55 protein-coding genes and 5 pseudogenes (1 of these 60 running past the window's edge) are annotated in these 55,067 nt (G+C 57.8%); 25 read left to right on the top strand and 35 right to left on the bottom strand.

Going from position 1 to position 55,067, the window contains the following annotated elements:
- Positions 1–338 (bottom strand): annotated as a pseudogene (locus tag FPT12_RS23945) (adenosine-specific kinase) (its annotated part extends 18 nt beyond the left edge of the window); the annotation flags it as partial.
- Between the two features lie 71 nt (positions 339–409).
- Here FPT12_RS23945 and FPT12_RS23940 point away from each other — a divergent pair.
- Positions 410–790, top strand: a complete 381-nt coding sequence (locus FPT12_RS23940) for a RidA family protein (RefSeq protein WP_145020902.1) — start codon at positions 410–412, stop codon at positions 788–790.
- A gap of 9 nt (positions 791–799) precedes the next feature.
- Here the strand turns inward: FPT12_RS23940 and FPT12_RS23935 are convergent, their stop codons facing one another.
- A complete protein-coding gene (locus FPT12_RS23935) occupies positions 800–1,513 on the bottom strand; it encodes a murein L,D-transpeptidase catalytic domain family protein (protein WP_145020899.1) in 714 nt (237 codons plus the stop codon).
- A 144-nt stretch (positions 1,514–1,657) separates the two neighbouring features.
- Here FPT12_RS23935 and FPT12_RS23930 point away from each other — a divergent pair, with 144 nt between their 5' ends.
- Both FPT12_RS23930 and thpR read left to right on the top strand, forming a co-directional pair.
- Positions 1,658–3,229: a murein L,D-transpeptidase gene (locus FPT12_RS23930; protein WP_145020897.1), complete on the top strand. Its 1,572-nt coding sequence runs from the start codon at positions 1,658–1,660 to the stop codon at positions 3,227–3,229.
- 21 nt (positions 3,230–3,250) lie between these two features.
- Positions 3,251–3,811 (top strand): RNA 2',3'-cyclic phosphodiesterase, encoded by a 561-nt coding sequence (thpR, locus tag FPT12_RS23925; RefSeq protein ID WP_145020894.1) that lies wholly within the window; start codon positions 3,251–3,253, stop codon positions 3,809–3,811.
- Here the strand turns inward: thpR and FPT12_RS23920 are convergent.
- Positions 3,803–4,594: a glycosyltransferase gene (locus tag FPT12_RS23920; protein WP_145020891.1), complete on the bottom strand. Its 792-nt coding sequence runs from the start codon at positions 4,592–4,594 to the stop codon at positions 3,803–3,805. The two genes, thpR and FPT12_RS23920, sit on opposite strands and share 9 nt — an antisense overlap.
- A 114-nt stretch (positions 4,595–4,708) precedes the next feature.
- Positions 4,709–5,698 carry a LysR family transcriptional regulator gene (locus FPT12_RS23915; RefSeq protein WP_178098873.1) on the bottom strand — a complete coding sequence of 330 codons (990 nt, stop codon included), beginning with the start codon at positions 5,696–5,698 and terminating at the stop codon, positions 4,709–4,711.
- A 105-nt stretch (positions 5,699–5,803) separates the two neighbouring features.
- Here FPT12_RS23915 and FPT12_RS23910 point away from each other — a divergent pair, with 105 nt between their 5' ends.
- Together FPT12_RS23910 and FPT12_RS23905 are read left to right on the top strand one after the other, a co-directional pair.
- Positions 5,804–6,973 (top strand): M20 aminoacylase family protein, encoded by a 1,170-nt coding sequence (locus FPT12_RS23910; RefSeq protein WP_145020886.1) that lies wholly within the window; start codon positions 5,804–5,806, stop codon positions 6,971–6,973.
- Between the two features lie 97 nt (positions 6,974–7,070).
- Entirely contained in the window at positions 7,071–7,859 is a 789-nt protein-coding gene (locus FPT12_RS23905) for an ABC transporter substrate-binding protein (protein ID WP_103316020.1), read from the top strand.
- 115 nt (positions 7,860–7,974) lie between these two features.
- Here the strand turns inward: FPT12_RS23905 and FPT12_RS23900 are convergent, their stop codons facing one another.
- Positions 7,975–8,253 (bottom strand): DUF3303 domain-containing protein, encoded by a 279-nt coding sequence (locus FPT12_RS23900; RefSeq protein WP_145020883.1) that lies wholly within the window; start codon positions 8,251–8,253, stop codon positions 7,975–7,977.
- A gap of 238 nt (positions 8,254–8,491) precedes the next feature.
- Here FPT12_RS23900 and FPT12_RS23895 point away from each other — a divergent pair, with 238 nt between their 5' ends.
- Positions 8,492–8,833 (top strand): DUF190 domain-containing protein, encoded by a 342-nt coding sequence (locus FPT12_RS23895; protein ID WP_145020880.1) that lies wholly within the window; start codon positions 8,492–8,494, stop codon positions 8,831–8,833.
- 150 nt (positions 8,834–8,983) lie between these two features.
- Complete coding sequence (locus FPT12_RS23890; RefSeq protein WP_145020877.1) at positions 8,984–9,895, top strand: pyridoxal-phosphate dependent enzyme; 912 nt, start codon at positions 8,984–8,986, stop codon at positions 9,893–9,895.
- A gap of 10 nt (positions 9,896–9,905) precedes the next feature.
- On the opposite strand, the gene FPT12_RS23885 is transcribed toward FPT12_RS23890, so the two are convergent.
- Entirely contained in the window at positions 9,906–10,466 is a 561-nt protein-coding gene (locus FPT12_RS23885; RefSeq protein WP_145020874.1) for a histidine phosphatase family protein, read from the bottom strand.
- Between the two features lie 98 nt (positions 10,467–10,564).
- Entirely contained in the window at positions 10,565–11,938 is a 1,374-nt protein-coding gene (ppnN, locus tag FPT12_RS23880; RefSeq protein WP_145020871.1) for a nucleotide 5'-monophosphate nucleosidase PpnN, read from the bottom strand.
- A 469-nt stretch (positions 11,939–12,407) separates the two neighbouring features.
- Between ppnN and FPT12_RS23875 the strand changes: the two genes are divergently transcribed.
- The 4 genes from FPT12_RS23875 to FPT12_RS28110 all read left to right on the top strand — a co-directional run bounded on the left by FPT12_RS23875 (position 12,408) and on the right by FPT12_RS28110 (position 14,463).
- Positions 12,408–13,001 (top strand): cytochrome b/b6 domain-containing protein, encoded by a 594-nt coding sequence (locus tag FPT12_RS23875; RefSeq protein WP_145020868.1) that lies wholly within the window; start codon positions 12,408–12,410, stop codon positions 12,999–13,001.
- A 30-nt stretch (positions 13,002–13,031) separates the two neighbouring features.
- Entirely contained in the window at positions 13,032–13,778 is a 747-nt protein-coding gene (locus FPT12_RS23870) for a molybdopterin-dependent oxidoreductase (RefSeq protein ID WP_145020865.1), read from the top strand.
- A 68-nt stretch (positions 13,779–13,846) separates the two neighbouring features.
- Positions 13,847–14,146, top strand: coding sequence for a hypothetical protein (locus FPT12_RS23865; RefSeq protein WP_145020862.1), 300 nt, complete (start codon positions 13,847–13,849; stop codon positions 14,144–14,146).
- A gap of 194 nt (positions 14,147–14,340) precedes the next feature.
- Complete coding sequence (locus FPT12_RS28110) at positions 14,341–14,463, top strand: hypothetical protein (protein ID WP_256676848.1); 123 nt, start codon at positions 14,341–14,343, stop codon at positions 14,461–14,463.
- A 137-nt stretch (positions 14,464–14,600) separates the two neighbouring features.
- Here the strand turns inward: FPT12_RS28110 and FPT12_RS23860 are convergent, their stop codons facing one another.
- The 7 genes from FPT12_RS23860 to kdpF all read right to left on the bottom strand — a co-directional run bounded on the left by FPT12_RS23860 (position 14,601) and on the right by kdpF (position 23,101).
- Entirely contained in the window at positions 14,601–14,930 is a 330-nt protein-coding gene (locus FPT12_RS23860) for a hypothetical protein (RefSeq protein ID WP_145020859.1), read from the bottom strand.
- 227 nt (positions 14,931–15,157) lie between these two features.
- The gene (locus tag FPT12_RS23855; protein WP_145020856.1) at positions 15,158–15,847 is read right to left on the bottom strand and encodes a response regulator; all 690 of its coding nucleotides are present in this window, start codon (positions 15,845–15,847) and stop codon (positions 15,158–15,160) included.
- Positions 15,844–18,543, bottom strand: a complete 2,700-nt coding sequence (kdpD, locus tag FPT12_RS23850) for a two-component system sensor histidine kinase KdpD (RefSeq protein ID WP_145020853.1) — start codon at positions 18,541–18,543, stop codon at positions 15,844–15,846. Before kdpD ends, FPT12_RS23855 begins: the two co-directional genes overlap by 4 nt.
- Before the next feature lie 22 nt (positions 18,544–18,565).
- The gene (gene kdpC / locus FPT12_RS23845; protein ID WP_145020850.1) at positions 18,566–19,138 is read right to left on the bottom strand and encodes a potassium-transporting ATPase subunit KdpC; all 573 of its coding nucleotides are present in this window, start codon (positions 19,136–19,138) and stop codon (positions 18,566–18,568) included.
- Positions 19,139–19,150: 12 nt separating this feature from the next.
- Positions 19,151–21,229, bottom strand: a complete 2,079-nt coding sequence (gene kdpB, locus FPT12_RS23840) for a potassium-transporting ATPase subunit KdpB (protein ID WP_145020848.1) — start codon at positions 21,227–21,229, stop codon at positions 19,151–19,153.
- A 10-nt stretch (positions 21,230–21,239) separates the two neighbouring features.
- Entirely contained in the window at positions 21,240–23,012 is a 1,773-nt protein-coding gene (kdpA, locus tag FPT12_RS23835) for a potassium-transporting ATPase subunit KdpA (RefSeq protein WP_145020845.1), read from the bottom strand.
- The gene (gene kdpF, locus FPT12_RS23830; RefSeq protein ID WP_019689681.1) at positions 23,009–23,101 is read right to left on the bottom strand and encodes a K(+)-transporting ATPase subunit F; all 93 of its coding nucleotides are present in this window, start codon (positions 23,099–23,101) and stop codon (positions 23,009–23,011) included. The genes kdpA and kdpF overlap by 4 nt, the downstream gene beginning before the upstream one ends.
- 531 nt (positions 23,102–23,632) lie before the next feature.
- Between kdpF and FPT12_RS23825 the strand changes: the two genes are divergently transcribed.
- On the top strand, positions 23,633–23,905 hold the full coding sequence (locus FPT12_RS23825; protein ID WP_145020842.1) for a hypothetical protein: 273 nt from the start codon (positions 23,633–23,635) through the stop codon (positions 23,903–23,905).
- Positions 23,906–24,193: 288 nt separating this feature from the next.
- Here FPT12_RS23825 and FPT12_RS23820 read toward each other — a convergent pair whose 3' ends face one another.
- On the bottom strand, positions 24,194–25,465 hold the full coding sequence (locus FPT12_RS23820; RefSeq protein WP_145020839.1) for an aspartate carbamoyltransferase: 1,272 nt from the start codon (positions 25,463–25,465) through the stop codon (positions 24,194–24,196).
- Positions 25,466–26,183: 718 nt separating this feature from the next.
- On the opposite strand from FPT12_RS23820, the gene FPT12_RS23815 reads away from it, so the two are divergent.
- Together FPT12_RS23815 and FPT12_RS23810 are read left to right on the top strand one after the other, a co-directional pair.
- On the top strand, positions 26,184–26,915 hold the full coding sequence (locus FPT12_RS23815) for a polyphenol oxidase family protein (protein ID WP_145020836.1): 732 nt from the start codon (positions 26,184–26,186) through the stop codon (positions 26,913–26,915).
- Between the two features lie 226 nt (positions 26,916–27,141).
- Positions 27,142–27,354 (top strand): annotated as a pseudogene (locus FPT12_RS23810) (transposase domain-containing protein); the annotation flags it as partial.
- A gap of 131 nt (positions 27,355–27,485) precedes the next feature.
- Here FPT12_RS23810 and FPT12_RS23805 read toward each other — a convergent pair.
- Positions 27,486–27,875, bottom strand: coding sequence for a MerR family transcriptional regulator (locus FPT12_RS23805; RefSeq protein ID WP_145020833.1), 390 nt, complete (start codon positions 27,873–27,875; stop codon positions 27,486–27,488).
- 74 nt (positions 27,876–27,949) lie between these two features.
- On the opposite strand from FPT12_RS23805, the gene FPT12_RS23800 reads away from it, so the two are divergent.
- The 3 genes from FPT12_RS23800 (at position 27,950) to FPT12_RS23790 (ending at position 30,778) form a co-directional block, all read left to right on the top strand.
- On the top strand, positions 27,950–29,020 hold the full coding sequence (locus FPT12_RS23800; RefSeq protein WP_145020831.1) for an SDR family oxidoreductase: 1,071 nt from the start codon (positions 27,950–27,952) through the stop codon (positions 29,018–29,020).
- A gap of 178 nt (positions 29,021–29,198) precedes the next feature.
- Entirely contained in the window at positions 29,199–30,098 is a 900-nt protein-coding gene (locus tag FPT12_RS23795; RefSeq protein WP_145020827.1) for a DMT family transporter, read from the top strand.
- Between the two features lie 251 nt (positions 30,099–30,349).
- On the top strand, positions 30,350–30,778 hold the full coding sequence (locus tag FPT12_RS23790; protein WP_256676847.1) for a hypothetical protein: 429 nt from the start codon (positions 30,350–30,352) through the stop codon (positions 30,776–30,778).
- Positions 30,779–30,898: 120 nt separating this feature from the next.
- On the opposite strand, the gene FPT12_RS23785 is transcribed toward FPT12_RS23790, so the two are convergent.
- The 3 genes from FPT12_RS23785 to sseB all read right to left on the bottom strand — a co-directional run bounded on the left by FPT12_RS23785 (position 30,899) and on the right by sseB (position 32,668).
- Positions 30,899–31,198, bottom strand: coding sequence for a hypothetical protein (locus FPT12_RS23785; RefSeq protein WP_145020821.1), 300 nt, complete (start codon positions 31,196–31,198; stop codon positions 30,899–30,901).
- A 64-nt stretch (positions 31,199–31,262) separates the two neighbouring features.
- A complete protein-coding gene (locus FPT12_RS23780; RefSeq protein ID WP_145020819.1) occupies positions 31,263–31,871 on the bottom strand; it encodes a hypothetical protein in 609 nt (202 codons plus the stop codon).
- Entirely contained in the window at positions 31,868–32,668 is an 801-nt protein-coding gene (gene sseB / locus FPT12_RS23775) for an enhanced serine sensitivity protein SseB (protein ID WP_145020816.1), read from the bottom strand. Before sseB ends, FPT12_RS23780 begins: the two co-directional genes overlap by 4 nt.
- 1,249 nt (positions 32,669–33,917) lie before the next feature.
- Between sseB and FPT12_RS23765 the strand changes: the two genes are divergently transcribed.
- Complete coding sequence (locus tag FPT12_RS23765) at positions 33,918–34,256, top strand: hypothetical protein (RefSeq protein WP_218570731.1); 339 nt, start codon at positions 33,918–33,920, stop codon at positions 34,254–34,256.
- Positions 34,257–34,322: 66 nt separating this feature from the next.
- Here FPT12_RS23765 and FPT12_RS23760 read toward each other — a convergent pair whose 3' ends face one another.
- The 3 genes from FPT12_RS23760 to FPT12_RS23750 all read right to left on the bottom strand — a co-directional run bounded on the left by FPT12_RS23760 (position 34,323) and on the right by FPT12_RS23750 (position 37,053).
- Positions 34,323–34,790, bottom strand: coding sequence for a hypothetical protein (locus FPT12_RS23760; protein WP_145020810.1), 468 nt, complete (start codon positions 34,788–34,790; stop codon positions 34,323–34,325).
- A gap of 493 nt (positions 34,791–35,283) precedes the next feature.
- The gene (locus tag FPT12_RS23755; protein ID WP_145020807.1) at positions 35,284–35,988 is read right to left on the bottom strand and encodes a type 1 glutamine amidotransferase domain-containing protein; all 705 of its coding nucleotides are present in this window, start codon (positions 35,986–35,988) and stop codon (positions 35,284–35,286) included.
- Positions 35,989–36,210: 222 nt separating this feature from the next.
- Positions 36,211–37,053 (bottom strand): type 1 glutamine amidotransferase domain-containing protein, encoded by an 843-nt coding sequence (locus tag FPT12_RS23750; protein ID WP_145020804.1) that lies wholly within the window; start codon positions 37,051–37,053, stop codon positions 36,211–36,213.
- Positions 37,054–37,169: 116 nt separating this feature from the next.
- Between FPT12_RS23750 and FPT12_RS23745 the strand changes: the two are divergent.
- Positions 37,170–38,074 (top strand): annotated as a pseudogene (locus FPT12_RS23745) (LysR substrate-binding domain-containing protein).
- A 384-nt stretch (positions 38,075–38,458) separates the two neighbouring features.
- On the opposite strand, the gene FPT12_RS23740 reads toward FPT12_RS23745, so the two are convergent.
- From FPT12_RS23740 to FPT12_RS23725, 4 genes are all read right to left on the bottom strand, one after another.
- A complete protein-coding gene (locus FPT12_RS23740; protein WP_145020952.1) occupies positions 38,459–39,601 on the bottom strand; it encodes a DegT/DnrJ/EryC1/StrS aminotransferase family protein in 1,143 nt (380 codons plus the stop codon).
- A gap of 250 nt (positions 39,602–39,851) precedes the next feature.
- Positions 39,852–41,117, bottom strand: coding sequence for a serine hydroxymethyltransferase (gene glyA, locus FPT12_RS23735; RefSeq protein ID WP_145020801.1), 1,266 nt, complete (start codon positions 41,115–41,117; stop codon positions 39,852–39,854).
- A gap of 194 nt (positions 41,118–41,311) precedes the next feature.
- Positions 41,312–42,130 (bottom strand): YggS family pyridoxal phosphate-dependent enzyme, encoded by an 819-nt coding sequence (locus FPT12_RS23730; RefSeq protein ID WP_145020798.1) that lies wholly within the window; start codon positions 42,128–42,130, stop codon positions 41,312–41,314.
- On the bottom strand, positions 42,130–42,750 hold the full coding sequence (locus tag FPT12_RS23725) for a benzoate/H(+) symporter BenE family transporter (protein ID WP_145020795.1): 621 nt from the start codon (positions 42,748–42,750) through the stop codon (positions 42,130–42,132). The genes FPT12_RS23730 and FPT12_RS23725 overlap by 1 nt, the downstream gene beginning before the upstream one ends.
- Positions 42,751–43,136: 386 nt before the next feature.
- On the opposite strand from FPT12_RS23725, the gene FPT12_RS23720 reads away from it, so the two are divergent.
- Complete coding sequence (locus tag FPT12_RS23720; protein ID WP_145020792.1) at positions 43,137–44,636, top strand: PLP-dependent aminotransferase family protein; 1,500 nt, start codon at positions 43,137–43,139, stop codon at positions 44,634–44,636.
- A 52-nt stretch (positions 44,637–44,688) separates the two neighbouring features.
- On the opposite strand, the pseudogene FPT12_RS23715 reads toward FPT12_RS23720, so the two are convergent.
- The 4 genes and pseudogenes from FPT12_RS23715 to FPT12_RS23700 all read right to left on the bottom strand — a co-directional run.
- A pseudogene (locus FPT12_RS23715) lies at positions 44,689–44,907 on the bottom strand (serine hydroxymethyltransferase); the annotation flags it as partial.
- Between the two features lie 99 nt (positions 44,908–45,006).
- Positions 45,007–45,663: a hypothetical protein gene (locus FPT12_RS23710; RefSeq protein ID WP_145020788.1), complete on the bottom strand. Its 657-nt coding sequence runs from the start codon at positions 45,661–45,663 to the stop codon at positions 45,007–45,009.
- A 129-nt stretch (positions 45,664–45,792) separates the two neighbouring features.
- A complete protein-coding gene (locus tag FPT12_RS23705) occupies positions 45,793–46,170 on the bottom strand; it encodes a cytochrome c (RefSeq protein ID WP_178098875.1) in 378 nt (125 codons plus the stop codon).
- 296 nt (positions 46,171–46,466) lie between these two features.
- Positions 46,467–47,471 carry an NAD(P)-dependent alcohol dehydrogenase gene (locus FPT12_RS23700; RefSeq protein ID WP_145020783.1) on the bottom strand — a complete coding sequence of 335 codons (1,005 nt, stop codon included), beginning with the start codon at positions 47,469–47,471 and terminating at the stop codon, positions 46,467–46,469.
- 170 nt (positions 47,472–47,641) lie between these two features.
- Here FPT12_RS23700 and FPT12_RS23695 point away from each other — a divergent pair, with 170 nt between their 5' ends.
- On the top strand, positions 47,642–48,520 hold the full coding sequence (locus tag FPT12_RS23695) for a LysR family transcriptional regulator (RefSeq protein WP_145020780.1): 879 nt from the start codon (positions 47,642–47,644) through the stop codon (positions 48,518–48,520).
- Positions 48,521–48,704: 184 nt separating this feature from the next.
- On the opposite strand, the gene FPT12_RS23685 is transcribed toward FPT12_RS23695, so the two are convergent.
- Positions 48,705–49,604, bottom strand: coding sequence for a LysR family transcriptional regulator (locus tag FPT12_RS23685; RefSeq protein ID WP_145020777.1), 900 nt, complete (start codon positions 49,602–49,604; stop codon positions 48,705–48,707).
- A 139-nt stretch (positions 49,605–49,743) separates the two neighbouring features.
- Here FPT12_RS23685 and FPT12_RS23680 point away from each other — a divergent pair, with 139 nt between their 5' ends.
- From FPT12_RS23680 to FPT12_RS23665, 4 genes and pseudogenes are all read left to right on the top strand, one after another.
- Positions 49,744–50,358 (top strand): FMN-dependent NADH-azoreductase, encoded by a 615-nt coding sequence (locus FPT12_RS23680; RefSeq protein WP_145020773.1) that lies wholly within the window; start codon positions 49,744–49,746, stop codon positions 50,356–50,358.
- 111 nt (positions 50,359–50,469) lie between these two features.
- Positions 50,470–50,660 (top strand): annotated as a pseudogene (locus tag FPT12_RS23675) (agmatine deiminase family protein); the annotation flags it as partial.
- 358 nt (positions 50,661–51,018) lie between these two features.
- The gene (locus FPT12_RS23670) at positions 51,019–51,855 is read left to right on the top strand and encodes an AraC family transcriptional regulator (RefSeq protein ID WP_145020770.1); all 837 of its coding nucleotides are present in this window, start codon (positions 51,019–51,021) and stop codon (positions 51,853–51,855) included.
- A 108-nt stretch (positions 51,856–51,963) separates the two neighbouring features.
- Positions 51,964–52,560: a LysE family translocator gene (locus FPT12_RS23665; protein WP_145020767.1), complete on the top strand. Its 597-nt coding sequence runs from the start codon at positions 51,964–51,966 to the stop codon at positions 52,558–52,560.
- Positions 52,561–52,847: 287 nt separating this feature from the next.
- Here the strand turns inward: FPT12_RS23665 and FPT12_RS23660 are convergent, their stop codons facing one another.
- The 4 genes from FPT12_RS23660 to FPT12_RS23645 all read right to left on the bottom strand — a co-directional run bounded on the left by FPT12_RS23660 (position 52,848) and on the right by FPT12_RS23645 (position 54,871).
- On the bottom strand, positions 52,848–53,261 hold the full coding sequence (locus FPT12_RS23660) for a hypothetical protein (protein ID WP_145020763.1): 414 nt from the start codon (positions 53,259–53,261) through the stop codon (positions 52,848–52,850).
- A 99-nt stretch (positions 53,262–53,360) separates the two neighbouring features.
- The gene (locus FPT12_RS23655; protein WP_145020760.1) at positions 53,361–53,789 is read right to left on the bottom strand and encodes a hypothetical protein; all 429 of its coding nucleotides are present in this window, start codon (positions 53,787–53,789) and stop codon (positions 53,361–53,363) included.
- A 192-nt stretch (positions 53,790–53,981) separates the two neighbouring features.
- Positions 53,982–54,329 (bottom strand): hypothetical protein, encoded by a 348-nt coding sequence (locus FPT12_RS23650; RefSeq protein WP_103316053.1) that lies wholly within the window; start codon positions 54,327–54,329, stop codon positions 53,982–53,984.
- Positions 54,330–54,409: 80 nt separating this feature from the next.
- Positions 54,410–54,871 (bottom strand): hypothetical protein, encoded by a 462-nt coding sequence (locus FPT12_RS23645; protein WP_145020758.1) that lies wholly within the window; start codon positions 54,869–54,871, stop codon positions 54,410–54,412.
- Between the last annotated feature and the right edge of the window lie 196 nt (positions 54,872–55,067).

The raw sequence follows: 55,067 nt of genomic DNA, 5'->3' as shown, positions 1-55,067 counted from the left end.
CTGTCGCAACAGGTTCTTGCGCCACAGGATGTCTTCGTCGCCTTCAATGCCCTTGGCACAGAAGCCATCCACCACGCCCCCTGATCGGTTTCCGCGAGAATCACTTCAGTCGGGTTGGCGGTTGCACAAAAGACACGACACACCTTGGGCACCATTTTGAGGGTGTTCAACACGTTCAGCGGGTAGAAACCGTCGCCGAGAAAAATGATGAAGCTATGGCCGGCGGCAATGGCTTGTGCATTTTTCCGGGCCAGTTCGATCATCGCGGTACCGGTGCCGGACCATCGCACCGGGCATTTGCCGGAGGCTTCGCAAAAGGCCACGCCAAGATTGTTCCCCAACGATGGGGCTGTAAACTGGCCGCAGTTTACACATTCACCCCTTTATCACTTCATGCAAGAGAACCCCCATGGCAAACCACGACCTGACCTTCCTCCCTGACCCGGATCCGGAATCCATCTCCTCCGACGTCGCCAGCTTCGGCGGCCTGCTGGTCTCCACTCAGATCCCCACTCGCGCTGACGGCAGCCTGGAGCTGGGTGGCATCACCGAGCAGAGCGAGTGCACGTTGCAGGCACTCAAGGTTGCGCTGGAGCGGGCCGGCAGTTCCATGGACCAGGTCATGCATTTGACCATCTACCTCACCGACATGGCCGACCGCGCCGCCTTCAACGAGGTCTATCAACGCTTTTTCGCCAAACCCTGGCCGGTGCGCGCCGCCGTTGGCGTAGCCGCCCTGGCGGTCGAAGGCATGCGCGTGGAAGTCACCGCGATGGCGGCCAAGGGCTGAGACCGCGAGTCAGTCATTGTGCGCCGTGAGGATGTCGGTCACCGGGTGTGGCCGACAGTTGAGGTAGGCCGAGGTTTTCAGCCAGCGCTGGTCGGGATACCAGGAGAACATGAACTGGCCGTCCTTGAGTTTATCGATCACCTGGCGCGCCACTTGCGGGCGCACGGCCGGGCAACCCTGGCTGCGACCGATGCGGCCCTGGCGTTCGCTCCATAAGGGATTCACGTAGTCGGCTGCGTGGATCACGATGTCGCGATCACGTGCGCGGTCATTGAAGCCCGGTTCCAGGCCATCCATGCGCAGCGAGTAGCCGTGGCTGCCCTGATAGCTTTCCTGGGTGCGAAACAGGCCCAGGCTGGACTGATAGCTGCCGACGCGATTGGAGAATTGCGTGGCGAAATTTTCCCCGGATTTTTGCCCATGGGCGACCAGGTCGCGCAGCACCAGGGACTTTTTGCGCAAATCGAAGATCCAAAGACGACGAGCCGTGGATGGTTGCGAATAGTCGATCACGGCCAGGCGCTCGGCTTGTCTGGCGCCACTGTTGACGGCGCATTGCATGGCGCTCAGGGCGCTGTGCAGTGCTTGGGGATTGAGTTCTGGAGCGGCGTGCGCGAGGCTGTTATACAACGCTTGATTGTGGGTGTCGGCGGCGAATGCCGGACTGCACATCGCGCCCAGCGTTATAGCTGCCAGACAGCGTCGGCGCAAAAAGGTCAGCATATGTTGAGAGTCCCAGTGTCGTTGTTGGCTCTCGACTTCCTGTCGTTTCCCCGGCAGGCCTGTTGCTACGCTGGCCTTATTGCTTGCCGCACCTGCTGCAGAGGTTGACCGTCTACGAGACGGCCATGGAGTGGAGTAAAGCAGTTGATCAAAAAGTACGCATGTTACTTGAGCCTTTTCCTGCTCGCTGCGCCATTGGTCGCGACTGCCCAGAACGAGCTGGCTGATCACGACAGCCCATTGAAATTGGCGCTCACTCAATTGCCGGTCGATTGCCCGCGCCTGGCCGCGCACCTGAGCGCGTCAGCGCAAACGCTGTTGCAGGCTTTTTATCAGCAGCAGGACTACGTCCTGATCTGGACGGCCAACGGACGCTTGTCGGCCTTGCAGGCACAGTTGCAGCAGTTGGCCGATGACGGACTGGACCCGAAGCGCTACAGCCTGCCCACGGGCGGTACTGAGGAGGATGCGTTGTGTGCCGACATCGGCATCAGTCAGCGTTACCTGCAAGCCTTGCAGGACCTCCGTTACGGCCGCTTGCTGCAATCGCGTTTCGAGCCGCTGTGGCATGCGCAGTCGTTGCCGCACGCCCGACCCGCCGAGGTGCTGGCCATTGCCGGGCCGGGTCTGCAAGACATGGCGACGGCTTTTCAGCTGGCCCGTCCAAGCCTTGAGCAATACCAGAGCTTGCGCCGTGTTTATGCCCGGCAGCGCCGGCAGCCGTTGCCCCATTGGCAGGTGCTCGCCAGTGGGCCCTTGTTGCAACCCGGCGCACAGGATGCGCGAGTTCCCGAGCTGGCGAAGCGACTGTTCAGCGAGGGCTATCTGGCCAGCGCTTCCGCGGGTATCGGCACGGTCTACAACAAGGAGCTGGTGAGTGCGCTGAAAAACTTCCAGCTGAGCCATTCGCTGCAAGCGGATGGCGTGCTGGGGGAGGGCACCTTGACCGAGCTGAACGTCAGCCCGGCGCTGCGGCGCGAGCAGTTGCGGATCAACCTCGAACGGTTTCGCTGGCTGGCGCAGGATCTGGAACCCAATGGTTTGCTGGTCAATGTGGCCGCGGCGACGCTGACCGTCTATCAGGGCGGTCTGCCGGTCTGGCAGACGCGCACTCAGGTGGGGCGTGCCGAGCGGCAGACCCCGCTGCTGAAGTCGTCGGTCACGCGCCTGACCCTGAACCCGACCTGGACAGTGCCGCCGACCATCATGCGTGAAGACAAGCTGCCGGAAATTCGCCGGGACCAGGCGTTCCTCGGTAAACAAAACCTGCAGGTGCTGGACAGCGACGGCCATCCGTTGGCGGTGGACGAGATCGACTGGGATAACCCCGGCAACATCCTCCTGCGCCAGGACGCGGGACCGAAGAATCCCTTGGGGCAAATGGCGATCCGCTTCCCCAATCCGTTCTCCGTGTACCTGCACGACACCCCCAGCCAGGCGCTTTTCCAAAAGGCGCCGCGGGCGTTCAGTTCAGGCTGTGTGCGGGTCGAGCAAGCGATGCAGTTGCGCGATCTGTTGTTGAGTCCGGCTGAGCGTCAGCGGACCAATGAGTTGTTGGCGACAGGCCTGACCCACGAATTCAGGCTCGCGACACCGGTGCCGATCCTGCTCAGTTACTGGACCGTGCAAGCCGACCGGCAAGGCCAGTTGCTGTATGCCCCGGATATTTATGGGCGGGATGGCGCATTGTCGGCTGCGCTGGGCGGCAAGTCCTGATCCAGTCGGGAGGTACACGGCATGAACACTGGACCGCGTGAGCAGGGCGAGCCGTTCAAGCGATTGTTTTTCGCGCTGCCCTGCGCCACGGCACAACGTCGAGCCATCGCCCAATGGCGAAGCGCTCTAAGGCTTAATAGCGGGCGCCCGGTGCCAGCGGAAAACTTTCATCTGACGCTGATGTTTCTGGGGGCTGTGGCGGTGACGCAAATTCCGGATATCTGCGCGGCTGCCGCGCAAGTCCGAACGCCGGGCGAGCGGTTGACGGTCTCTCTCGACCACCTGGATGCATGGCGCCGCGCCGGTGTTTTGTTACTCGCGCCAACGCAGACGTCGTTGCCGTTGCGTCAGCTGGTGTATGCCTTGCAGCAGGCGATGCTGGCGCTTGGGTTTGCCGACATTCCCAGGGAATATCGTCCGCATTTGACCTTGATGCGCGACTTTCGAGAACCTGTCCCGGAGTCTGACACGCCCCCCGACTTTCATCTGAGTGCCGGGCATTTTGCGCTGTTCGAGTCGCATAAAGGCCGCTATCGGGCGCTGGCCGAATGGCCTCTGGCGCCCATCACCGGGTCAGGATAATAGAGGGCTCTGCCCAGTCAGTTGGTGGTACATCTTGACCCGTCGATGGCTGCGCGCATAACCGCCCATCGCTGAGACCGTCCCGCTTTGAATATGGTCCAGATAACGGAAAATCGTGCGTGGCGAAATAAAGCCGATCTTGTAGTTCAGCGCAGCGATCCGGTCTTGCAGTTCGTAACCGGGATTGCGCCCATCCATTTGAAAGCGCAGACCGTGCTGTTTAATCAGGCGCGCATTCCACAGGGTACAAAAGCTCTTCAAGTGAACTTCCCTGAACGGTTTCGGCGCCCGTGCATTCAACCCGAAGGCCAGCAAGCTGCGCCGGGTGTAGTGCTTGAAAAACCGTGATGTCAGGCGCCAGGCCGATCGGGCCACGCCGCGATTCAGCTGTTCCAGGCAGCCGACCGCCGCCACTTCCTGCGGGCCAGCGCACTGGCTGAGCATCAGGCTGAACACAGCCGGGTCGTAAATGAACGTGTCGGTGTGCAGCAAAAACAGGTACTCGGTTTCAACCTGCTCCAGGGCAAGGTCCAGGGCTCGGCCGTGAGCAAAGCTCCCGGCTTCAGGTGCGGTACTTTTGCGCTCGATCAGGTTGATCCAGTCGAGCGTGCGCAGGTATTCGCTGCTCGCATCGTTCGAATAGTTGTCCACCACAAACACCGGCACGCCAGCCTCTTGCACATGCTCGCGCAGCAGTTGCAGGCAGGTCCTGGTCAGTTCAAGCGATTTGTAGTTGACCAACACAATGCTGTAGTTGGCCTTGGTCGTCAGTGAATGCGTCATAAGTGGGTGAGCCTCGATTGCTGCCTGAACTTCAGGCTTGCGCTCATCCTAGAGAGGGCAAACTTTCGACCTGTTCCCACATGGATAAATTTTTTGACAGGGTTGTTTCTGATCTCAAACCAGCAACCGCAGCGTATCAAACAGCTGCCGGTCTTCTTTCTTGGCCGAGCGCGCATGGCGCCGAATAACCTGTAGCAGGCAATCGGTGAAGCAAAGCGCCGGATTGCTCAGCGAGCCGTTGCGGCGAGTAACGATGCTCAGTTGTCTCGGTTCGAACTGCTCGGTCAGGTTTACGGACACCAATCGGCCGAGGAAGGGTGAGGCGGTGCTCAGGATGGTCGGGCCCCAGGTACACATGTCGGCCTGTTCCAGCATCATTTGCAGAATCGCCAGTGAATGGGCGCGCACGATGCGTTGTTCATCGATCTGCGCGTTGTGCCTCCAGAACAGCTCCTGCATCAGCGCATCGTGGCCGTCTGGCGCGTAGTTCAGGGTCCAGTCCTGGTCCAGCAGCTCGTGAATCGATCGTGCGTTCTGGCGTGGATGACCCTGGCGAACCAGCACCGAAGTCTGGTATTCGAGCAGGGTTTCGCAGGCAAATTCCGCGGTCGCTTGTGCTGGATGAAGCTGGCCGATGGCGAAATCCATGCTGCCGTCACGCAGCAGCGGCTGGGCCACCGCCATCAGGCTTTCGAACAACTCCAGATGAATCTCAGGCATGCGTGCCCGAAAAGCCAGGACCACTTCGGGCAGGAAGGTTAACGCGACCCAGGGCGTGACCCCGACGCAAAGTCGCCCCTGAGCCTTGCCGCGCAAGTGATCAAGCTCGGTCTGCGCATGTTCCAGTTGCTTGAGCACCAGCCGGGCGTGCATCAGCAGCACCTTGCCGAACTCGGTGAAGTTCAGGCCGCTGGGGGTTCTGACGAACAGCGGCAACTGTTGTTCGGTTTCCAGCTCGCGCAGGGCTTTGGTCACCGCGGCCTGGGAGATGTCCAGCGAACGCGCAGCGGCGCGGATGCTGCCGGTCTCGGCGCTGGCAATCAGGGCTTGTAATTGATGCAGTTTCATCTGCTCACCTGGGCGACAACTGTTGGTTGTCATCATAACCAAACTGAGCCTCCCCAGCCTACGGCCCATTCCCTAAGATCGACCCGACAGCGCCCACGTTGAATCGCCGGCAGCTGAATATTCTTATCGAGGAGCACACCCATGAATGCTGGCCACGTCCTGCCGGGAATCGCGGCGCTGCAGGATGAAATGATCGCCCTGCGTCAGCGTATTCACGCGCACCCCGAGCTTGGCTTTGAAGAGTTCACCACCAGTGAACTGGTGGCCGAGTGCTTGACGCAGTGGGGGTATGACGTCAGCTCCGGCGTGGGCAAGACCGGCGTGGTCGGGACCCTGAAAAATGGCGAGGGCCGATCCCTCGGGCTGCGGGCTGACATGGATGCGCTGCCGATTCAGGAAGCCACCGGGTTGCCTTATGCCAGCCGGATCGACGGCGTGATGCATGCCTGTGGCCACGACGGTCATACGGCAACCTTGCTCGCGGCGGCTAAATACCTGGCGCAAACGCGGGATTTCAACGGCACGTTAAATCTGGTGTTCCAGCCGGCCGAAGAAGGGCTGGGCGGTGCGAAGAAAATGCTCGAGGACGGGCTGTTCGAACGTTTCCCGTGTGATGCGATATTTGCCCTGCACAACATTCCGGGCTATCCCGCCGGGCAGTTGGGGTTTTACAGCGGGCCGTTCATGGCCTCTGCCGATACGGTCACGATCAAAATCATCGGCACCGGTGGCCATGGCGCGGTGCCGCACAAGGCAGTCGACCCGGTGGTGGTCTGCGCGTCGATCGTGATCGCCCTGCAAAGCATCGTCTCGCGCAACGTCAATCCGCAGGAAACGGCGATCATCACGGTCGGTTCGATTCATGCCGGGAGCGTTTCGAATGTGATTCCCGCGTCCGCGGAAATGATCCTGAGCGTACGCGCCTTGACGCCTGAGGTTCGCCAATTGCTCGAACGCAGGATTACCGATCTGGTCAACGGCCAGGCTGCGAGTTTCGGCGCGCAGGCCGAGATCGATTATTACCGTTGCCACCCGGTGCTGATCAACGATCCGGAGCAAACCGAGTTCGCCCGGCAGATTGCACGGGAGTGGTTGGGAGAAGAGCAACTGATCGAAGACCTGCGGCCTTTCACCGCCAGCGAAGATTTTGCGTTCATCCTGGAACAGTGCCCCGGCAGTTATCTGGTGATCGGCAATGGCCAGGGCGATGGCAGCTGTTTGCTGCACAATCCCGGTTACGACTTCAATGATGCCTGCCTGCCAATCGGCGCGAGCTATTGGGTGAAGTTGGCCGAGGGTTTTCTGCGTTGAGGCGCACGGCTTTTGAACATCAATATTTTTGAGCATCACGGTTGTAAAAAAAAACGGTCGGTAACCCGACTCGGCGAACCCCTGGAGGACAATAACAATGAATAAGATGATCGCGGCGGTTTCACTGGTTTTCATGACGGCATCCGGCCTGGCCGGTGCGGCCGACTGGTCCGGCAAAGTGTTGAGACTGGGTATTGACCCGACGTATCCACCGCTGGAATACAAAAACCAGGATGGCACGCTGACCGGTTTTGGCGTCGACATCGCCGACGCGCTGTGTGCAGAGTTACACGCTAAATGCGTCTGGGTTGAAAGCAGCTGGGACGGGATGATTCCAGGGCTGCTGGCGCGCAAGTTCGACGCTATCGCGTCATCGATGACCGTCACCCCCAAGCGCCAGGAGCAGATTGCGTTTAGCGACAAGGTATCCAACGCGCCGGCACGCTTGGTCATCAAGCGCGGATCGGACCTGCAGCCGACCGTCGAGTCGCTCAAAGGCAAACGCATCGGCGTGGAGCAGGGCTCGACCCAGGAGGCTTTTGCGAAAGCCGTCTGGGGCAAGCAGGGGGTAGAGATTCTTTCTTACCAGAATCAGGACCAGGTCTACGCCGACCTCGTGGTCGGGCGCCTCGATGCATCGTTGCAGGGCTCGATTCAGGCCAGCTACGGGTTTCTGAATAAACCGGTGGGCAAGGACTACGAGTTTGCCGGCGGCACCCTGGACAACCCGGACTTCTTCGGCGTCGGTGACGGCATTGGCGTGCGCAAGAGTGACGTTGAACTGCGTGAAGACCTGAACAAGGCCCTGGCAACCATTCTTGCCAACGGCACGTACGCGAAGATCAACAAAAAGTACTTCGACTTCGATATCTACGGCGCGAAGTAAACCCCGCTCGATATGTTCCGTAGCAGCTGTCGAGCTCGCGAGGCTGCATTTTTGATCGTTCCCATGCTCTGCGTGGGAACGATCAATGGATCTGCGTCTTTGCAGGCGCCGACGTTTACTTGCCAAGCGCCGCTGCCAGCAACGGCGCCGCTTGTTCATCCGTCAACGCAGGGTGAATCTCCATGGCCAGCAGGTCGCTCCATTCGAGCACCCATTTCTGTATCAGTGTGATATCACTGGCCTCTGCAACACCAAAACCGGTCATGCGTCCTACGGCATGCCAGCGTCCCAGCATGGTGACGCCTGCGGGTGGGGCTCCGCCTGTTTTGAGAAAACGTTCGATCGCGCTATTACGACGTTCCGGAGTGATTGACCAACTGACGATGTAGAGCATTTGCCACCTCCTGTCAGGGGTTGGCACCGGTTTTTCTCTGCGCGCACGAGGTGGGTGCCGCGACCCTGGCCACGCATCGGTTTGCAGCTTGTCCGTTGGCTGGCTTGATCGACAGCTCCCATGAGAAGGCATAGCAGCCCCCCGAACGCGGCGTATGACCGCTGATCTTCTTTCCCACCGCTAGAGCAAATCCCAGGTTTATGTTGAGTGATTGAAGCCATATGAGAGGAGATCCGCCATGCAAGGTTTTCTGGTGATTTTCTTTACTCAGCAGAACCGCCGTCATCACGGAAAAATGCTCGGTGACTGGCTCATTGATCTCGCAAAGGAAATGGGCCTGCACGGGGCCACGCTGGCAACCGGTATCGAAGGCTTCGGGCATTCCGGGAAACTGCATTCCGCGCATTTTTTCGAGATGGGCGATCAGCCCGCGGAGATTCGCCTGGCGATTACCGAAGAAGAGTGCACTCGCCTGTTCGAGCGGCTCGAGGCCGAAGACATTGCCTTGTTTTACATCAAGGCGCCGGTTGAATTTGGAATCGTGGGCAAAAGGGTCGAGCAGTCCGGCCACCCGGTTTGATCGTGCTGGCCCAGCCAGTCGGGCGCCGACGTCTAAACTCAGGTGGACAGCCCGGTCCAGGAGGGGGCATGGCTCGACTGTGTCTTTGCCTGTTCGAATCAGCTACGGTGTCGGGTTTCCATTCATCCGATTTTTATCAGGACGCCTGTGATGCTGCATATCAGAACACCCTTGATACTCCATCCGGGGCTCTCGACGCCAAGCCGGCGCATCTGGCTCAAGCTGGAAAACCTGCAACCCAGCGGTTCATTCAAGCTGCGCGGCATGGGCCTGCTCTGTACCCGCGCGGCCGAGCAGGGCATGAAAAAAGTGGTCTGCCCGTCCGGCGGCAATGCCGGTTATGCGACGGCAGTCGCCGCCGCGGCGTTGGGGCTGGAAGCGAGCATTATCGTGCCGCACACCACCCCGGAAAGCACCCGGGCGCGAATTGCCAAAACCGGGGCGCAAGTGATCGTGCACGGTCAGGTGTGGGACGAGGCCAACCAGTTGGCACTGGAACTCGCCAACGAGCCTGATACCGAATACGTGCCGGCGTTCGACCATCCGACGCTGTGGGAAGGGCACAGTACGATGATCGATGAAATTCTGCAGGACTGCCCTCAGGTCGACACGATCGTGGCGTCGGTGGGCGGGGGTGGTTTGCTGGCCGGGATCCTCACCGGACTGGAACGCCACGCCCGGCTGGATTGCCGGATCATCGCCTGCGAAACCGAAGGCGCAGCGTCATTCGACGCCGCGGTCAAGGCCGGGCATCCGGTCAAACTCTCCGAAATCAGCAGCATTGCCAGCTCACTCGGGGCGCTGCAGGTTGCTCAATGGCCGGTTGAGCACATCCAGCACTTCCCGCACACGTGTGTCGTGCTGACGGATGCCGAGGCCATCATGGGCGTCGTTCGTTATGCCGATGACCTGCGTCAACTGGTGGAGCCAGCGTGCGGTGTCTCGCTGGCCGTTGCGTATCTGGATCACCCGGCGATTGCCGAAGCCCATGATGTGGTAATCATCGTGTGTGGTGGGATCAGTATCAGTGCGCAGAAGGTTGCCGGCTGGCAGAACCTTTGACGACACGGGTTCAGGCTGGCGTCAGGCGCAGTCGCCAACGGCCGTTGTAGCGTAGTTCGACGGCGGCCAGCGGTTCGACGTCTATCGTGTTGAACAGCGCGGGCGGGCATTGCATCACGTGCATCAGTGCGGCACGAATCACGAACGGGTGAGTGACGGCAAGGAGGTGCCCGGGTTGACTGACCAGGGTCTCCAGCCAGGCAGCGGTCCGCTCGCAGAGTTGGGCCACCGATTCACCGCCATGCGCAGCACTGGCGCTGTCGCTCAACCAGGCATGCAGCAGCTCGGGTTCGTCTCGTTGCAGGTCATTGATCCGCAGCCCCTTCCAGCGACCCAAATCACAATCGCGCAGGGCCGAGACAATTTCCATGTCCGCGCCAAACAGGGCGGCGGTCTCTCGGGTCCGGGCTTCTGGTGCGCTGAGCAGGCGTGGCGCTCGTTTGAAACGCTTGGCCAATGAACCTTTTTCGTTCTGCCAGTCCATTTCCACTGATTCATCCTCGGCAAAGCGTGCCAGTTTCTGGGCCGCTGTCCGGGCGTGACAGATCAGGGTCAAACGGGTGGTCTGCACAGGAAGTCACTCTGGCTGGGTTGGGCGAAAGCGTATCGAGAAGAGGGAAGAAAGGCCCGGAACCGAATGGTTCCGAGCCTGTCGACGCGCGGGTGTTTTTAGCTGATGACCTGATAGCAGGGCACATACTCTGCGCCACCGGGCAGTTTCATCCGGTGTTGCGCGACAAACGCTTTCAGCAGTTTGTCCAGGGGCTGCATGACCGCCGCGTCGCCGTGGATCTTGTAAGGACCGTGTTTCTCGATCAGGCGGATGCCCTTGTCCTTTACATTGCCGGCAACGATGCCGGAAAACGCTCGGCGCAGGTTCGCCGCCAGTTCATGAGGCGGCAGGTCATGACGCAGTTGCAAGCCGGCCATGTTTTCGTGGGTTGGATCGAACGGGCGCTGGAAGCCTTCGTCGATCTTCAGCAGCCAGTTGAAATGGAACGCATCGTTGCGCTCGCGGCGGAACTGTTTGACCGTCTTGAGCCCGGCAGTCATTTGCCGGGCCACCTCGGCCGGGTCGTCGATGATCATCTCGTAGTGACTTTGCGCGTCTTTGCCCAGTGTGGCGCCGATAAACGCGTGCAGTTGCTGCAAGTACGGTTCCGCGCTCTTCGGTCCGGTCAGAATCACCGGGAAAGGCACGTCGCGGTTGTCCGGGTGCATCAGGATCCCGAGCAGGTAGAGGAACTCTTCGGCAGTACCGGCGCCGCCCGGGAAAATGATGATGCCGTGGCCGACGCGGACGAAGGCTTCCAGGCGCTTCTCGATGTCCGGCAGGATCACCAGTTCATTGACGATCGGGTTCGGTGCTTCGGCCGCAATAATCCCGGGCTCCGTCAGCCCCAGGTAGCGGCCGTGGGTGATCCGTTGTTTGGCGTGGGAAATGGTTGCGCCCTTCATCGGGCCTTTCATCACCCCAGGCCCGCAGCCGGTGCAGACATCCAGACTGCGCAAGCCGAGTTCGTGGCCGACTTTCTTGGTGTACTGATATTCCTCGGTGCTGATCGAGTGACCGCCCCAGCACACGACGATCTTCGGCTCTACGCCGGGGCGCAAGGTGCGGGCGTTGCGCAGCAGGTGGAAAACGTAGTCGCTGATGCCTTGGGATGAGCTCAGGTCGATGCGCTGGCTGTCCAGCTCGTTCTCGGTATAAACGATGTCGCGCAGGGCGCTGAACAGCATCTCGCGGGTGCTGGCGATCATTTCGCCATCGACGAAGGCGTCTGCGGGCGCGTTGAGCAATTCCAGGCGTACACCGCGATCTTGCTGATGAATGCGAATCTCGAAGTCCCGATAGGCTTCCAGAATGGTCTTGGCATTGTCGACATGGGCGCCGGTATTGAGGATGGCCAGGGCGCACTGGCGGAAAAGAGAGTAGATGCTGCCTGATCCGGCGGCGCTCAGTTGCTGAACTTCGCGTTGGGACAGCGTCTCCAGGCTGCCTTTTGGGCTCACCGAAGCATTGATAACTTGTCTTGCGGTCATTCGATATTCCCTGAGAACGATGTTATCGAGCCCGACAGGCTCAGTAGCATCAGGATAGTCAGTGCCAGAGCGATCGTGCTGCTTTCATCTTCTCCGGCGACCGGGCATGAATGCAAACATCATGGCCGATGCGAGCCGGAGGGTTCGTTTCATGATGAACCGGACGGCCATGAAACAGGATTCCTGGCGGGGGGGCAATTGCGTTTTTTTCTGCTGCGGGCGGGCGCTCGCGCCAAACCGGCTGAATGAGCGGCCCTGCGGGGTCAGGCTGCGTTCATTTGCGCAGAGTGCCCAGGCTAATAATGTAAAACGGTGTCTATAAGTCGCTGCTAGTCTTGGTAGATGCGTCGCCAGGGCGGCGCTGTTTTCGACTCCATTGGAGTTGCCGGTTAACCATGGGGGATTGAGCCAACACACGTCGTGCTGGTCGGAGGGATTTTACCGGCGCGTTGCCGGCAGGGCAGGCATCATGAGTAGTTCGCAAACTATTCACCCGATCTGGCTACGGCTGACCCACTGGATCAACGTCATCGCCGTGGTCATCCTGGTGATGAGCGGCTGGCGCATCTATAACGCCTCGCCGATTTTCTCCTTTCAGATCCCCGCCAGTATCACCTTGGGCGGTTGGTTGGCGGGTGCGCTGCTTTGGCACTTTGCGGCGATGTGGATACTGTTTATCAACGGTATTGTCTACCTGCTGCTGAATATCTTTTCCGGGCGCATCGTCTACAAGTTCTTCCCCATACGGCCCCGCGAAGTCCTGCATGATTTCCTCGCGGCTCTCAGAGGCAAGCTCGCCCATGCGGACTTGCGGCACTACAACACCCTGCAAAAGCTCGCCTACCTGTTTGCCGTGCTCGATCTCGTTGTGCTGGTGCTGTCGGGCCTGGTGATCTGGAAGTCAGTGCAGTTTCCGTTACTGAGGGAGCTGATGGGTGGTTACGACTCGGCGCGCATCGTGCATTTTGTCTGCATGGCGTTGCTGGTCGCCTTTACCGTGGTGCATCTGGTGATGGTGGCCCTTGTGCCACGCACCCTGATTGCCATGCTGCGTGGGCGCTAACACATGAACAGAACGACTGGAAAAGACCGGATGGATGACCCCGCCATCATCAAATCGGTGGCGCAGGAACTTGATTTACCCGCACGCAGGCAATTTCTTCGGCATGCCTGGACGCTGGGTGGAATTGCCTTGCTGACAGGTTGTCGCCTGGACGACAGCAACTCAGTGGAGTCCATGCTGAAAAGGGTCTCGCGCTTCAATGACAAGGTTCAGGCGGCGCTGTTCGATCCGGGCAGACTGGCACCGACCTACCCCGAGTCGATGATGACGCGCCCGTTCCCGTTCAATGCCTATTACGACCGCAACGGCATTCCGGACATCGAGGAAGATGAGTTCACACTCACGGTTGGCGGTCTGGTCCAGGATAAACACAGCTGGACCCTGGCCGAATTGAACCAGTTGCCGCGCACCACTCAGGTCACACGGCTGATTTGCGTGGAGGGCTGGAGTGCCATCGGCAAATGGGGTGGCGTGACCTTTTCGACTTTTCTGCAACGTGTGGGCGCCGACACCCGTGCCAAATATGTCGGACTCAAATGTGCTGATGACTATTACACCAGCATCGACATGCCGACGGCCTTGCATGCGCAAACGCTGCTGGCCCTGAGCTATGACGATCAGGTATTGCCGCCGGAGTACGGCTACCCCCTGCGACTGCGCATGCCGACAAAGCTGGGCTTCAAGAACCCCAAACATGTGGTGGAGATTTTCGTGACCAACGATTACCCCGGTGGTTATTGGGAGGATCAGGGTTACAACTGGTTCAGTGGCAGTTGAGCAATCGGCTGTTCTGAAACGCGGCGCATTGCCGCTGTCCTTAACGCGAACTGCACAGGAGTAGTGACATGAAAAAGCTGATTGCTGCGGCGATTGCTGCCGTAGTCCTGGTGGTAGCCGCCCCGTTGTTTGCGGCTGAAGCGAATACGAATGACATGTCCAAGGATCAGATGGACAAGGGCACGATGAAAAACGACGAAATGAAAAGTAATGCCACGAAGACCACCAAGCACCACTACAAGACCAAGGGCGAGAAGACCAAGAGTGCCACCATGAAAAAAGACAGCATGGAGAAAGGTGGCGAGATGAAGAGCGAGGGCATGGAGAAAAAGAGCGATATGGGCACTGACACCATGAAGAAATATTAAGGCGTCCATTCGCGCCGCCGTGGCGCCCGATACGTCGGTGCGGGCGGACGCTCGCACCCAACCGGCTGAATGGCGGTGTGCCGATGACGTGTCGCGTCGCCAGTGCCGTTGATCACAGGGAGGCCGTCCTGTTGAACTGATCCGTATTTTCCCAGGCTATCTGCTTCTGTAATGAATCCAGCCCGAGCCTCACAATGACGCTGCAACCACAGACGGGTAATTTTGGAGGCCGAATGCTGAAGATGGCGATTTTTCTGGGTGGATTTCTGGCATTGACCATCGTGATCGGTGCGCTTGCCACCATCTCTCCGATGTAACCAAAAGAACAAAGCGCCGCGTTTTTCCGGATCCTCCCGAGCTTGTGTACGTGGCGCTTTTCGAACATTGCCGGCACAGCCTTTGTTGCGACCTCTAGTACCGGGTGTTACGGCGTGAGTGTCCAGTTGCAGGCCGGTCAGGTGACGGTGGGGATGTAGTCGATGTACGCCAATCGCTCGCCATTGTGATACACGTCAACCGCGGTGTAGTGGGGCGCGCTGGGGGGCATTACCCGGTCGTACCTGGCCTGTGCACTGCACAATATTTGTGGCCAGACTCCAGGCCGTTGAAACAAGTGCAGATCCAGCATGAGGATTGACGGATTAAAGCCTTGCGGGGCTCGCATGGTCAGATAGACCTCGACTCCCGGATTGGCAACTTCAACATCGCCTACCACGTGGAAGTCATCCGGTTTGGGTGGCATCGCGTTCAGCCATGCATGCCAGTTTTTGCTGCTAGTGGTCATTTTTCTATTCCTTGAGAAATGAAACCCGAAGCTTGAAGTACTGCCGTTCCGTATGGCGCTTCGTATGCCATCGAATGAAATGCCCGTTGTTCGATCGAGCGTGAAAGGTCTCCTGTCTAAAGGTGTAGACGAGGAAAGAGCGCTGCCGCTTCAGCCTGGACGAACGGTAGTCACGGGGTCTCGGGGCATGAAGCCTGCATTCGAATTCAACGCATGCCGCATAGGGTTCAAGGAATGAAGCGGTAACCCACACCGGTTTCGGTCACGAGATGGCGTGGCTGCGACGGGTCTGCTTCGATTTTCTTGCGCAGGCCGCCCATGAACACCCGAAGGTACGGCGTGTCGGTAGTGTGCGAGGGGCCCCACACGGCTTTGAGCAGTTGCAGGTGCGTCAGGACCCGATCCGGGTGCGAGCACAGATGAACCAGCAAACGGTATTCCAGCGGCGTCAGGTGCAAAGGCGCGCCGGCGCGCTCCACGACGCGTCGATCCAGATCAATTTGAATGTCGGAGAAGGCCAGAATCGCGCGGTTTTCGGCATCTTTCACGCGTCTGCGTAACAGGGCGCGGACGCGCGCGAGCAGTTCTCCGGTGCCGAAAGGTTTTACCAGATAGTCGTCGGCCCCGGTGTCCAGGGCCAGGATCTTGTCGGATTCGGCGCCACGGGCCGACAAGACAATGATCGGCACCTCTGACCAGGTGCGCAGATCCCGTATGAGGTCAACGCCGTCACCGTCAGGCAGGCCAAGATCCAGCACGATCAGGTCCGGCCGGCGCGTTCCCGCGTCGATCAGGCCGCGCTGAAAGTTCTCGGCTTCATGCACTTCCAGACCATCGGCTTGCAGGGCCATCCGTACAAAACGGCGAATGTCCTTTTCGTCCTCAACCAGCAGAACACGCAGCACCGGTTCGCTCATGATGGATCCTCGTCAGCCTGCTGTGAAAATGCTTCGATGTTCGGCGGCTCTTCACGGGGCAGACGCAAGGTGAAGCGCGCACCGCCTTCCTGACGGGTAACACCGAGCATGGTTCCGCCATGCGCCTGGGCAATCGCCCGGCAGATGGCCAGGCCCAGACCGACGCCGGGAATCGAACTTTCCTTTTTGCCGCGCATGAACTTGTTGAAGATCGCCTCTTCGTGACCGAGGGGCAATCCCGGCCCCTCATCGGCGACCCACAACTCGATGTTCTCGGGCGTGGCGCTGGCGCCCAGACTGATCGGGGTGCCGGGCGGGGTGTATTTGACGGCGTTTTCGATCAGGTTGATGAGGATGCGCTCGATCAGCACCGCATCGATGCGCACCGGTGGCAAGTCCTCCTCGAGTGCAACCTGCACCGAACGCTCTCCCAGAATCGGATGAATAGCTCTCAGGGCGCTGCCCACCACGTCTTCGATGGGTTGCCACTGACGATTCAACACCACCTTGCCGGACTCGAGGCGAGCCATGTCCAGCAGGTTGTTGACCAGCGTGTTCATGCGCAGCGCGGATTCACCCACCGCGGTGGCGATCTCGGCGGCGTCTCCGGTCAGGGGCGGCCTGGTCAGCTTGAGCGCTTCGGCGAGCCCGACCATGACCGACAGCGGGGTGCGCAAATCGTGGGAGATGGCCGAGAGCAGCGAGTTACGCAACCGCTCGGACTCCATCTGAACCGTCGTGTCCTGGGCCACATGGATGTAGTGAATCCGTTCGAGCGAGATGGCCAGCAATGATGCGCAGGTGTCGAGCAGGCGACGCTGTTCCGGCACCGCCAGCCGGGTCGAGTCGCGCGGTTGCACGGCCAGGACCCCGCGCACCCGCATGGGTGCCGACAAGGGCAGATAGAGCGTGGAGCTGGAGGGCAGGGTGTCGGTGCCGTAGCCGGCCGGTTCGGTTTTGTCGAACGACCACTGGGCAATGGCAGCGTCGACTTGCGGTGCGTCCCCCGTGACCATGGGCGCCAGCAGTTTATTGTTGTCGTCAGCGACCAGCAGTGCCGACCGGGCGCCAAATTCGGCGGCCAGGAACTGCGCACCGATTTGCGCGACCTGCTCGGTCAGCAGTGCGGCGGACAGCAGGCGCGACATGTCGTACAGCCCGCGCATGCGGTCTTCGCGCCGTTGCGCCACCCGCGCCTGATAGGTCAGGCTGGCGGTCATTTGCCCGATCACCAGGGCGACCACCAGCATGACGCTAAAGGTCACCAGATACTGGATATCGGCGATAGCGAATGAAAAACGCGGCGCCACAAAGAAAAAGTCGAAGGCGCCGACCGAGACAAAGGCCGCCATGATGGCCGGGCCACGGCCAAAGCGCACCGCAACGGCGACGACCGCCAGCAGGAACAGCATGACGATATTGGCCTGTTCCAGCACCTGGAACAGCGGCATGGCCAGCAGGGTCGTCACCGCACAGATCGCGACGCTCCAGAGATAGGGGCGCCAGGTGATCGGGCTGTCGCTGGCGGTGGAGGTCGTCTCGGCTTGTGGGCGGCGACTCTCCGGCAGCGAGATTTGAATCACGTCAAGATCGGTGCCCAGCACACCAATCCGATCGGCAAGCACCCGCCGCCAGAGTCGTTGGCGCGGACGTTCATCACGGCCCAGCACGACCTTCGAAAGGTTGTGCTGCCGTGCGTACTTGACCAGCGTTTCGGCAATGTCCTGGCCCGCCAGGGTCGAGATTTGCGCGCCCATGTCCTGAGCCAGTTTCAGGGTTGCCAGCACGCGACGCCGCTTGACCTCGGGCAGGCGCTGCAAGGCCGGGGTTTCGACATACACGGCGTGCCACGGCACGTTGAGCTGAGCGGCCAGGCGCGCCGTCGAGCGTACGGTTTTTTCGGCCTGATCGTGGGGGCCAACGCAGGCAAGCAACGACTCGCGGGTGCCCCACACCGGTTTCACCGCGCCGCTCTGGCGATACTGCAACATCTCGCTGTCGACCCGGTCGGCGGTGCGGCGCAGTGCCAGTTCGCGCAGGGCGATCAGGTTGCCCTTGCGGAAGAAGTTCTGCACCGCGCGCTCGGCCTGTTGCGCCATGTAGACCTTGCCTTCCTTCAAACGCTGCAACAGATCGTCGGGTGGCAAGTCGACGATGACCACTTCGTCGGCGTTGTCGAAAACATGGTCGGGCACAGTCTCCCAGACACGAATGCCGGTGATGCCGCCGACAATGTCGTTCAGGCTTTCGAGGTGCTGAACGTTCATCGTCGACCAGACGTCGATACCGGCGCTGAGCAGTTCTTCTACGTCTTGCCAGCGCTTTGGGTGCCGGGAGCCTGCGATATTGGAGTGAGCCAGTTCGTCGATCAGGATCAAGCCCGGTTTACGCGCGAGCGCGGCGTCCAGGTCGAATTCGGTCAGCGTCCGGTTTTTGTCGATGACCTGCTTGAGCGGCAGGTGTTCAAGGCCCTCTGTCAGGGCCTGGGTTTCGGCGCGGCCGTGGGTCTCGACCACGCCGATCAGCACATCGATGTTTTGCAGCTTCGCAGTCTGGGCCGCCGCGAGCATCGCGTAGGTCTTGCCGACACCGGCACTGGCGCCGAAAAAAATCTTCAGCCGACCGCGTTTGGCCTGCGCTTCTTCTTCGCGAATCCGGGCCAGTAGCTGGTCCGGATCAGGACGTTCATCGGCCATCAAACCCACCCTGTGTTAGCGCTCAATGTGCGGCGTCGAGTGCCAGGTTCAGTTCCAGAACGTTGACCCGAGGCTCGCCGAGAAACCCGAGCAGCGTGCCTTCGGCGTGTTGGTTGATCAGCTCGCGAACCTTGTCGACGGGCAGATTGCGCACCCGCGAAACCCGGCCCGCCTGGTACAGCGCCGCGGCAATGCTGATATGCGGATCAAGGCCACTGGCGGAACTGTAGACCAGGTCGGCGGGCACCGTAGCGGTGTTGCCCGGATCGGCAGCGTGCAACGCGTCGATGCGGCCTTTCATCGCATCCGCCAGTGCCGGGTTCAGCGGACCGAGGTTCGAGCCGCCCGAGGCCAGCGGGTTGTAGGGCATGGGGCTGGTGGCGGAAGGGCGGCTCCAGAAATACTTCGGATCACTGAAGCCCTGACCGATCAGCCGCGAGCCCACAGTTTTGCCGTCTCTTTCGATCAGGCTACCCGCCGCCTGATGGGGAAAGACCAGCCTGGCGATTCCGGTGGTGACCAGTGGATAGGCCAGGCCGGTAAGCAGTGACAGTGCAATCAGCAGGGTCAACGCCGGACGCAGCAGAGATAACATAGCCATACTCCCTCAAGTCAGACCGACAGCGGATAACGCCATGTCGATCACTTTTATGCCAATGAATGGAACGATTACCCCACCCAACCCGTAGATCAACAGGTTGCGGCGCAGCAGCAGCGCTGCACCGACCGGGCGGTACTTCACGCCTCGAAGCGCCAGGGGAATCAGGAAAATGATAATCAGCGCGTTGAAAATCACCGCCGACAGCACCGCCGAATTCGGGCTCGTCAGGCCCATGATGTTCAGTGCCGCGAGCTGTGGGTAGGTGCTGACAAAGGCCGCGGGCACGATCGCGAAGTACTTGGCGATGTCGTTGGCAATCGAGAACGTGGTCAGCGAACCCCGGGTCATCAGCATCTGTTTGCCGGTTTCCACCACCTCGATCAACTTGGTCGGGTTGCTGTCGAGGTCGACCATGTTGCCGGCTTCCTTGGCCGCCTGAGTCCCGGAGTTCATCGCCACGGCGACATCCGCCTGCGCCAGTGCCGGGGCATCGTTGGTGCCGTCACCGGTCATGGCCACCAGCCGGCCTTCGGCCTGATAGCTACGGATCAGTTCGAGCTTTTGTTCGGGTGTGGCTTCCGCGAGAAAGTCATCGACACCGGCCTCGGCGGCGATGGCGGCAGCGGTGATCCGGTTGTCCCCCGTCACCATCACGGTCTTGATCCCCATGCGCCGCAGCTCGGCGAAGCGCTCTTTGATGCCGCCCTTGACGATGTCCTTGAGTTCGATGACGCCCAGCACCCTGGCCCCATCGGCGACCACCAGCGGCGTACTGCCGCGCTGAGCCACTTGTTCGACGATGGTTTGCACCGCTTCCGGAAAGTGTCCGCCCAGGCTGTGGACATGCTTGAGGATCGCCTCACCGGCGCCCTTGCGCAGTTGCCGGTCATCCATGTCGACGCCGCTCATGCGGGTCTGCGCCGAAAAGTGTACGAAGTGTGCATGCAGCGCCGTGATGTCGCGTTCGCGCAGGTTGAACCGTTGTTTGGCCAGGACCACGATGCTGCGCCCTTCAGGCGTTTCGTCGGCCAGTGACGCAAGCTGTGCGATATCCGCCAGCTCCGACTCCTTGATGCCCGGCGCCGGCAAGAACGCCGAGGCGTGGCGGTTGCCCAGGGTGATGGTCCCGGTCTTGTCGAGCAGCAACACATCCACATCACCGGCGGCCTCCACGGCCCGGCCGGAAGTGGCGATCACGTTGGCTTCCATCATGCGGCTCATGCCCGCCACACCCACCGCCGACAGCAGCCCGGCGATGGTCGTGGGAATCAGGCACACCAACAACGAGATGAGCACGGTGATCGAGACCGGCGAACCGGATTTGGCTGCTGCGACTCCAAACAGGGAGTAGGGCAGGAGTGTCACCGTCACGCCGAGGAACACGATGGTCAGTGCGACCAGCAGGATCGACAGGGCGATTTCATTCGGGGTCTTTTGCCGTTTGGCGTTCTCGACCATCGCAATCATGCGGTCGACGAAGGTTTCGCCGGGGTTGGTGGTCACGCGGACGACGATCCAGTCCGACAGCACCCGCGTACCGCCGGTCACCGACGAGAAGTCGCCGCCAGACTCGCGAATCACCGGGGCCGATTCGCCGGTAATCGCCGACTCATCCACCGAGGCCGCGCCTTCGATCACTTCGCCGTCGGCGGGGATCACCGAGTCCGCGAGGTCGCCGGCTTCAACCACCACCACATCGCCTTTGCACAGGTCGCTCGACTGAGCCAACTGCCACTCGGCGCCGTAGTGCGGTTCGCGCAGTTTCTTCGCCCAGGTTTGCTTTTTAAGGTCCCGCAGGGAGGCCGCCTGGGCCTTGCTGCGGCCTTCGGCGAGCGCTTCGGCAAAGTTGGCGAACAGCACGGTAAACCACAGCCACAAGGCAATCGCGAGGATGAACCCGCTGCTGGCTTCACCCTTGCCGCCGAGGGCTTGCGCCCAGAGGGCGGTGGTGATGATCGCGCCGATGTAGACGACGAACATCACCGGGTTGCGCCACTGGATTCGTGGGCTGAGTTTGCGTACAGACTCGACCATGGCCGGACTTATCAGTTTCGGGTCGAACAAGGAGAACGCTTTACGTGTCATGTTCGTGGTCTCACTTGATCATCATGAGGTGTTCGACGACGGGGCCCAGTGCGAGCGCCGGTACGTAGTTCAGCAAGCCGACCAGCAACACCGTGCCCATCAGCAGTACAACGAACAGCATCCCGTGGGTCGGCATCGTGCCGCCGGTGACGGCCAGGCGTTTCTTCGCGGCCAGGCTGCCAGCGACGGCGAGCACCGGTACGATCACGCCAAAGCGCCCAAACCAACAGGCGATGGCCAGCATGATGTTGTAGAACGGGGTATTGGCCGACAGACCCGCGAAGGCGCTGCCATTGTTGTTGGCGGCCGAGGTGAAGGCGTAGAGGATTTCCGAGAAACCATGGGCGCCAGGGTTGGCGATTCCCAGCTTGCCGGCCTCGGCCATGACCGCGATGGCGGTCCCGAACAGCACCAGCAGCGGCGTCACCAGAATCGCAATGGCGACCATCTTCATCTCGAAGGCTTCGATCTTCTTGCCCAGGTATTCAGGCGTGCGCCCGATCATCAGACCGGCGATAAACACCGCGAGAATGGCGAATACCAGCATGCCGTACAGACCGGAACCGGTGCCGCCGAACACCACTTCACCGAGTTGCATCAGCACCAGCGGCACCGCACCGCCCAGTGGGGTGAACGAGTCGTGCATCGCGTTGACCGCACCGCATGAAGCCGCCGTGGTCACCGCTGCAAACAGGCTGGAGGCGCTGATACCGAAGCGCAGTTCCTTGCCCTCCATGTTGCCCGCCGCTGTGTCGATACCCAGCGCTGAGAACTGCGGATTGCCGAGCTGTTCATAATGGGTGACGGCCACCACCGCGATCACGAAGATGATCGTCATCGTCGCCAGCAGCGCCCAGCCCTGGCGTATGTCACCGACGACATGACCGAACACGAAACACAGCGCGGTCGGGATCAGGAAGATCGCGAGCAACTGGAAGAAGTTGGTGATGGCGGTTGGGTTCTCGTAGGGGTGCGACGAGTTGGCGTTGAAGAAACCGCCGCCATTGGTGCCGAGCATCTTGATCGCTTCTTGCGAGGCCACTGGCCCCATGGCAATCGTCTGCTTGTCGGTGCTGGCGGCCTTGGTCACCGGATTGCCCTGGGCATCGAGGGTCGGCTGGCCGGCGTCATTGAGCACCGGGTTCTGGTACTGCATGACCTCCAGTGTCGAGACGTCTTTATACGGGTCAAGGTTCTGAATCACACCCTGACTGACGAAGAACAACGCGAGTATCAGTGACAGTGGCAGCAGCACCCACAAGGTGACGCGGGTGAGGTCGGTCCAGGCGTTGCCGATGCTGTCCGCGCTGTGGCGTGCGAACCCGCGGATCAGCGCCACCGCCACCACGATGCCGGTGGCGGCGGAGAGGAAGTTCTGCACCGTCAGCGCGAGCATCTGCGTCAGGTAACTCATCGTCGACTCGCCGCTATAGGCTTGCCAGTTGGTGTTGGTCACGAAGCTGAAAGCGGTGTTGAACGAGGAGTCGGGAGTGACGGCCGCAAACCCCTGCGGGTTGAACGGCAGTACGCCTTGCAACCGTTGCAAGGCATAAACGACCAGAACCCCCAACGCATTGAACAGAATCAATGCGAGCGCGTACTGGAGCCACCCCATCTGCGTTTCAGGCTTGACGCCCGCCAGGCGATACAGCGGCGACTCGATGCGTGAACCGAAGGCAAATCGGCCCTCCATCACCGTGGTCAGCCAACGCCCAAGGGGCCAGGCCAGAATGCCCAGCGCCAGCAGAAAGGCGCCGAGTAAAATCCAGGCTTGAATAGTCACAGGAAGTCCTCCGGAAACAGCAGCGCGGCGACGAGGTAAACCAGCAAGCCGGCCGCAATGAGGCCGCCGAAAAGGTAGAAACCGGTCATGACCGCCTCCTGTTGAGCGCCGCGCAGCCGTAAGTCAGACCGACCAGAATGATGAGAAACAGTGCACCGAGTAGCAGATAGAAGAAGTCCATGGCGTTTCCTCCGGGAATGAGGAAAGCCTAAATGGACGCTTGGAAAGTTGTTGACAGGATTAGGGGCAGGGAAATAAAGATTTGATAAAGATGCTGGTCGGGTACAACGAGGTGTTTAAAGGTTCGGGAGCGTATCAATACAGGTCCTACTTAAACCCAAGAATCCGTCACCTTGCCCCTAGATTGGATGCAGCTTATAGTCCGCTCCGTCGCCCATATGGCGACTGGGTTTGGCGACCTGACTAATGAGTGCGAGAGCTGACTGCTTATTTGCAGGCACCTCCGCATCTGCTATGCCGCTTTCTATGGCGGCTGTGCGCGGGAGACCTTCGGGTCTGCCGGTTACTCGTTTCCGGTTCGCCAACCTGCGTACAGCTGCCACCTATTCGTTTGGCGACGATTTGTTGGCAGCCTCAACAATCTAAACGAGGCTTTAACTATGGAAAGATACATACCCCTCACCGGAATCGATCTGATCCCGGCCTCCCTGCTCATCGACACCCAAGCCCCACTCGACGTGCTGCAAGCCACTGCTGATTATCGAATCCGCACCGTCACTCAGGTGCTGGAAAACATCGCCTTTCGTGCTGATATCGAGAGCGATACGGTGGTGCTCGCCGACTTCGCCAAACTGCTGGCCATTCCGTTGCGTGATGGGTGTGATTTGATGGATGTGATTGGTAGACGTTTGCGGGAGGAGGCGGCGGGGTGAATGAAGGTGGGTGCTTTGAAGGCGTGATGCCTGTCTGTTAAGCGTTTAAAAGATTGCGGCCTGCGGCAAGCTCCGGATTTACGTACGGGCTCGACTGCTCGGCGTGGGAGTCTGCTTTGGGCTGCGATTTTGGCTATTCTGCATGCACCGATGACTGCTATCGGCCAAGAGTAGATATACGCGAACTTGGAGCCGCCGCCAGGCTGCAATGGCGCGGAGCGCGCCCCGGACTCTGAAGGGGCTGCGAACCTTTTCGCCGCTTGCGGCAGCTCCTGCACTGCTTGCAGGTCATTGGTCGCGATAGGGTACTTCTTCCTCCGGCCCTAGGTACACCGGCACCCGCCACCCCACCTCGCGCAATGAGTGCTGGACCTGATCCTGAACGCCCAGCAGTGTGGCAAAGATGGCCATGCGTACGGCAATACCGTTATCCGTCTGTTTGAAGATGGCCAGTCGTGAGTCGAAGTTCAGGTCGACACTCAGGTCATTGGCGCCCGGGCGCGAGTCCCGTGGCAGCGGATGCATGATCAGGGTGTGGGCCCCGCAGGTGGCGTTAACCAAGGCCTGGTTGATCTGGAAGTCAGTGCTGTAGGCCTCCAGAGTCTCCTGCTGGGAAAAGCGCTCTTTCTGGATGCGGGTGGCGTAGACCACATCAGCGCCCTTCAACCCACCGGGCAGGTCGTCGGTCTGTTCGATGTGATGACTGTTGCGCGCAAGGTACTCCACCAGATGCTCGGGCAACATCAGCGACGGCGGCGAGATCAATGTGATCCTCAAGTTACGGTACAACGCCAGTAGTTTGCTCAGCGAGTGCACGGTGCGGCCGTATTTGAGGTCACCGACAAAGGCGATATGGGCGCCATCAATCAGCTTGTCCAGGCGCGAAAATTCGCGCTGGATAGTGTACAGATCGAGCAATGCCTGGCTGGGGTGCTCACCTGGCCCGTCACCGGCATTGATCACCGGCACGTGGGTGGCACGGGCAAACTCGGCCACCGCCCCCTGCTCCGGGTGGCGCACGACAATGGCATCGGCGTAGCCGCTGATGACCCGACTGGTGTCATGGATCGACTCGCCCTTGGCCATCGAGGAAAAGGTGAAGCCGGTGGTGTCGCACACCGACCCACCCAGCCGGGCGAAGGCCGAGCTGAAACTCAGGCGTGTGCGGGTGCTGGCCTCGAAAAACAGATTGGCCAGCACCGCGCCTTCCAGCACGCGCGTGGTTTTTTGCCGCCGTGCAACCGGCTGCATGATATCGGCGACACGCAACAGCGCCTCTACCGAATCGCGGGTATAGCTGTCCACCGACAACAGGTGCTGACCCGATTCACTGTTACCAGTCGGATGGCTGTATACATCCTGCGTATCGATCGATGCCCTTTTGAGAATTTCAAGGACAAACCGCTGGGCAATCTCTGGCATCTTGCGCATCTCCGGCGACTCGTCTGGCAGCAGCCAGCTGTCCAGCGCTCGCCGTGAAACGCCAATGCGCTGGGCGAGCGCGTCACGGGTGAAGTTCAGACGACGCATGGCATCGCGCAGGAAGACTTGTTGGGGCATTAGGGATGACCTCGATCGATATATACACAGAGCGTATTGTCACCCACTAAATCATGCAGCTCAAGCGTGGGCCTTGAGCTAATCTCACAGGCCACGCCGGTAAGCAGGAGACTCTATGGTTAACCGCAACATTTGCGGTGAAGCTACCGGCCTCTTGCGAGCAAGGTCGTGCGCGACCTTGCTCGTGATGCAAGCGCCGTCGTGTGTCAGGCAAGACGACATTACGGCCAAGGCCGGTTCCTGCCATGTGAAGTTGAAGCGAACCGGAGAATTTCCTACAGGATGTGATCCCGATGTCGGCTTTGGGTCGATTCTGTTGAAAAAGTCGGTTTGCCCAAAATGCTCGAATATTGATGGGTGAAAACACCTCTTTTACACGCTGCTACGTAAAGTCCGAGTCCGGAAGCCTCTGCTGAAAGCAAGGACTTCAATCTCAGGCGCGTACTTTTCTGCCGTGGAAACCAAGCCGGACTTTTTCAACAGAATCGGTTGAAAGCGGCCGTCCACCTGGGTGAAATCAAGCTAGGCCCCAGCAAGCCTCATGATGGGCAATATAAAATCTTGTGACAGGCTGCTATCGGCTGTGGATTCAACCGGTCGAACCAAGCTGCTTCAGGCCGTGAGCGTAACCGTCCGGCACGGATCTCTGCGAGCTTGACCCATCCCTCACGCCGATGCTATGCCGATATCAGGGATTTCCATCGATAGGACCTGCTCTATGACCTACCTCTCTTCGTTGCTGCTCGATATCCCCGGTATAGATCATGGTTTCGAGACTTCTGGAAATTTAACGCTGCCGGAAGGAACACGTTACTGTGCTCAGGTTCACGGTACGCACATCATCGATGCTGACGTGGTAGGGCGGGATGAACGCCCTGTCGCCGATGCACTGTTCTCAAGAGGAGTCCGGGATACGGTAGCGGTCATCACTGCCGACTGCTTGCCGGTTCTGGTAGCGTCGGTTGATCAACCATTTGTAGCGGCAATCCATGCAGGATGGCAGGGTTTGAAAGCTGGCATCCTCGGTAATTCGATAAGCCGGTTAGAGAAAGAAGGTGCTTCTCTTGCTGGTTTGCGAATAGTGATAGGTCCCTCCATCGGACCCTGTTGTTATGAGGTGAACAGGAAGTTTGTCGAGGGTATTGAATATGCCGACAGCCATCTTTGGCAAAACGATTCTCCTCCGTGGACGGCCCACAGAGTGCCACCCGCGAGTGCGCCTTGGGTCGAACCTGATGTCACACATAATGAAGCCTGGTTCGATCTACGAAAATATGCGTTGCACCACTTGGTGGGGATTGGTGTGAGCCTTGAACAGGTCCAAGTGCTTGGACATTGTACTTATTGCCACAGCGCTGATCTGGGCAGCTACCGGCGAAGGAGCCATCGAGCAGAGCCTAAAACCTTCCAGTATTCTTGGATAAGACGTCAGGAGGATCCGATTTGCTGAAGGGCGGCACACATCAGCGGGCTGACAGAAGGCTTGAAGTGTGTCAGCGGACAGGGAACTGAATAGCTCCTGAATCTGTAGACTCAAATGACTAGCAGCTATGGGGCGGCTTCAGCCGGTCGCGACAGGCAGAAATCGGCCAATAGCTGCAAGTCACGAAAAGCTGCTTTCGACCCAAAGCAAACATCATGTGTCTAGCAAATCCGGAGCAATTCACTGATGTGGAAATCAAATCCGGCCATGGGCTTTCGGGCGTTCAAACTGTCTATTCGAGGGCTCCTTACGCAGCGGTACACGTGCGGCTGCGATTATGAGTTTGAACCAGTCGGCACGGCTTAACGGCCATGATCCGTATGCGTATTTAAAGGGCGTGCTCACGCGACTGCCGATGCAGCGGCCGAGCGAGATTATCGAATGGCTGCCGCATAGAGGGCGCCCGTTTAACCACGCAAGGTCTTTTGGGCGGACGCTGACTGTCCAGGGCCTGGCCACAAGGTTTGAGAAAATGCGTAAGCGATGGACTTGAAACTGGAAGCAGGCTGCAGCTTCCGTTTCCCAGATGCTGACAGTTCAGTTGGAAGCGTTGCTCAGCTGCTGAAGCTCAAGTTGCTTGGCAGCACTGGCTTCGAGGTTTGCACGCTCTTCATCCAGATACCGATAAATGCTTTGGAAGTTGGCGATTTTCTGTTTGATTTCTGCCATCTTCTTTTCAATTAGCTTAGCGCCGTCAGCACAATCGATCAGCTTGTTTCGCTGCGCATCCAGAATCTCGCCTATTTCCCCCAGGGAAAACCCCATGCTTTGCGCGCGCTGGATAAAGTCCAGATCCTGCAGAGTTTGCGCTGCGTAAACGCGATAGTTGTTAGTTTGCCGCAGCGATGAGATCAGGCCGATTTGCTCGTAGTAACGCAGCGTATGGCGGCTGGCGCCGCTGCGGGCCTCGAGTTCGCCGATTTTCATGAAAACACCGCTTGACTATAGAGTTGGGTCGATAGTTTACGCTTGATTTCTCACCTTAAACAAGGAACAGGGAAATGAGTGTGGAGTGCTTTGTCACGGGGGGTACCGGCTTCGTCGGTCAACATTTGGTGGCGTATCTGAGTGCAAAAGGTCACACCGTTCGGGTGTTGATGCGTCGCCCAGAGCGACTGGCTGCGCTGCGCGAGCAAGTCGATAATTTGGGAGGGTGCGCAACCCGGGTATTTGCCGTAGCTGGCGATCTGGAACGGGACAACCTCGGGCTGAGTCTTGCTGACCGAGAAGTGCTAAGGCACGCCAGAGTCGTATTCCACCTGGGCGTCCACTTCGCTTGGGGGCTTTCAGTGGAGCATTCTCGTGCGGTGAATGTGGAAGGGGCAACGCGTGTGGCGCTGTTGGCGGCTGAGCAAAAAAGCCGTTTAGTGATGATCGGCGGCTACATGCTGAAAAATCATGAACATCTGCAACGCATCGGAATTGATCCTCGTTATCCGGAGTTGACGAATTGGCCTGCCGTCTACCGACATGTCGGTGGTTACGAGGGGAGCAAGCTGGAGGCGCATTTTGCGACTCTGGAGGTCATGTCCGCCAAGGGCGGGGAGATTACCGTTGTCCACCCTGCGACGGTCTGTGGCCACAGCCGCACGGGGCATATCCTTGATGGTCAGCCGCTGGTGGAGCTGATACGCAACCTTGTGCAGGGAAAGCTGACTGCAGTGCCCGGTACCGCCGAGCACTGGCTGCCACTGGTCACCGTGGATTACCTGGTTGAGATAGTGGCGGTTTGTGCTTTTGATCCTGCCATGGTGGGCCAGGAACTGCTGGCGCTTGATGACCAAACTCCCAACTTGCGAGAACTCCTGGTACAGGTGGCACAACCTTTGGACTTAAAGTCCCCCAAGCATTACATTTCACTCCGATTGCTGAAGTTGCTACTGAGTATTCCTCCCGTCGCGTGGTTTTTGAATACAAAACCCGAAGCCTTGGACTTTATCCAGACCACTCGTTTTGATACAACGGCGGTCGAGCAATTTGCCAACAGGCATGGAATAGCCAAGCCGGATATACGTCAGTCTTTGCAGCACACTGCAACGTTCGCCAACTCATATTGCATAGCCAAGGGCTAGGTCCTCTGACTTCTCCCTTGGTGGCGACAAGAAGGCGAAAAGCATCCTACTGGGCGATCCAGCGCTCATGCCACACTAAATACTGGAGTGGGTGGGATCTTCGTATCCTCAAACTTCGGGCCGTCGATGTAGGGCGGCATTCTATCGAACGACAATTCAGCGACAGGGATCGTCATCAATGCAATCTACTTTCAGCAAAGGCGTCATATTTGCACTCTCCGCTGCGGCACTGAACGCAACGATCGGTGTACTCAGCAAAGTACTCATGAGTCATGGTTTCACCGCAAGCAGTGTCGCTGTCATCAAGACCGTACTGGGTTGCGTGCTTCTCTCGATCTTACTGTTTTTCCTCAAGCGCCCGGCGGCGTCGACTAAATGGACTCAGGCGGCTATTTGCGCATTCCTTGGCATCTTTGTGCTGTTCCATTTCGAAACGTCCGCCTATCGACACTACGCGGCGGCAGGTGTGGTGGTGGTGCTGATGGCCAGTGCCTCAATTTCCTCGATCATTCTGGGGCGCATTTTCCTCAAGGATGCCATCACCGCGAACGCTACCGTTGGCGCCGCACTGGCTATTGCTGGGATCTCGGTGATCTTCGGCGGCGACCTGCAGCAGGGCTTTACCCTGCAAGGTGCTGCGCTCGCCTCCATGGCCGGCTCCGGCTATGGGGCCTTTTCGGTTGCCATGAAGCGTATGGGTGTGTCGGGGGGGCTGCACTTCACCCGACAATTGTTGTTCTTTGGCAGCCTGTACCTGCTGATGCCGGCTGCGGCCGATGGTTTCGCGATGGGCGAGCTGTCGCCGCTGGCGATCGCCGCGCTGCTGGCGCTGGCCACGCTGCCGACAATCCTGGGCTTCTTCTGCACCACCAAGGCCATCGAGTATCTCAAGCCATCCCAAGTGCAAGCGCTGGAGCTGACCGAGCCACTATTCGCCGCGCTGCTGGCTTTTGTGGCGCTCAATGAAGTACCGCGCGAAAGCCTGTACGCGGGAGCGGCACTGATCATCATCGGCCTGTGTTTCTCCAATGAACTCATCCGCTTGGGCAGCAAAGCATCCGTCCCTTCGACCGAGTGAGCTATTTTCGGATCCTGATTACTTTAGCAATCAGTGGTTTTTGAGTGTTTTGAGCGACTGACTGCTTTTGGCCGATTTCTGCCTGTCGTAGCGGGCAGCAATCGGCCAGAAGCAGATGTTTAAAGCTGGGAAAATGAACTCGTCGAATTTCTTCCCGCTTTAAGAGTTTGCCGACGCGCTTTTACACAATCTGGGCTGGCAAGTAGAGTTGGGAAATCAACTCTCGTCCCTTTTTTATAAAGTAGGTGAAAATGGTGGCTCCCTTCGTTCTCCAGGACTTTGATGTTGGATGGGTCGCCACCGACGCCGTCGGGCAGGTTGCGCTCTTCACTACGGGTGGCCCGGGGCCGGTTCCTGATTCCGCGATGCCCTCCGTCGAAAACTCCGAAGAATTTGTCCTCTCATTGCCGGAGGTGTCCGATGTAGATCGGGCCGATGCCAAGGCTGGCGCAAACGCTTTCGTTGAATTTTCCAAACGTGGGTTATTTGCGTACGACTGGTCGGACGTTCATCGCGATTCACGCCAGGCCTTGAGGGGGTATGAGCTGCAATGCCGCCCACTGAATCCACTGACACTTTTCGATTTGCCTGCCCCTTTACGGGCATTAGCTGAGGCTACCCGGCTATCTGAAGTAACCTTCGGAGCATCCATCATAGTGATAGGTGATCAGGTTTCTTAGCCTTCATTCGGCGATTCGGGGCCGCTTGTTTGGGCCGGAAGCTTTCAGTTGCGTACCGCAGCTCCCGGCCAATAGCTGCGCTTCGCGATTGACGACTTTCGACCCAAAGCGGTCAACTCACTAAACGCATGTTCCACCGACAAAGAATGGGATTCGCTGAGTTTCCGCCTCGCTCATTACTCGCCAATCATTTGGCAAAATACCGTACTCGAACTCGGCGCTTTCCAGTGCCTCATCCAATCCAAGCATCAAGTGGTCGCCTTCAATTTGGAGTTCTCCGTAGTCCTTAAAGCGTATCTCCAGATACACCAGGTCATCGTCTTCGGCCTTCAGGCCGAAAAGCACGATAGCGGTAACGTCAGGTCGGAAATTGCTGATTTTCCTTACATAAGCAAATAGGTGACTTGTGTGCTGGGGCATGGCGTCGGCCGTATCTATTGATGGTGGGTTACTGCATTTTATATGACTGCTCCTTGGCGTCGGCTCAGCACAACCTCTCGCGCACAGCCCTCAACACCGCTTCGATGTGCCAGGTTTCGACGCCGATGGCGACTGCTTCGCCGGCATCAAGCACTAACTCGATTTGGGTGGTTATGCCTTGTTCGAGAAGCAGTCGCTGCGCGTCTTCAAGAAGCCTGCGTTTACCTGTGAGCCAAAGTCGTTGTTTGCCCGTCAGCAACGCAAGGGTTTGCGGATAGGTGCACTGCAGTTTTCGACGCAAATTGACCAGCGCCGGTTTGTCGCCTCGGTCAATTGCCGGGGTCAGTACATACTGGTTGCCCGACACTGCCTCCAGATCGTATTTGTCTTGCAGATACTCATCGACACTCATGCAACTGACGACCGTCTCACGCTCGCCCGTCATGACGTTGATCAAGTGCGCGTTAACACCGACGTAGCAGAACTCCGCCATGCCGTGGACGACGTAATCCTCACTGTTACTGCGAATAACCCAGTAATCACCGTTGGCGGAAAGCTCACATGACTGAATGACAAAACGCTCAGGTTTGCCATCTCTCATGACGCCGTCAAACAGGCTAAGCACGATTTCGCAGGCCTGCTCGGCGGTTAGCACGGCGTTGATCTCTGTCACGCGTTGCCAAAGCCGAACAATGAACGCAGCCAGCCTGCCGACTTCCGTTCATAGAAGGGTGCGGTTTGCTTGAGGAAGTAATCGCTAAGGCCTGATTCCCCTTCGTGAACGCGATAGAGGTCAACGGGTTCGCCATCCGGAGCGGTATCCCCGGCAACGTTACCGGCTTCGCGCATGACCAGTTCAATATCTCCGTCCGCTTCAATACCAATGATCAGATGAGGCTTTTGATCAGACGATGCGTCATGCATCAACGCCAGAAATGCACGTTTTACGTTGCGATGTTTGGCGAGTAATTGTGTGAGCGAGTTGACCATCTGCGACGGATATTGCGACGGCTGTCCGAGCAGCACTTTGGTGTCTTTTTCGACCGTGCGCTGCACCGGCTTTTGGCCGACCTCGTCGGAGAGCAGATGGCGCACTTCCTCCGGGAAAAACTCTTTCCCGTAAGGAGACTTTGGATTGAGGAAAAGAGGGGTGCCCAGTGTGATTTCAAACAGCGATCTGGCCGGGATCTCTACGTAGGACTCTTCGCTATCTATGGATCTTTGTAGTGTTTGCAACGAAGAAAAAAACGGGATGACAGCGGAGCCGTCAGGCTTTTGCCAATGCGCGATGCTGATGTTGCTACCAGCCTCGAGGTTGACTTGACCTTCGCCAGTGCCGGCAGTGCCAAGGACGTAGATAGTGGAATTCAACAGAGTCTTGAAAAAGTCAGGTCGATGGGCCGGTTCATCCGCCGCCAGCCTGAGTGATTTTTCGAGGGTGTTTTCTTGCTTGGTATCCATGATGTCCATCGGCAGTTCCATCAAAACAGACAAAAAGTGAGCGGCAAAGAGCGCGCAGTTTTTCACGCGACGGTGAAAACAGGAAGAACAGCAGGCTAATAAATCTGGAGCATACGGAGAGCCACCCTAAACGGTTTTCCAAGGATAGTTCCTCCATATCAGTGGTGGATGAAGAGCCAAATGCGGTTCGCCTCCAAGGGCAGCTTCTGGCCGATCTCTGCCTGTCGGGAGGGCCGTAATCGACCCAGAGCGGATGCCCAGACATTCAAACCAAACGAGTAGATAATCGACTGCTATTCCAGCCATTTCCAGTGCGTATGAACAACGAATCTTCCCAACGCGAATCTACCGGCAGTACAGCATATAACCTGCGCAGGCCCACGGTGCCCGGCCCCTGTCCGTTGATGGCTATCATCAAACGGTAGAACTGTGCGGTCGCGTCGCCTGCGGCTGGCTGTTCCGCTACAGGATCATTTGCAGCTTGGACATCCCAGCGCATGACCAAGAGTCATTCGCTGGCGCTGTAGGTTGCTTGGTTGCTGACGACGGAGAGATACGTGATCTCTCAGGTCCGATGTTCATGGACATGCTTCACATGCTGGCATAGCTCGCGGGACCACTTTTGGCCGATTACTGCCACTCACGACAGGCAGAAATCGACCTAATGCTGACACCAGGCGATGGCAGCTCTTGACCACTGGCCGTGATAAGGCAACCAACGTAACCTTTCAGGCTTACCGAACGACCGAGGTGAGCAACAAATGAAGGAACAGCTTTGCCTAGTATTCATACCGGCGCTTTCGGCAGTTTTGCAGAACGCCGAAACGAACAAAGGCTCTTCACTTACAGAGTCCGAGGCACTCAAGATCCGTGATTCAGCGACGTGTGTTGCAGTCCCATTCGACGTCGCCCTAGATATGGAGCGCGAACGTGGTTTCCGAGATTTAGTTGCCGAGGACTGCTGGAATGAATGGCAGCGAACACGACTCTCATTGAAAAAATGATCCATCTGCATCGCACTAATACCCAGTCATAAAAGTAGCCTATAGCTGCGCAGTGATTCCGAAATGAGGGACAGCTTCTGGCCGATTGTTGTCTGTCGTGAAAGGCCGAAATGCCGTACGTCCGGCTAACACACGTTGCGTAGTCGAAAGGATGCCAGGCCGGTATTCTTCATCCCTATCACGGCTACCGGCTCTGAGGGCGCACTTTGGCAATATCCATCTATTACACTGCTCAGCGAAAAGCACCGCTCAGCTTGAACGAGATAACCGTCGTCGAGGAGATTGTCCATCGCCACTGCGTAGACGATCAAATCGAACGATTTCTTTCCCTCGGCTCCGGCCTAAACTGGGAATCATTCGATTTTTCAACAAACCTGGAGCCGAGCCGTTTTCTAAAGAAGGGCCTCGTGTTTTCGGGCTCTACCAAGCTCCCAGATAACCAAGAAGACGCATCATGGGTTGGCGTACAGCATTGGTGTAAATGTTTATCGGAAATTCGTATCGCGGTGTCTGGTTGTGAATGGAATGTTGAGGTCGAAGACCATGAAATGCAGTGGGACGCGGCAGTCAATGCTTATGACCCAACGCGATAAGAAAGGAGTGTTCGGCTACGACGATATGGCATTCAAGTAGTGTCCGGCCAGCACACCTTATTGGCATCATCCTGGGCAGCTCAACTGTTCAGGGTGAAGCTCAATGGAAAAGAGTGTGCTGTTCCTGGCCAGGTAGTAATGCTCCTGGTGAAACTTGAACCTGCGCATCATCGCCAGCAACTGCGGTTCCTTGCAGGCCAGTTGCTCCAGACCACGGCGCATTCTCGCCTCCATGCTGGCCTTGCGTTCCTCGGAGAGGCTGCTCGCTGCTAAGTCGATCCTGTAGCGGTAGAAGATCGTGTCACCGTACGTCAAACCGACGTACTCAAGGGTGGTAATTGCATCCAGTTGCTTTGGCAGGGTCGCGTCCAACTGGGCGAGGCGCTCGACCAGCAGCGCCTGTTGGGCCACCTTCTCCTGCTCGGCTTTGAGCGCGAAATAGCGTCCAATCCAAGCAATCAGTACCACCGCAGCGATACCCAGATAGAAATTACGCGGGTTGCGCAGCTTCTTCGGCGCCAGCTTCATCAACATCTTGAATGACTCGTCCTGAGCATGAAAAAGCCCCTAGCGGGGCTAGGAGCTACGGGTGAAAACGGCATAGCCTGACACAATACCCCCGGGGGAGCACTCGGCCAATCCGGGGTGGTTATCAGGGCGAGCACTGCGTGAGCTGTCTGCCCAGGCCTGAACTGACTTCGACGCGCCGCGGCTCCGAATCGAGAAGCCAGGAAAAATCTCTAGCCAACCTTCAATTGCCCGGTATGTTGCCGTTCAGCGCTCAGGGTGGTCACTGGCCCACTATCGCCCTCAATGCTGGAGTTCGAAATGGGCGCCTGGTGGGACACGGTATCAATCTTGTGCTCAGTGCCGAGGTCCCATGACACCCGTGTAACTGCGCCAGAGCTCTGGCTCGTGAGACGTTTATGTCGCCGCGAATGCGTAACTTTGTGTCACTGCGGCCAGCATCAGAGCACTTGCCAATGCAATGCATTTCATCGCGTTCTCCTTAAAAATGCGCGCGGCTTCAGCGTGGCTGAACGAGCAGCAGATCGCGTAGCGCTTCACCCACTCCGGTGGCGGATTGAGGGTTTTGTCCCGTGACGAGCCGACCATCGACCACCACCTTGGCAGTCCAGTTTGCTGCGCCGTGATGATGTGCACCACGCGCACTCAGGGTGCTGGCCAGCAAGAAAGGCACGATGTTGTCGAGCTTGACCGCACGTTCTTCGTCGTCGGTAAACGCACTGAGGTTTTTGCCGGCAACCAGGTAGCTGCCATCGCTGAGCGTCACGTTTACCAGTGCCGCGGGACCGTGACAGACTGCGGCCACTGCACCGCCGGCTTCGAAGAGGTCGCGGGTCATGCTTTGCACGGCAGGGCTAGTCGGGAAATCCCACATCGCACCGTGGCCGCCGGTAAAGAAGATAGCGGCGTACTTCGACGCATCCAGGGCGTCCAGGCGTTGTGTGTTGGCAATGGCGGCGCGAAAGCGGCTGTCGTTCCAGTAGCGTGCGTTGGTGACATCATTCAGGTCGAGACCATCGACCGGAGGTTCGCCGCCCTGGATCGAGGCGAACTCGATTGTAAAGCCGGCCGCTTCGAGTACGGCAAGCGGGTGGGTGACTTCGCCGAGGTAAAAGCCAGTCGGCTCGCCACCATCGCCTTTGCTGGCGTGACTGGTGAGGACCATCAATAGTGGTTTGTGTTGGTTTGCGGATGAGGGCGTCATGATTTTTTCTCTAGAGTTCAAGCTGAAGGAGCAATGCCGGCGGTAGTGCCCACTGGCACAGTCGGGGAATTCGCTGGAGCGGCTGAGCCGCAAATGTTGTCGTTAGAAAGTCGCTTTGCCGACTGACGCACCGGTAATAAGGAAAGTGCGAGGTTTCATTACAGTGCTCCAAATACCCGTTAAAAAACCGGAGTCGGGGGAGGGCGCAGTGCTGCAGTCGTGTTATTTCAATCGATCGAGCAGTGCCTTGCCGACCTCAATGGCCGAGGCTGGATTCTGGCCAGTGATCAACTCACGATCGATGACCACATTAGGCGTCCAATTGGAAGTGTTGCTGCGGTACACCCCACCGGCTTGTTCCAGCGCGGTTTGCGGGTAGAACTTCATGACACCACCGTTGAGCAGACCTTTGGCTTCCTCCTCTTCCTTATTGCTGATAACGGTCATCTTGTAGCCCGCATAAATCCAGTCGGCGCTGCCCCTCACCGGTTTCGCACTCTGGAGTTGGCGGGTGAATTTTTCGGCGTCAGGCAAGGTCGACAGCAGGGCGATCGGGCCGTGGCAGACGAGTGCGGTGGTCTTGTCTTGTCCATGGAAATTCGCCAGCAAGCGACCCAGCGGACGGCTGTGGAGCAGATCCTGCATGGGGGCGTGGCCGCCGGGAATGTAGACCGCATCAAAGTGCGCATAACCGATCTGCTCTACCCGAGAAAGGCTGATGACCGGTGACTGTTCCGGCAGGGTCAGTTTCAGTTGATCAAGCAAGTTCTTATAGGTCTGAAGCGCTGCCTCATCGTTGTTGAAGTACATTTTATCGATGGAGGTTTTGTCCACTGTCGGCGCGTTGCCGTTCGGGGTGGCAAAGGTGACGTTATGGCCAGCGTCGAGCAGCATCTTTACCGGTTGCAAAAGCTCGTTCAGGTAGAAGCCGGTAGCAAAGACCTTGCCGTCCTTCAAATCGAGTTTCGCCGAATCGGAAAGCACCACAAGCACGTTGTCAGCGCTGGCTGCCAGGCTAGTGCTGGCGAGGGCTATGGCCAATGCAATACGGGGCAGTTTTTTCATGTCGTGTCCAGAATTTATCGGGCGAACGGTTGCCGCCCCTGCCTGGATACTCTATTGATGTATGATATGGCGATAAACTACCGAAAATGGAATTCATTTGGACCCGTGAGGCAATAATGTCGCGTAGATTTGACCATCTTGGGGATGTGGAAGCCTTTATTCGCGTGGTGGAGCAGGGCACTGTCAGTGCTGCTGCCATCGCCTGGCGACCACGCCTTCGGTGCTCAGCCGGGCGTTGACGAGGCTCGAGTCGCGCCTTGGCGTGCAATTGTTGCGACGTACTACCCGAAGGCTCAGCCTGACAGACGCCGGCAAGTTGTACCTGGAACAAACCCGTTTGGCCTTTTCACAGATTGAAGAGGCGGAGCGCAATATTTGCGGCCAGGAAGGCGAGTTGAGCGGGCGCGTTCGGATGAGCGTCCCAACGACTTACGGGCATCATCGTCTGCCACCGCTGCTCAGTGAGTTTGCCCGGCAATACCCGGCTGTGCGGGTGGAACTGAGCATCACCAACCGCAATGTCGACCTGGTCGCCGAAGGCTACGATCTGGCGATTCGTCTGGGGCAGTTGCCGGACAGTGGTCTGGTGGGCCGCAAACTGGAAGATGCGCGGCTTTGCCTCGTCGCGTCTCCCCAATACCTGGCTCGCGCCGGCATCCCTACGACGCTTGAGATGTTAGGCGAGCACGTTTGTCTGCCATTCATCATGCCCAGCAGCGGCAAGGTCGGATCGTGGTTGTTCTGTCTTGACGGGAAAAATATCGAATGGCTACCGCAAGCCAATGTGGAGGTTTCGGACGATGTCCTGGGGATCGTTTCGCTGGCGGAAAGCGGTCTGGGCATCTGCCAGACCTATGATTTCATCGTCCGGGACAAAATTCAGCGCGGGCAATTGGTGGAAATACTTGCGCAATTGAGTGGGCGCAGTCGGCCATTCTCGATTATTTACCCGCCTCACCGGCAATTGTCAGCCGCATCCCGGGCGCTGATCAAGTTCATCCTGGACAACACCCAAGCCTGAGTCGGGGCTATTCATACACTGCAATAGCGGGGTGGCGCATGAAGTCCCATGTTTCTGATCGAGATCAATTATGACGGTTTAGTGAGCCGCCGAAGTCTGAATTGCCCCTGATTTTCTAGACTCATTCGAACATCCGTATATGGACTCCTCCTCATTGCAAGCCTCCTTATTTCTCACTGTTGTCGAGGCGGGTGATGTCTATTCCTGAAATAGGTTTACACCTGTTTCAGGACTAGACATGCGTCGAGGCAGGTGACAGAGAAATAAATTTGTCCCCTTTTCATTTGCGCTGCCTTTTCGCGTAGGCCGGTGGAATGGTGCGTAAGCGCGCTTCTCCCAGCAACGCGTTGGCATCGCCCACACAAAAAACTGGCTTGCTGCCGCTCAGCAAGGTTGCAGTACTGCTTTCACTGCTTCCACCGAGCGTTCGACGTCCCTTGTTGTCATGGCATTGAACATCGGCAGCGAAACGATCAGACGGCCAACCCGTTCTGCAATCGGGAACATACCTTCCTTGAAGCCGCGCGCGCGGTACAAGCTCAATAAGTGGATCGAGGGGTAGTGACAGCCGATGCCGACACCGTGCTCTTGCATCTGCTCCATAAACGTGGCCCGGGCCGGTTTACCGTCCTGACGCTCTGGCAGCACTAGCTGAAACATGTGCCAGTTGCTGTTATCGAAATCGGCGACCGGTAGTTGAGCACCGTATTTCGCTTCGAAATCACTGCCAAGGCACTCGAAGTAGTATTTAGCCAACTCTCGACGATGGGCAGTGATCGCCTCGATATGCGCGAACTGGCCCAGGCCGATGGTCGCGGCAATGTCGGTCATATTGTATTTGCCGCCCAGGACATCCACATCCAAACCATCGAAGCCGATGCGAGTGACGCCCTGCAACCGGTGTTTCTCGGCAAGACGTGCCTCTTCGAGATTATTCAGCACCAAGCAACCGCCTTCGGATGAGGTGATGTTCTTGTTGGCTTGGAAGCTGAAGGACACAAAATCACCAAAAGCCCCGATGCGCTCACCTTTCCAGGACGAGCCCAGCGCTTGTGCAGCATCCTCCACCACCCGCAGGTTGTGTTTTTTTGCCAGCGCGTACAAACGATCCATATCCAGCGGCAGACCCGACAGATAGACCGGAATGATCGCCTTGGTCCGTGGTGTGATTGCCGCTTCGACTTGAGCTAGATCGATATTGCGAGTGACTGGATCAACGTCGACAAACACAGGGGTCGCACCCACTTCAATGATCACGTTGGCCGTTGCAACCCACGAGATCGGAGTGGTGATGACTTCGTCACCAGCACCGATACCCGCGATGCGCAAGGCGATCTCCATGGTGCAGGTTCCGGAATTGAACGTCCGTACCGGACGTCCGCCGAAATAGTCCGAGAGCTGCGCTTCGAATAACTGGACCTTGGGCCCACTGGTAATCCAGCCGGAGCGCAAGACGTCACCGACGGCTGCGATCGTGGCTTCGTCGATAGAGGGTTTGGTAAACGGCAGGAAGTCTGGAGAGTTCATGATGGTCGTGAAGCCCTTATATATTTGTTGGAGTAATCGACAGCCGGTGAATAAGGAGTTGGCGGGAACACGTAGACGCTTTCGATCGCAGCCACGTAGCCGAAGCACTGCAATGTCGGCCATCATCATCCCGCTAGAGACTCGACAGATTGGTATCGGGTGCGCCCGGTCGTCCAGGCGCTTTGCCGCGCGCCTGGTTTTTCACCCAACGATGACTTCAGCCTGGCGGCGACAGCTCGGGGTAAAAGAATCAACGATAGACAGGATGACGGCGGCAGAGCGCCACCACCTGTTCGCGCACGTGGTGCCCGACCGTCTCGCTGTGGCCGTTTTCCAGGGCCTCCAGTACGTCGCACAACCAGCCCGCCAGTTGTTCGCATTCGAACACGCCGAAACCTCGGGTGGTGATGGCTGGGGTACCGATGCGCAACCCAGAGGTCACGAACGGTGAGCGCGGGTCGTTGGGCACCGAGTTTTTGTTGGCGGTGATGTAGGCGTTGCTCAGGGCCGCATCAGCTTCCTTGCCGGTGTAAGGCCTGTCGGACAGGTCAATCAGCATCATGTGGTTATCGGTGCCACCGGAGACGATCTTGTAACCCCGCCGTTGCAGCACGGCCGCCATGGCCCGGGCGTTGATCACCACTTGCGTCTGATAGGTTTTGAACTCGGGCGCCAGTGCTTCCTTGAAGGCGATGGCCTTGGCGGCGATCTGGTGCATCAGTGGCCCGCCCTGGACACCCGGGAATACCGCAGAGTCGAGCTTTTTGTAGAACGCTTCGTCTTGCCCCTTGGACAAAATCAAGCCACCCCGTGGGCCTCGCAGGGTCTTGTGAGTGGTGCTTGTAACCACGTGGGCGTGCGGCAATGGGTCCGGGTATTCGCCGGCAGCGACCAGACCTGCGACGTGGGCCATGTCGACCCAGAAAATAGCCCCGACCTTGTCGGCAATGGCCCGCATGCGCGCCCAGTCTTTGTACCGGGAGTAGGCAGAAAAACCACCGATCAGCATCTTCGGGCGAGTTTCCAGGGCGATGCGTTCCATCTCGTCGTAGTCGAGAAAGCCCGTCTTTGGGTCAAGGCCATAAGGAACGATCTTGTAATGACGGCCCGAGAAGTTTGAAGGGTTACCGTGGGTCAGGTGGCCACCTTGGGCCAGGTTCATGCCCATCACTGTGTCACCAGGATTGATCAATGCGAGGAATACCGCGGCGTTCGCCTGGGCACCTGCATGCGGCTGCACGTTGGCGTAGTCGCAGTTGAACAGGGTCTTTACCCGCTCGACGGCCAGGCGCTCGGCCACATCGACATACTCGCAGCCGCTGTAGTAGCGCTTGCCTGGGTAGCCTTCGGCGTATTTGTTGGTGAGCACGGTGCTCTGGATTTTCATGACCAGAGGGCTGGCGTAGTTTTCGGAAGCGATCAGTTCGACGTGGTCTTCCTGACGATGTTCTTCGTTATGAATCGCCTCACACAGCTCGGCGTCGAATGCTTTAAGGGTCAGCGTTGAGTCGTACATGATGAAGGGGTCCTTGGTTGAGAACGTAAGCCGGTTTATGGCAAGAGCCGAGAGACACGCGCTGCGATGTCGTCGATCTGCAAGTCCTCACAGATCAACGGCGGCGGCAGTCGGAGGGTGGTGCCGGGTGCAGAGGACATCGCATGGCTTCCTGTAAAGGGTGAATCAAGATGTTAGGGTGTTGTCAGCGGCGACTAATCGTCACTTCCCGGACGGACATCCGCGGTCGGCCAGTAATAAGCGTCCGGCATGGCTCGTGCGCCGAAGATGGCCTGACCGACACGCACCACGGTCGCTCCCTCTTCAATGGCGACTTCGAAATCGCCGGACATGCCCATGGACAGTTCCTCTAGCCCGACGCCCGCCGGGGCGTGCTGGCGCAGGCGCTCGCGCAGTTCACGCAGCCGTACAAAGCAGGGGCGGACACGGGCCACGTCGGCCGAAAACAGCGCCAGCGTCATCAGCCCGCGGACCCGTAACGCCGAGAACGCCGGCAGGGCGTACAAGAAGTCCGCGACGGCTTCGGGCGCCAGGCCGTATTTGCTGACTTCGCCGGAGGTATTGACCTGGACGAACACATCCAGTTGGCGCCCCTCGATTTGCAGGCGACGATCCAGAGCCTCGGCCACTCGCAGGCTGTCCAACGCCTGAAATTCACTGGCAAAACGCGCCACCTGCTTGGCCTTGTTGGTTTGCAGGTGGCCGATGACCGACCATTGCAGGTCGGCCAGGTCGGTCATGGCCTGCCATTTGCGCTGCGCTTCCTGCACCTTGTTCTCTCCCAGCAGCCGGCAGCCGGCGGCGTAGGCCAGACGCAGATGAGCTTCGTCAAAGGTTTTGCTGACCGGCAGCAGGCGCACACTCGCCGGATCACGTCCGACCCGCTGACAGGCGTTGGCGATACGCTGCTGCACGGCTGCCAGGTTGCGACGAAAGTCCTCGACGCTGTTGGCCTGTGGGTAACGGCCATGACGCTCGTGCAGGGTGGCGGTTTCTTCCAGTTGATCGAACATCAGTGGGTGGCTCCTTTGGCCGTCACAACATCGTCGGCCGCCGGAATGACCACCGCCTCGCGACGCGGCAAGCGGCCATTGAGTAAGGCGTAGGCCGCCAGACCGATCAGCAACCCCCAGAACGCCCCACCGATTCCCAGCAAGGTGATGTTCGCGGCGGACGCCAGAAAGGTGATCAGCGAGGCTTCGCGGGATTTGACGTCAGCCATGGCGCTGGCCAGGCTGGCGCCGATAGTGCCGAGCAGGGCTAGCCCGGCCAGCGTCGTAATGAAGGTGGCCGGGAGGGCCATGAACACTGCGGCGAGGGTCACGCCGAAAATCCCGACGAGGATGTAGAACACGCCCGCGGCAACCCCGGCGATCCAACGCTTGGACGGATCCTCCGTAATGATTGGCTCACGGCTCACCCAGCTGAGAAACAGCCCGGTAATACCCACGCCAATCGACACCGACCATACCCACGATGCCGTCAGCTCGGGGCTGAGCCCGGCGACTTTGGCGGCCTGAAAGACCAGGATGAACGTGCCGCCATAGTTGACGATGACTGAAATCAGCCCGGCGACAATCGGATGTATAAGGTCGCCTAGACGTAGGGCCGTCGGGGATGCTGAAGAAGACATGATGGCTTTGCTCCTTGCAAAACGAGGTGTTTGGCCTCGGGTGAGGGGGGATTTATAACGCTGAAATGGCATGTTTTGCCCCTGCACTTTTTCGTGGAGGACCAGACCACTTACCGGACCGTCTGCTGTGACTGAAGCGATCCCTGCTTCAGCCATGCGCTCGGACAAAACCCTTCATGAAGTCGGTCAATGCCTCGACTGCCTCCAGCGTGACCGCGTTGTAGAGGCTGGCTCGCATCCAGCCGACCGAGATAGCTGAGTAACCCCTGTGCAAAATCGCTCGCAACGCGCGTGCTCACCACGCACAAAGGCGGTGGTGAGGAGTGAATTCTACGGATAGACTGGCCTGCCTTTGCAGGCCAATTTATTGAAGTAAGGCAGACCACATGGCGAAAGCGTTCGAGCTGGAAACGCTGAAAATGCGCCTCAACGATGCTGAGTTTCAGTTGCTGGATCTGCATCAACGGATTCAGCGCGCACTGCGTGAGCTGATCCTCGATGGCGCTCTTGACCCCGGTTTGAAGCTGCCTGCGACTCGGGTGTTGGCCAAGTCACTCGGGATTGCCCGTGACACCGTGGAGAACGCCTATGTGCAACTGCACCGGGACGGTTTTATCGTGCGGCGCGGGGGGGCCGGCAGTTATGTCTGCGAAACGGTGGGCACCGAATTGCGAGGCGCGGCACGCCGCCGCATCAAGGCGCAAGAGGTCAAAAGCAGCCAGGCGGTACCGGGGGCGGGCTTGAGCCAGCGCGGGCGGATGATCTTCGACAGTGGAGGTGTAAACGATCAGCAGGTGATCAAGGCATTTGCGACCGGCCTGCCGGAAACCCGCACTTTCCCCACCGATGTCTGGGAGCGCCTGCAACGCCAGGTCATGAAGGACTATCGCGCCAATGTGCTGTTGCATGGCGACCCGCAAGGAGCCGAGCCGCTGCGCAAAGCGATTGCCACCTACTTGAACCTCGAGCGCGGGGCCAAATGCTCCCCCGACCAGATCATGGTGTTGAGCAGCACTCGCCAGGCCCTTTTTCTGTGTGCGCAGTTGTTGGTGGATGTCGGCAAACCGATCCTGCTGGAAAACCCGGGTTACTATGGCGCGAAGAAGGCCTTTGAAACCGCGGAGACCAAGGTTCTGCCCATCGATGTCGATGAACTGGGCATACGCACCGACCTGCTGTACGCCGACCGCAGCGGCGCTAATTGCGTCTATGTCACGCCGTCTCATCAATACCCCACCGGCGCGACCTTGCCGCTGGAGCGTCGTCTTGAGTTGATCAACTGGGCAGCGCAGAAGGGCAAGTGGGTCATCGAAGATGACTACGACAGCGAGTTTCACTACGACGGGCAGCCGACTGCCTGTGTACAGGGCCTGGACAAGTACCAGCGTACGCTCTACATCGGTACCTTCAGCAAGACCCTCTACCCTGGGTTGCGAATGGGCTACATGGTACTGCCCCACGAGTTGATCAAAGCCTTCACCTACGCGCGCAGCATGATGGACGGCCATACGCCCCAAATCCTGCAACTGACCCTGGCGCGCTTCATGGAGGACGGCCATTACAACGCCCATGTCCGGGCCATGCGCAAGCTGTATGCCGGGCGCCGTTCCGTCATGCTTGACGCAATCGGCAAGCATTTGGACGGCATTGTTACCGCCTTGCGCCCTCCCGGCGGACTACAAATTCCCTGCCTGCTGCACGGTGGCTGGTCTGAGGAAAAAACCATCCGCCAAGCGGCCAGCGCGGGCGTACAGCTTTCCGGCCTGAGCCGGTTGTACGCCGGCGAGGAGAAGAAACAAGGCTGGCTATTGGGTTACTCGTCGTTGACCGCTTATGAAATCGAAGCGGCCATGCTGCGCCTGGCCAATGCACTGAAAACCCGGTAGTGATGACGTGGGCGAACGGTACTGGCGACGGATAGGCGCCATCGGCAACCAGGCCGGCGACATGGGCGATATCGGCCATGAGGAATGCGTCCACCTCGTCTGCAATGGACCGAAACCGGGCGAAGTCCAGTGTGCGCGAGTAGGCCGAAGCGCAGACAATTATCAGCCGGGGCCGCTCTTGTCGGGCTATCCGTTCGACCTGATCCATGTCCACTTGATGGGTGACAGGATGCACCCCATAACTCAGGGCCTGAAACCAGTGCCCGGACATGTTGAACGTGGCGCCGGAAAAAGGGGATTTATTTTTCATTACATCTAGGCTGATGCTAGATAAATAATTCTGTCCTCTTTTCAGTGAGGTACATGACCCTTATTCCCTTGGCGGATAACTATAGTCCCAGCGAAAAAAACCTTGCTCTTGGAAATGAGCGCCGCGAAGTGACTCTTCTTTGCTTTTAAAGTAGTTAGGTGGTGGGCATGTTACGTTGCGCATCAAGTAACCAGGATGCCAATTTTCTATGCCAGGGAGGCTGTTGATCTCTTCATGAAATGGATTGAGTTCAGGAAGTGAAAAATAAATAAATTCACCAATGGATTCCTTCAGCCATTCTTCGGGACTCTGCTTCTCCGAAAGAGGCGTGACGTGTAAGGGGGATTTTGCCAGCTCCACAAAATCTCGAATTTTTGTCATCGACCAACTGCAAAACTCTAAATTTTCTTCCGTGTCATACGCAATGTCACTGAGCCGAACAATTGTGTCTTCTGGTGGAGTGATAAAGGTTTCCGGAAAGTGCTCTGTGTTCTTTTCAATGCAAAAAAGAATATACGATGCCGCTAATGATCCTGGTCCATGGACGACTATCGCCGGATGTTCGCCGGCTCCACCCCCGATAACCAAATTGTCGGGAGAACATGAGAAGTTACGGTCTCCCCATCCTCCTGCTTCAATAAGCTCAAGGGGGTGATATATGGCCAAGCCATTGATGTGTCCGACTAGCTCATGTTTTATCGTGTCAATATAGCTCATATTTTCTGTCTTGAATTATCCAAGGCTAAAGCTATAGGGCGAAGAAAAGTGGGACGAATTTATTTTTCATTACGTCGAGGCTGATAGCAGATAAATAAGTCCGTCCCCTGTTCATTGCTCATCTCAAAATCATCGATTTTTTGAAATTACACCACTCATGTATTGATTCAAATCGCGAAAATCCTTAACGCTCCAAGCGTGTGGCGGAATCTTTACACCATTCTCTCGCAAAGTTCTTGGAATCAAGTCTCCATTTGGACGAAGTATTATCGATGATACAATAACGCCCGGATAATCATTTAGTCTTTTTTTGAAAGCCGATGTTGTAAGATCAGGTGGAGGAGGATTGATTTTATTAGCCAATGGTCCTGTTCCTTTGATATCTATTCCGTGGCACATGACACACCTCTGTAAATAGAGGTTTTTCCCATTGATATTGTCCGCGAAAGATAGTGGTGTTTGAATTAGCGATAGAATTCCTAGCGAAGCGATGAATGATATTTTCATTAACATGTGGGTTTTGTCTCGTCCATGAATGCTAGAGGGCGTCTCTACTGAGCTAGCGTTAGTTTACTGAAGCGGCTTTGCCATAGGCAAGAAGTTCTGGGTACGGTAGCTCTTGGCCGACTCTTGGCCGTCCCAACTGACCGAAACCCACACCCCAAAGCAGCCTTCGAATTGAAAAAGGGCCAGATTTATCTTTCCTTGATATGCGGTCGCGGTTGCGAAAAAGCTCCGACAGGCACGTGCCTGAGCTGGGCTTTTTCAATGCGGCCTTAGTCATGCGGGACCTGCGCCAAGGCTCAATGCGCAATGGCGAGCTTGCCAAAGTGCCGCCCGCCGACACTCAGTTCGGCATATGCCGCGCGAGTGTCGTCGATCCCGAAAACACGGTCGATGACCGGCACGATGCGGTGAGCGGCAACGGCCCGGGCCGCTTCCGCGAGATCAGCCACGGAGCCGGTGTTGTTGCCGACAATGCGTAAAGCCTTGACGATGATCGGCAGCAGATCGATCGAGGATGCTGTACCGCCGACAAAGCCGACCGTGAATACCGTACCGCCTACCGCTGCGGCATTGAGTGAACGCACAATGGTTGCCCCGCCAACTGTCTCCACCACCAGATCGGCGCCGCGCCCTTCGGTCAGTTTCAGCACTTCTTCGTCCCAGGCAGGTGTGGCACGGTAGTTGATCAAGTGATCCGCACCAAGCAGGCGTGCACGCTCCAGTTTTTCATCGGACGACGAGGCCAGGATCACCGTGGCGCCAGACGCCTTGGCGAACTGCAATGCAAAGATGCTGACGCCGCCGGTTCCCAACACCACCACCACCGACCCAGGGCGCAGTTGCGCTGAACGCACAGCGTTCCAGGCCGTCGTTGCAGCAATGGGCAGCGCCGCGCCCTGAACGAAATCCAGGTGGGCCGGCAACGCAACGAGACTGGTGGCCGGTATGACCACGTATTCGGCCAGCGATCCCGGTAGCGTGACACCGCGCATCGCAGCCACATTGCGCGGTGTGATGGCCCCGCTTTGCCAGTTCGGCATGAAATGTGGAATCACCCGATCGCCAATGGCCAGCCCACTGACGCCCTCACCGAGTGCGGCCACTTCGCCCGCTCCATCAGCAACCGGAATCATCGGAAAGCCCGCGCCGGGGAAGTGACCTGTCGCGATGGCTACGTCCACGAAGTTCAGCGTGGCGGCGCGCAGGCGCACCAACACCTCGCCTCGACCGGCCTTCGGCTCGGGCAGTTCGGTCTGGCGAAATGCGGTAAGGACGGGAGCTGTGAGTTCAATGGTTTTCATGGTCTGCTCTCTTGGTGGCGGCAAGCCTGCTGATCCTGTGATGCCTGAATCACAGGGTTTGCCTGAGCGGCGATTGACCGCTCTGCTTGCGAGGAGGGCATCAGTTTTATTTAGAACTGATCGGAGATAAACTGCGATCTGGTTTGTGCATTTAAAACCTGGGGTTTTCAATGGACTTGTTCGACAGCATGAGGGTGTATGTTCTGGTCGTCGAAAAAGGCAGCCTCAGCGCTGCTGCCACGGCTTGCAATATCTCGGCGACGATGGCGGGCAAACACCTGAGGACGCTGGAGAAGCGCCTAGGCATGCGACTGCTTAACCGGACGACCCGGCGCCAGCACCTCACGACCTTCGGCGAGGACTACTACGTCCGCTGCAAGGAAATTCTCAAGATGGTGGCTGAAACCGATGCACAGGCACAAAACCTGCAGTTGGCACCCGCAGGTAAGCTGCGCATCACCGCCCCCATCACCTTCGGCACCGAAGCACTGATACCCGCCTTGTCGGAATACCTTGAGCGATATCCCGACGTCAGCGTCGATGTCGCCTTGTGCGACCGTGTAGTGGATCTGGTAGAGGAGGGATTCGAGGCGGCCATCCGCATTGGCCAACTGCCGGATTCGGCACTGATCGCCCAGTCGCTGGCGCCTTATCGATTGATGATTTGCGCGTCCCCCCAATACCTGGCGCGCAGAGGTACACCGGGCAAACCAGAAGATCTAAGCCAGCATGAGTGCCTGTCTTTCTCTCCTGCGGCCGTGGCGCATTGGCGTTTGGCGGATCAAGATGGCGTATGTCGCGTTCCTGTCTCGGGTCGGTTGCAAGTCAATCACGGGCAGGCACTGCGCGTTGCCGCACTACACGGTCTGGGTATCGTGCTGCAACCCGCGATTCTGTTGGAGGCCGATGTTCGAGCGGGCCATCTCGTCCAACTGTTCCCCACCCACGAACTTCCCAGCCGGACAATGAGCGTGGTCTACCTGCCGGATCGGTATCGCTCACCTAAGTTGCGCAGCTTTGTAGATTTTCTGGTGGAGCGGTTCAACTGATTTGCTTGCGACGGCTGGCCTGTCTTTGAAATACAAAACGCCCGATGCGATGCACCGGGCGTTGGGGCGAAACAGGTGTAAACCTATTTCAGGACTAGACAACTGCACAACCGGTTCGATTAACCGCATCAGCCCTTTGGCCAACGGGATAACCAAACCGCTGACGTTAGTCGTCTTCGTATCATCACATGCACAGACGACGGCTCAGGTCATTCAGAAGCCATCGGCCTGCTTTCCCTAAAGAGCGATTTTGCATGTGCGCTGCGTAGATCGTAAGTGTGTCTGGTGTGCGCTGAAGTTCGGCGGCTAACTCAAGCGGCAGGAGGCGTCCTGAAGCCAGATGATCCGCAATCAGATGCTCTGGCATTCGGCACCAACCGAACCCGGCGAGCAAAAAATCCAGCCGCCGTGCCAAATCTACAAACCGCCACTGGTGACTGCCCGTCACCCCATAGCTAGGGCCGTCGGGAGAAACCGGATCGGAAAGTACCAGTTGCACATAAGGCTTGAGGTCTGCACTTGTTGCCCGACGGCCTAACATAGCCAGGGGATGCCCGCTGGCTACTACTGGCCTCAAGTCGACGCTGAGCAGCGGCAGTGCGGTGATATCGTCGGGCACTATCGGAATCAATGTGCAAAGCGCCAGTGCCGCATTGCCGTTGCGCAATCGGCGCTCTGCGCCGCCTAAACCTTCTGTAGAAAAACTCACTGCCAGATGCGGGAAAGCCTCACGGATAGCGCGCAGGCTTTCGATGAGCGGTGCGCTAGGGACTAAAGGGTCTATGGCGAGAGCCAACTCCGGCTCAACCCCTGCTGCCGTACTTGAGGCCATTGCTTCAAACTGGGCAGCGCTTGCCAGCACTGCGCGCGCTTGAACCACCAGCACTCTACCTACCTCAGTGAGCGTTGGACGATGGCCGCTCCGATCAAACAGCCTCACACCTTGAACTGACTCAAGTGTGGCAATCGATTGGCTAATGGCAGATTGAGCACGCCGCAGGTGACGTCCCGTTGCCGAGAAACTGCCTGTGTCAGCAATGGTTACAAGGATTCGCAACTGATCCAGGCTGAGACTTTCGATCATGACCCATCACTTAAACAGATGGACTCAATCATATTTACATCACTCCTGCGTAGAGATCGCATTGGGTAGAGTGTGTCGCACATCGCCTAGAGCGACAACGCAAAACATACCGCCGCGTCACCGCGCAGGAGTTACTTTCATGTCCAGGCTTCTCTCCATTGAAACCAGCGCACGTGGGGATGCTTCAATCTCCCGGCAGCTCACTCGCCGATTTGTGGCGGCGTGGGAAGCTGCACACCCTAGGGGCGCCATCAAAACACGGGATCTAACGGACACTTCGCTTACGTTCGTGACGGCCCCTTGGTTACAGGCTTACTTCACCTCGGAAACTAAACATTCGCCTGAAATGAAAGCCGTGTTGCAGCTATCCGATGAGCTTGTGGCCGAGTTGCTGGAAACCGATCACGTGGTTATTTCAACGCCGGTTTACAACTATAACGTCCCTGCGGCGCTCAAGGCGTGGGTGGATCACGTGGTACGTAAAGGCCTGACCTTGGGCTTTGATGGTAAAGGGCTGGTGACCGGTAAAAAGGCAACGGTGCTGCTCGCCTCGGGAGGTGTATACACCAGCGACTCCCCGATTAGAGGCCGTGACATTGCGACCCAATATTTGAAGCTGATCCTGAACGTCCTGGGTATCTCTGATGTCACCTTTATCGCGGCTGGCGGCGCTAAAGCTGTAGATCTCGGAGATATCAGCATGCGCGATTTTCTGGATACATTTGATCATCAAATTCAAAAGTCGCTGGTTTAGACAGCATCTCTCCTAGCCCATACGATTCTGCTCGATCGACTTCGCTTGGTTAAACGCGCATCCAGTTATGCGGCAGCGTGAAGAAGGGGGCAGATTTATTTTTCATTCTTGCTGCCGGGAATCAAAGGCAAGGACATCACCGACCCCATGTTGACTTCTACGGCCGCTTCGTCAAGCCGGGAGTGGTGATCGCCAACCTCGACAACGACCCTGAGTCCTATGACCACGCAGTGACGCTTGCCCATTTGGAGATTCTCAAAGATGCCACGGATGCCGATGGCCGCCCGCTGCACGTGCACACCAGCAAAACTTGTAATTCCTGTACATCAACCGCTCCCTGATACCTTCGAGCTCCCCTGTAATTTTCAGGAGCCGGACATTGCTGGATAGCGGCCTTATGGTACTAGATCTTGTGAAGGCCCGAGCAGTTGGTACAGAGTGGGGGAGTTTGGGGCAGAGACATCAATCGACCTCTAACGTCCGATTTTGGCCGATTTGTGCCGGTCACGACTGACGGAAATCGACCCGTTTTCTGCCTTTCAGCATAGGCAGCTATGGCTCAGCATCAACCCGCACAAATCTTCTAAACGTCTTTTTCAAAAGCGCGGTAATTTAGTCGCCCGCACAGTTCAAAGCTGAACCATACATCTGGAGCCTTCCGTGGATAAACGCAACTGGATTGAGCTGTCCCAGGATGCCGATACCGGGATTGAATCGATTCGTGCCCATTTTCAGGGGCATGCCTACGATCCGCACTGGCATGACAGTTTTCTGGTGGGGGTCACCGAACAGGGGGTACAGCAGTTCAATTGCCGACGCGTTCGCCATCTTAGTACGCCGGGCAAGGTATTCATGCTGGAGCCGGGGGAAATCCACGATGGGCATGCGCCGACCGAGGAAGGGTTTACCTATTCCATGCTCTACCTTGATCCGCACTGGCTTGAACGGGAGTTGCATACGTTGTTCGAGCACGCGCCGGCCAACAGTCAGCCGGGCTTTACCGACACCCTGAGCCAGGAACCGGGCCTGGCCACTGCCGTTTATCAAGCCTTCCACGTGCTCCATGAGGGTGACTTGCGCATCGTGCGCCAGAGCGCCATCGATACCTTGTTGGGGTCGCTCACTTGCCACCTTGATTGGCGCAAGCGGCAGGTCTTTGATCCGCGTCTGCCGTTGGTGGCCCAGGTTGCGCGTGACTATCTGCATGCCCATGTCTACGAGGACATCGGGCTGGATGATCTGGCTCAAGCCTGTGATGTTGATCGCTTTCGCCTGACGCGGGCCTTCAAGGCAGCCTTTGGGCTGGCGCCTCATGCTTATCTGATTCAGCTGCGTCTGGCCAAGGCGCGGCAGCTACTGGCGCGGGGCGAGTCGCCGGCGCGGGTGGCCAGTGCTCTCGGGTTCTCCGATCAAAGTCATATGGGGCGCTGGTTCCGCCGTGCCTACCAGCTCACGCCTGCGGACTACCGCAAGCGTTGCTCAAACCTTCCAGACTGAATCCAGCTGACCCGCGACCATGGTCGCCTATCTGATCAAGGAGTCCATGCCATGTCTTTTTCGCTGTTCTTTTCTGCCCCTTCGATGCGTCCTCAGGGAGCCTGAGCCATGGAGTCGTTGTTGCCTTTCCTGCTGTTTGCGTTCGTTGCCTCGATCACCCCGGGGCCGACCAATATTCTGGTGCTGAGCCACAGTTCGCGGTGGGGGCTGGGCGCTACACTGCCGATCATTTTTGGCGCATGCGTGGCGGCGGCGCTGATTGTGTTTGCAGTCGGGTTCGGCGTGGGCGAGACGCTGCTGCGGTTTCCGCGAGTGCAGCAGGCGATGGCCTGGGCCGGGGTGCTCTGGTTGAGTTGGCTGGCCTGGCAGATCTTTCAAAGCGCGCCGCCGTCCTTGGACCAGGCCAGCTCGCGCGACGAGGGTCTCAGCGTGTTCGGTGCCGCCACCCTGCAATTGCTCAACCCCAAAGTCTGGATGATGGCGGTGGCGGTGGCGAGCGTGTTTGCCGGTGGCGGCGACAAGACCATGCGGCTGGTGTTGTTGTCGCTGGTGTTTCTGTTGGTCTCCTTGCCATGCATGATCCTGTGGGCATTGCTCGGCGTGGGTAGTGCTCGGTTTTTTGGTTCGCCACAGGCGTTCAAACGCGTGAACTATGCACTGGCTTTTTTGCTGCTGGTGTCGGCCTGGTTGACCGTGCTGGTGTAGGTCGAACATTGCCTGGGCAGGGCGATTTAATCAGCAGGCAGCCCCCGCCAGACTTAGGGTGGTGAAGAAGGCCTGTATGGAGAAATAGGCGGGCAGAATGCGTTCGTACAGAGACTTCAAGGGGGGGCAGGCCGACTGTAGTCTCGATTGTCCAGTAACGTTCTGGTTCTGACCGTTTAACTTGCTCTAAATTGTTTTTACACAACTTCGGCCGATTGCTGCCTGTCGCGACAGGCAGAAAACGACCCATAGCTGATGTTCAAAATCAAACTATTTTGGCTTAAATATTAGTCGCTCAAATGCTGCGCTCCGGCGCGCTTGTACTGTTCGTTCCACCAGACGACAAGTTCAGCATGTTGTTCACGAGTGATCCACGCCACATTTGTTTTGTCTGTTGGATCGCCCCCACAGACTAACGGCTTCACATGCCACTTGATCTTCCCTGTGAACTGCTCGTCAGGCTCTAGCGAAATCTGCTGGGGCAGCGCAAACGGCGCAACACAGGACGCATCGAGCGGCAGTGTTGGCACCGTAAACATTACTCCGCAAGAGTTGATGACGATAAAGTCGTCCCAACTTCTTAGGCCCAGTAGCGTGTAACCCGGCAGGTAATGGTCAAATCGGTAGGCTTTCATCGCAGCGAAGCTTTCATCCTGCGTGAGGACGATGAGGTAATCGTCGTTTTGCCAACCTTCGTTCATAAAATACTGACTCACTTCCAGGATTCGGTTTGCTATCAGTTGCCCATGGCTGCAAGCCGCCTGTTAGTACATATCATATTGCCCATCACCGCGAGGAGTCTATGTGACCGTAATAGCGAGAACCGCCAAATTTCCCACTATACCGAGAACCACCCACGCAAACGCTACCAGCGCCTTGAATACCTTCCGCGAGGGGCTGAAAACAACGCCAAGCAATGTCCCGATGAGGATGCCTGGAAAGCTGAATAAGTAGAAAAGCCACCCCATGGAGTCTGTGACCCAGAGGTCGAAAAGGAACAAGTACAGCCCCATGGCAGTAGCCATTCCCCCCAGCGATTCTCGTGACGCTTTGCACAGCAGCGCTATGCAAAGCACTGCCGCTTGCGGTAACCAGGAGTATGCAAAGTTATCTAGGAAGAAGGGGCCTTTTCCGGTTGTGTAGACGGCAACGGCAAGGCCCAGCCCGACGCCGATGGCTGCCAGCGGAATACGAGTGAACTGTGGAGGATTATTTTTTATCGATCTCATTCCCTGTGACCTTTTTGAAGCGGGTGGTTCGTTGAAAGTCCGCAGCCTTTTTACAGTGAAATCCCGCCAAATCAAGCGACATTCGAAATGCCAGCTTTCGACCCTAAGGAGACAGTCAGGCTATTGGAAAGGGGACGTTTGAACGCCGGCGCTGTCTGGCACGTAGAGGTCTGGTTCAACTTCGCGCGACCTCTACTTTGACTTCTTCTCACGAACCCATTTCGCGCCAACTCGTTCTCGATGTGCTCGCCAGCCAACTGGAAGATCGGCGATTTCCTTCAATGAAGGGTCAATCCTAACCAGCTGTTCCATACCTGCCACCGCAGCGTTACCTGAACTTGGTGGAATTGACCCGGTCAGGAATTGCCATCCGTGATCTTCGGCGTCGTGTGACACCAAGAGGATTGCTGCCTTTTCATAAAGAACTTGTCTTTGGGTAATGGCCGCCACATTTGGGCTTTGGTCGAATGGCCAGGCCTGCTCTTCGGCAAAGCACGAAAGCGAGGCAATCGCAGCCAAGAGGAGAAGAAGTAGCCTCACAGCGAAATCTCTAACGAACAGCCAAGGGGCGCGCCGAAGGCGCGTCCCAGCGACCAAAGGGAGCGAACTTGAGCGTAGGGTTAGGGCTCCGAGTGCTTGGCATAGATTGCTATGGCCTTTTCGTAGCTGTCAGTGTTGAGGAAATCACTCTCGTATGCGCCCTGAACTTTTGTCCTGCCACCTTCGACCCCAGAGAGTGCAATTGCTACAGCTAGTGAATTGTTGTGGCCGCACTCCTCGACGGGAAAACCACGTAGCAGGATATCCGCGACGTCCTTTAACATTGGAGGTGGTAGCTTCTCAAGGTAGTAAGCAGCAGCAGCGGGCGGTGCGTCGCCTTGATAGTCTTTCTCGTCAATTGCGATCTCCGTCAGTTGGACGAGAAAACGGGTGCAGTTGGCGTGAGATAGAAAGAACGAGTCTGCTACTTGGGACGAGTGCCAGCAAAGAATAAGCAGTTCGCGAAGCATCTCTTCTGATGGGATGCCTTCGTCGATGATGGTTTGCGCCCGAGCTTCCGTCATGTTGTGAAAATCAGTCATGAAGAGCCTTAACGAATGATGAAAGATAGCATTTCAAACTGATCGATTGACCGCTTATGTACCCTCCTCAACCGCGAGAACGTAGCTATCCTCCAGGTAGACATTGGCTAAGCAGACGTCATCGTAGTAATGCATAAGTCACTGAACGAGCCCCATGAAAGACAGGACACCGTTTCCCCCTTACGATAAGGGATAG

The sequence above is a fragment of the Pseudomonas sp. H3(2019) genome (assembly GCF_007713465.1).
Taxonomy (GTDB): Bacteria; Pseudomonadota; Gammaproteobacteria; order Pseudomonadales; family Pseudomonadaceae; genus Aquipseudomonas.
Note: the sequence above shows the minus strand (reverse complement) of the source record. Positions and strands in the feature narration are given on the sequence as shown.

Excerpts from the sequence above, each read along its gene's own strand:
- FPT12_RS23940 (WP_145020902.1), top strand. The coding sequence starts at position 410 with ATGGCAAACCACGACCTGACCTTCCTCCCTGACCCGGATCCGGAATCC.
- FPT12_RS23935 (WP_145020899.1), bottom strand. The coding sequence starts at position 1,513 with ATGCTGACCTTTTTGCGCCGACGCTGTCTGGCAGCTATAACGCTGGGC.
- thpR (WP_145020894.1), top strand. The coding sequence starts at position 3,251 with ATGAACACTGGACCGCGTGAGCAGGGCGAGCCGTTCAAGCGATTGTTT.
- FPT12_RS23920 (WP_145020891.1), bottom strand. The coding sequence starts at position 4,594 with ATGACGCATTCACTGACGACCAAGGCCAACTACAGCATTGTGTTGGTC.
- FPT12_RS23915 (WP_178098873.1), bottom strand. The coding sequence starts at position 5,698 with ATGATGACAACCAACAGTTGTCGCCCAGGTGAGCAGATGAAACTGCAT.
- FPT12_RS23910 (WP_145020886.1), top strand. The coding sequence starts at position 5,804 with ATGAATGCTGGCCACGTCCTGCCGGGAATCGCGGCGCTGCAGGATGAA.
- FPT12_RS23905 (WP_103316020.1), top strand. The coding sequence starts at position 7,071 with ATGAATAAGATGATCGCGGCGGTTTCACTGGTTTTCATGACGGCATCC.
- FPT12_RS23900 (WP_145020883.1), bottom strand. The coding sequence starts at position 8,253 with ATGCTCTACATCGTCAGTTGGTCAATCACTCCGGAACGTCGTAATAGC.
- FPT12_RS23895 (WP_145020880.1), top strand. The coding sequence starts at position 8,492 with ATGCAAGGTTTTCTGGTGATTTTCTTTACTCAGCAGAACCGCCGTCAT.
- FPT12_RS23890 (WP_145020877.1), top strand. The coding sequence starts at position 8,984 with ATGCTGCATATCAGAACACCCTTGATACTCCATCCGGGGCTCTCGACG.
- ppnN (WP_145020871.1), bottom strand. The coding sequence starts at position 11,938 with ATGACCGCAAGACAAGTTATCAATGCTTCGGTGAGCCCAAAAGGCAGC.
- FPT12_RS23875 (WP_145020868.1), top strand. The coding sequence starts at position 12,408 with ATGAGTAGTTCGCAAACTATTCACCCGATCTGGCTACGGCTGACCCAC.
- FPT12_RS23870 (WP_145020865.1), top strand. The coding sequence starts at position 13,032 with ATGGATGACCCCGCCATCATCAAATCGGTGGCGCAGGAACTTGATTTA.
- FPT12_RS23865 (WP_145020862.1), top strand. The coding sequence starts at position 13,847 with ATGAAAAAGCTGATTGCTGCGGCGATTGCTGCCGTAGTCCTGGTGGTA.
- FPT12_RS28110 (WP_256676848.1), top strand. The coding sequence starts at position 14,341 with ATGACGCTGCAACCACAGACGGGTAATTTTGGAGGCCGAATGCTGAAG.
- FPT12_RS23860 (WP_145020859.1), bottom strand. The coding sequence starts at position 14,930 with ATGACCACTAGCAGCAAAAACTGGCATGCATGGCTGAACGCGATGCCA.
- FPT12_RS23855 (WP_145020856.1), bottom strand. The coding sequence starts at position 15,847 with ATGAGCGAACCGGTGCTGCGTGTTCTGCTGGTTGAGGACGAAAAGGAC.
- kdpD (WP_145020853.1), bottom strand. The coding sequence starts at position 18,543 with ATGGCCGATGAACGTCCTGATCCGGACCAGCTACTGGCCCGGATTCGC.
- kdpC (WP_145020850.1), bottom strand. The coding sequence starts at position 19,138 with ATGTTATCTCTGCTGCGTCCGGCGTTGACCCTGCTGATTGCACTGTCA.
- kdpB (WP_145020848.1), bottom strand. The coding sequence starts at position 21,229 with ATGACACGTAAAGCGTTCTCCTTGTTCGACCCGAAACTGATAAGTCCG.
- kdpF (WP_019689681.1), bottom strand. The coding sequence starts at position 23,101 with ATGACCGGTTTCTACCTTTTCGGCGGCCTCATTGCGGCCGGCTTGCTG.
- FPT12_RS23825 (WP_145020842.1), top strand. The coding sequence starts at position 23,633 with ATGGAAAGATACATACCCCTCACCGGAATCGATCTGATCCCGGCCTCC.
- FPT12_RS23820 (WP_145020839.1), bottom strand. The coding sequence starts at position 25,465 with ATGCCCCAACAAGTCTTCCTGCGCGATGCCATGCGTCGTCTGAACTTC.
- FPT12_RS23815 (WP_145020836.1), top strand. The coding sequence starts at position 26,184 with ATGACCTACCTCTCTTCGTTGCTGCTCGATATCCCCGGTATAGATCAT.
- FPT12_RS23805 (WP_145020833.1), bottom strand. The coding sequence starts at position 27,875 with ATGAAAATCGGCGAACTCGAGGCCCGCAGCGGCGCCAGCCGCCATACG.
- FPT12_RS23800 (WP_145020831.1), top strand. The coding sequence starts at position 27,950 with ATGAGTGTGGAGTGCTTTGTCACGGGGGGTACCGGCTTCGTCGGTCAA.
- FPT12_RS23795 (WP_145020827.1), top strand. The coding sequence starts at position 29,199 with ATGCAATCTACTTTCAGCAAAGGCGTCATATTTGCACTCTCCGCTGCG.
- FPT12_RS23790 (WP_256676847.1), top strand. The coding sequence starts at position 30,350 with ATGGTGGCTCCCTTCGTTCTCCAGGACTTTGATGTTGGATGGGTCGCC.
- FPT12_RS23785 (WP_145020821.1), bottom strand. The coding sequence starts at position 31,198 with ATGCCCCAGCACACAAGTCACCTATTTGCTTATGTAAGGAAAATCAGC.
- sseB (WP_145020816.1), bottom strand. The coding sequence starts at position 32,668 with ATGGACATCATGGATACCAAGCAAGAAAACACCCTCGAAAAATCACTC.
- FPT12_RS23760 (WP_145020810.1), bottom strand. The coding sequence starts at position 34,790 with ATGTTGATGAAGCTGGCGCCGAAGAAGCTGCGCAACCCGCGTAATTTC.
- FPT12_RS23755 (WP_145020807.1), bottom strand. The coding sequence starts at position 35,988 with ATGACGCCCTCATCCGCAAACCAACACAAACCACTATTGATGGTCCTC.
- FPT12_RS23750 (WP_145020804.1), bottom strand. The coding sequence starts at position 37,053 with ATGAAAAAACTGCCCCGTATTGCATTGGCCATAGCCCTCGCCAGCACT.
- FPT12_RS23740 (WP_145020952.1), bottom strand. The coding sequence starts at position 39,601 with ATGAACTCTCCAGACTTCCTGCCGTTTACCAAACCCTCTATCGACGAA.
- glyA (WP_145020801.1), bottom strand. The coding sequence starts at position 41,117 with ATGTACGACTCAACGCTGACCCTTAAAGCATTCGACGCCGAGCTGTGT.
- FPT12_RS23730 (WP_145020798.1), bottom strand. The coding sequence starts at position 42,130 with ATGTTCGATCAACTGGAAGAAACCGCCACCCTGCACGAGCGTCATGGC.
- FPT12_RS23725 (WP_145020795.1), bottom strand. The coding sequence starts at position 42,750 with ATGTCTTCTTCAGCATCCCCGACGGCCCTACGTCTAGGCGACCTTATA.
- FPT12_RS23720 (WP_145020792.1), top strand. The coding sequence starts at position 43,137 with ATGGCGAAAGCGTTCGAGCTGGAAACGCTGAAAATGCGCCTCAACGAT.
- FPT12_RS23710 (WP_145020788.1), bottom strand. The coding sequence starts at position 45,663 with ATGAGCTATATTGACACGATAAAACATGAGCTAGTCGGACACATCAAT.
- FPT12_RS23705 (WP_178098875.1), bottom strand. The coding sequence starts at position 46,170 with ATGAAAATATCATTCATCGCTTCGCTAGGAATTCTATCGCTAATTCAA.
- FPT12_RS23700 (WP_145020783.1), bottom strand. The coding sequence starts at position 47,471 with ATGAAAACCATTGAACTCACAGCTCCCGTCCTTACCGCATTTCGCCAG.
- FPT12_RS23695 (WP_145020780.1), top strand. The coding sequence starts at position 47,642 with ATGGACTTGTTCGACAGCATGAGGGTGTATGTTCTGGTCGTCGAAAAA.
- FPT12_RS23685 (WP_145020777.1), bottom strand. The coding sequence starts at position 49,604 with ATGATCGAAAGTCTCAGCCTGGATCAGTTGCGAATCCTTGTAACCATT.
- FPT12_RS23680 (WP_145020773.1), top strand. The coding sequence starts at position 49,744 with ATGTCCAGGCTTCTCTCCATTGAAACCAGCGCACGTGGGGATGCTTCA.
- FPT12_RS23665 (WP_145020767.1), top strand. The coding sequence starts at position 51,964 with ATGGAGTCGTTGTTGCCTTTCCTGCTGTTTGCGTTCGTTGCCTCGATC.
- FPT12_RS23660 (WP_145020763.1), bottom strand. The coding sequence starts at position 53,261 with ATGAACGAAGGTTGGCAAAACGACGATTACCTCATCGTCCTCACGCAG.
- FPT12_RS23655 (WP_145020760.1), bottom strand. The coding sequence starts at position 53,789 with ATGAGATCGATAAAAAATAATCCTCCACAGTTCACTCGTATTCCGCTG.
- FPT12_RS23645 (WP_145020758.1), bottom strand. The coding sequence starts at position 54,871 with ATGACTGATTTTCACAACATGACGGAAGCTCGGGCGCAAACCATCATC.